Origin of the sequence: Streptomyces tritici (genome assembly GCF_048500665.1) — a bacterium.
Taxonomy (GTDB): domain Bacteria; phylum Actinomycetota; class Actinomycetes; order Streptomycetales; family Streptomycetaceae; genus Streptomyces; species Streptomyces tritici.
The window spans coordinates 1855103-1909503 of the sequence record NZ_CP183183.1 but is presented as its reverse complement, the minus strand read 5'-3'; the positions used below and the strand labels follow the sequence as shown (position 1 = coordinate 1909503).

Annotated in this window: 57 protein-coding genes, 2 pseudogenes and 1 riboswitch (2 of these 60 running past the window's edge); of the genes and pseudogenes, 32 read left to right on the top strand and 27 right to left on the bottom strand. The window is 72.5% G+C overall.

Annotated features, from left to right (window positions below; all coding sequences use genetic code 11):
- The 4 genes from ACNJ93_RS08875 to ACNJ93_RS08860 all read left to right on the top strand — a co-directional run.
- On the top strand, window positions 1-614 hold the final stretch of the coding sequence (locus ACNJ93_RS08875) for a phage/plasmid primase, P4 family (RefSeq protein ID WP_418956812.1). 1822 nt of this gene lie to the left of the window's left edge; the window shows 614 of its 2436 coding nt (coding positions 1823-2436); its start codon lies off the left edge, out of view; the stop codon is at window positions 612-614.
- A 68-nt stretch (window positions 615-682) separates the two neighbouring features.
- On the top strand, window positions 683-2536 hold the full coding sequence (locus ACNJ93_RS08870) for a DNA polymerase (RefSeq protein ID WP_418956811.1): 1854 nt from the start codon (window positions 683-685) through the stop codon (window positions 2534-2536).
- 395 nt (window positions 2537-2931) lie between these two features.
- Window positions 2932-3741: a sigma-70 family RNA polymerase sigma factor gene (locus ACNJ93_RS08865; RefSeq protein ID WP_418956810.1), complete on the top strand. Its 810-nt coding sequence runs from the start codon at window positions 2932-2934 to the stop codon at window positions 3739-3741.
- A gap of 830 nt (window positions 3742-4571) precedes the next feature.
- Window positions 4572-4826, top strand: a complete 255-nt coding sequence (locus ACNJ93_RS08860; RefSeq protein ID WP_418956809.1) for a hypothetical protein — start codon at window positions 4572-4574, stop codon at window positions 4824-4826.
- Between the two features lie 51 nt (window positions 4827-4877).
- Here ACNJ93_RS08860 and ACNJ93_RS08855 read toward each other — a convergent pair whose 3' ends face one another.
- Window positions 4878-5084, bottom strand: a complete 207-nt coding sequence (locus ACNJ93_RS08855) for a DUF397 domain-containing protein (protein WP_418956808.1) — start codon at window positions 5082-5084, stop codon at window positions 4878-4880.
- The gene (locus ACNJ93_RS08850; RefSeq protein WP_418956807.1) at window positions 5081-5920 is read right to left on the bottom strand and encodes a helix-turn-helix domain-containing protein; all 840 of its coding nucleotides are present in this window, start codon (window positions 5918-5920) and stop codon (window positions 5081-5083) included. The genes ACNJ93_RS08855 and ACNJ93_RS08850 overlap by 4 nt, the downstream gene beginning before the upstream one ends.
- A gap of 1707 nt (window positions 5921-7627) precedes the next feature.
- Between ACNJ93_RS08850 and ACNJ93_RS08845 the strand changes: the two genes are divergently transcribed.
- The 3 genes from ACNJ93_RS08845 to ACNJ93_RS08835 all read left to right on the top strand — a co-directional run bounded on the left by ACNJ93_RS08845 (window position 7628) and on the right by ACNJ93_RS08835 (window position 9431).
- Window positions 7628-8071: a glycine-rich domain-containing protein gene (locus ACNJ93_RS08845; protein ID WP_418956806.1), complete on the top strand. Its 444-nt coding sequence runs from the start codon at window positions 7628-7630 to the stop codon at window positions 8069-8071.
- Between the two features lie 216 nt (window positions 8072-8287).
- Window positions 8288-8986 (top strand): protein kinase domain-containing protein, encoded by a 699-nt coding sequence (locus ACNJ93_RS08840; protein WP_418956805.1) that lies wholly within the window; start codon window positions 8288-8290, stop codon window positions 8984-8986.
- Between the two features lie 94 nt (window positions 8987-9080).
- A complete protein-coding gene (locus ACNJ93_RS08835) occupies window positions 9081-9431 on the top strand; it encodes a hypothetical protein (protein ID WP_418956804.1) in 351 nt (116 codons plus the stop codon).
- An 11-nt stretch (window positions 9432-9442) separates the two neighbouring features.
- Here the strand turns inward: ACNJ93_RS08835 and ACNJ93_RS08830 are convergent, their stop codons facing one another.
- Window positions 9443-9709, bottom strand: a complete 267-nt coding sequence (locus tag ACNJ93_RS08830; protein ID WP_418956803.1) for a GntR family transcriptional regulator — start codon at window positions 9707-9709, stop codon at window positions 9443-9445.
- A gap of 178 nt (window positions 9710-9887) precedes the next feature.
- Here ACNJ93_RS08830 and ACNJ93_RS08825 point away from each other — a divergent pair, with 178 nt between their 5' ends.
- The gene (locus ACNJ93_RS08825; RefSeq protein WP_418956802.1) at window positions 9888-10277 is read left to right on the top strand and encodes a hypothetical protein; all 390 of its coding nucleotides are present in this window, start codon (window positions 9888-9890) and stop codon (window positions 10275-10277) included.
- Between the two features lie 304 nt (window positions 10278-10581).
- Here the strand turns inward: ACNJ93_RS08825 and ACNJ93_RS08820 are convergent.
- A pseudogene (locus ACNJ93_RS08820) lies at window positions 10582-10761 on the bottom strand (antibiotic biosynthesis monooxygenase family protein); the annotation flags it as partial.
- A 12-nt stretch (window positions 10762-10773) separates the two neighbouring features.
- Between ACNJ93_RS08820 and ACNJ93_RS08815 the strand changes: the two are divergent.
- Window positions 10774-11889, top strand: coding sequence for a serpin family protein (locus ACNJ93_RS08815; RefSeq protein ID WP_418956801.1), 1116 nt, complete (start codon window positions 10774-10776; stop codon window positions 11887-11889).
- 52 nt (window positions 11890-11941) lie between these two features.
- Here the strand turns inward: ACNJ93_RS08815 and ACNJ93_RS08810 are convergent, their stop codons facing one another.
- From ACNJ93_RS08810 to ACNJ93_RS08800, 3 genes are all read right to left on the bottom strand, one after another.
- Entirely contained in the window at window positions 11942-12610 is a 669-nt protein-coding gene (locus tag ACNJ93_RS08810; protein WP_418956800.1) for an O-methyltransferase, read from the bottom strand.
- Window positions 12607-13698, bottom strand: coding sequence for a DUF2330 domain-containing protein (locus tag ACNJ93_RS08805; RefSeq protein WP_418961351.1), 1092 nt, complete (start codon window positions 13696-13698; stop codon window positions 12607-12609). Before ACNJ93_RS08805 ends, ACNJ93_RS08810 begins: the two co-directional genes overlap by 4 nt.
- A 136-nt stretch (window positions 13699-13834) precedes the next feature.
- Complete coding sequence (locus ACNJ93_RS08800) at window positions 13835-15085, bottom strand: cytochrome P450 (protein WP_418956799.1); 1251 nt, start codon at window positions 15083-15085, stop codon at window positions 13835-13837.
- Between the two features lie 331 nt (window positions 15086-15416).
- Between ACNJ93_RS08800 and ACNJ93_RS08795 the strand changes: the two genes are divergently transcribed.
- Window positions 15417-16595: a steroid 3-ketoacyl-CoA thiolase gene (locus ACNJ93_RS08795; protein ID WP_418956798.1), complete on the top strand. Its 1179-nt coding sequence runs from the start codon at window positions 15417-15419 to the stop codon at window positions 16593-16595.
- Window positions 16596-16687: 92 nt separating this feature from the next.
- Here ACNJ93_RS08795 and ACNJ93_RS08790 read toward each other — a convergent pair whose 3' ends face one another.
- The 7 genes from ACNJ93_RS08790 to ACNJ93_RS08760 all read right to left on the bottom strand — a co-directional run bounded on the left by ACNJ93_RS08790 (window position 16688) and on the right by ACNJ93_RS08760 (window position 24447).
- Window positions 16688-17095: a transglycosylase SLT domain-containing protein gene (locus tag ACNJ93_RS08790; RefSeq protein WP_418956797.1), complete on the bottom strand. Its 408-nt coding sequence runs from the start codon at window positions 17093-17095 to the stop codon at window positions 16688-16690.
- A 295-nt stretch (window positions 17096-17390) separates the two neighbouring features.
- The gene (locus ACNJ93_RS08785; RefSeq protein ID WP_418956796.1) at window positions 17391-18275 is read right to left on the bottom strand and encodes an ECF transporter S component; all 885 of its coding nucleotides are present in this window, start codon (window positions 18273-18275) and stop codon (window positions 17391-17393) included.
- Window positions 18272-20059: an ABC transporter ATP-binding protein gene (locus ACNJ93_RS08780; RefSeq protein WP_418956795.1), complete on the bottom strand. Its 1788-nt coding sequence runs from the start codon at window positions 20057-20059 to the stop codon at window positions 18272-18274. Before ACNJ93_RS08780 ends, ACNJ93_RS08785 begins: the two co-directional genes overlap by 4 nt.
- Window positions 20056-21174 (bottom strand): energy-coupling factor transporter transmembrane protein EcfT, encoded by a 1119-nt coding sequence (locus ACNJ93_RS08775; protein WP_418956794.1) that lies wholly within the window; start codon window positions 21172-21174, stop codon window positions 20056-20058. The genes ACNJ93_RS08780 and ACNJ93_RS08775 overlap by 4 nt, the downstream gene beginning before the upstream one ends.
- Window positions 21175-21187: 13 nt before the next feature.
- Window positions 21188-21865, bottom strand: coding sequence for an SCO2322 family protein (locus ACNJ93_RS08770; RefSeq protein WP_418956793.1), 678 nt, complete (start codon window positions 21863-21865; stop codon window positions 21188-21190).
- Entirely contained in the window at window positions 21862-23121 is a 1260-nt protein-coding gene (locus ACNJ93_RS08765; protein WP_418961350.1) for a hypothetical protein, read from the bottom strand. Before ACNJ93_RS08765 ends, ACNJ93_RS08770 begins: the two co-directional genes overlap by 4 nt.
- 104 nt (window positions 23122-23225) lie before the next feature.
- A riboswitch (cobalamin riboswitch) is annotated at window positions 23226-23325 on the bottom strand.
- A 72-nt stretch (window positions 23326-23397) separates the two neighbouring features.
- Window positions 23398-24447, bottom strand: coding sequence for an MBL fold metallo-hydrolase (locus ACNJ93_RS08760; protein WP_418956792.1), 1050 nt, complete (start codon window positions 24445-24447; stop codon window positions 23398-23400).
- Between the two features lie 148 nt (window positions 24448-24595).
- Here ACNJ93_RS08760 and ACNJ93_RS08755 point away from each other — a divergent pair, with 148 nt between their 5' ends.
- The 3 genes from ACNJ93_RS08755 (at window position 24596) to ACNJ93_RS08745 (ending at window position 27350) form a co-directional block, all read left to right on the top strand.
- Entirely contained in the window at window positions 24596-25510 is a 915-nt protein-coding gene (locus ACNJ93_RS08755; RefSeq protein WP_418956791.1) for an aminoglycoside phosphotransferase family protein, read from the top strand.
- 119 nt (window positions 25511-25629) lie between these two features.
- Window positions 25630-27111, top strand: coding sequence for an aldehyde dehydrogenase (locus ACNJ93_RS08750; RefSeq protein ID WP_418956790.1), 1482 nt, complete (start codon window positions 25630-25632; stop codon window positions 27109-27111).
- Window positions 27111-27350, top strand: a complete 240-nt coding sequence (locus ACNJ93_RS08745; protein ID WP_418956789.1) for a ferredoxin — start codon at window positions 27111-27113, stop codon at window positions 27348-27350. The genes ACNJ93_RS08750 and ACNJ93_RS08745 overlap by 1 nt, the downstream gene beginning before the upstream one ends.
- Window positions 27351-27407: 57 nt before the next feature.
- Here ACNJ93_RS08745 and ACNJ93_RS08740 read toward each other — a convergent pair whose 3' ends face one another.
- Window positions 27408-28028 carry a TetR family transcriptional regulator gene (locus ACNJ93_RS08740; RefSeq protein ID WP_418956788.1) on the bottom strand — a complete coding sequence of 207 codons (621 nt, stop codon included), beginning with the start codon at window positions 28026-28028 and terminating at the stop codon, window positions 27408-27410.
- 206 nt (window positions 28029-28234) lie between these two features.
- On the opposite strand from ACNJ93_RS08740, the gene ACNJ93_RS08735 reads away from it, so the two are divergent.
- From ACNJ93_RS08735 to ACNJ93_RS08720, 4 genes are all read left to right on the top strand, one after another.
- On the top strand, window positions 28235-29566 hold the full coding sequence (locus tag ACNJ93_RS08735; protein ID WP_418956787.1) for a glycosyltransferase family 4 protein: 1332 nt from the start codon (window positions 28235-28237) through the stop codon (window positions 29564-29566).
- Window positions 29567-29651: 85 nt separating this feature from the next.
- Window positions 29652-30383 carry a class I SAM-dependent methyltransferase gene (locus ACNJ93_RS08730; protein ID WP_418956786.1) on the top strand — a complete coding sequence of 244 codons (732 nt, stop codon included), beginning with the start codon at window positions 29652-29654 and terminating at the stop codon, window positions 30381-30383.
- Window positions 30380-31474, top strand: coding sequence for a prenyltransferase (locus tag ACNJ93_RS08725; RefSeq protein WP_418956785.1), 1095 nt, complete (start codon window positions 30380-30382; stop codon window positions 31472-31474). The genes ACNJ93_RS08730 and ACNJ93_RS08725 overlap by 4 nt, the downstream gene beginning before the upstream one ends.
- 310 nt (window positions 31475-31784) lie before the next feature.
- Entirely contained in the window at window positions 31785-32816 is a 1032-nt protein-coding gene (locus tag ACNJ93_RS08720; RefSeq protein ID WP_418961349.1) for a GHMP kinase, read from the top strand.
- On the opposite strand, the gene ACNJ93_RS08715 is transcribed toward ACNJ93_RS08720, so the two are convergent.
- The 5 genes from ACNJ93_RS08715 to ACNJ93_RS08695 all read right to left on the bottom strand — a co-directional run bounded on the left by ACNJ93_RS08715 (window position 32758) and on the right by ACNJ93_RS08695 (window position 36849).
- Window positions 32758-33771, bottom strand: coding sequence for an LLM class F420-dependent oxidoreductase (locus ACNJ93_RS08715; protein WP_418956784.1), 1014 nt, complete (start codon window positions 33769-33771; stop codon window positions 32758-32760). The genes ACNJ93_RS08720 and ACNJ93_RS08715 overlap by 59 nt on opposite strands.
- A 109-nt stretch (window positions 33772-33880) precedes the next feature.
- Window positions 33881-34756: a hypothetical protein gene (locus ACNJ93_RS08710; protein WP_418956783.1), complete on the bottom strand. Its 876-nt coding sequence runs from the start codon at window positions 34754-34756 to the stop codon at window positions 33881-33883.
- A gap of 98 nt (window positions 34757-34854) precedes the next feature.
- Window positions 34855-35718 carry an N-acetylmuramoyl-L-alanine amidase gene (locus ACNJ93_RS08705; protein WP_418956782.1) on the bottom strand — a complete coding sequence of 288 codons (864 nt, stop codon included), beginning with the start codon at window positions 35716-35718 and terminating at the stop codon, window positions 34855-34857.
- 35 nt (window positions 35719-35753) lie between these two features.
- Window positions 35754-36395, bottom strand: a complete 642-nt coding sequence (locus tag ACNJ93_RS08700) for a class I SAM-dependent methyltransferase (RefSeq protein WP_418956781.1) — start codon at window positions 36393-36395, stop codon at window positions 35754-35756.
- Window positions 36396-36441: 46 nt separating this feature from the next.
- Window positions 36442-36849: an ATP-binding protein gene (locus tag ACNJ93_RS08695; RefSeq protein ID WP_418956780.1), complete on the bottom strand. Its 408-nt coding sequence runs from the start codon at window positions 36847-36849 to the stop codon at window positions 36442-36444.
- Between the two features lie 85 nt (window positions 36850-36934).
- On the opposite strand from ACNJ93_RS08695, the gene ACNJ93_RS08690 reads away from it, so the two are divergent.
- From ACNJ93_RS08690 to ACNJ93_RS08675, 4 genes are read left to right on the top strand one after another with little or no spacing between them, the layout of a single operon-like run.
- The gene (locus tag ACNJ93_RS08690) at window positions 36935-37780 is read left to right on the top strand and encodes a helix-turn-helix domain-containing protein (protein WP_418956779.1); all 846 of its coding nucleotides are present in this window, start codon (window positions 36935-36937) and stop codon (window positions 37778-37780) included.
- Complete coding sequence (locus ACNJ93_RS08685) at window positions 37743-37943, top strand: DUF397 domain-containing protein (RefSeq protein ID WP_418956778.1); 201 nt, start codon at window positions 37743-37745, stop codon at window positions 37941-37943. The genes ACNJ93_RS08690 and ACNJ93_RS08685 overlap by 38 nt, the downstream gene beginning before the upstream one ends.
- A gap of 17 nt (window positions 37944-37960) precedes the next feature.
- Window positions 37961-38341 carry a VOC family protein gene (locus ACNJ93_RS08680; RefSeq protein ID WP_418956777.1) on the top strand — a complete coding sequence of 127 codons (381 nt, stop codon included), beginning with the start codon at window positions 37961-37963 and terminating at the stop codon, window positions 38339-38341.
- On the top strand, window positions 38338-38715 hold the full coding sequence (locus ACNJ93_RS08675; protein ID WP_418956776.1) for a hypothetical protein: 378 nt from the start codon (window positions 38338-38340) through the stop codon (window positions 38713-38715). The genes ACNJ93_RS08680 and ACNJ93_RS08675 overlap by 4 nt, the downstream gene beginning before the upstream one ends.
- A 6-nt stretch (window positions 38716-38721) precedes the next feature.
- Here the strand turns inward: ACNJ93_RS08675 and ACNJ93_RS08670 are convergent, their stop codons facing one another.
- From ACNJ93_RS08670 to ACNJ93_RS08660, 3 genes are read right to left on the bottom strand one after another with little or no spacing between them, the layout of a single operon-like run.
- Window positions 38722-39138, bottom strand: coding sequence for a VOC family protein (locus tag ACNJ93_RS08670; protein WP_418956775.1), 417 nt, complete (start codon window positions 39136-39138; stop codon window positions 38722-38724).
- A gap of 10 nt (window positions 39139-39148) precedes the next feature.
- Window positions 39149-39523 carry a helix-turn-helix transcriptional regulator gene (locus ACNJ93_RS08665; RefSeq protein WP_418961348.1) on the bottom strand — a complete coding sequence of 125 codons (375 nt, stop codon included), beginning with the start codon at window positions 39521-39523 and terminating at the stop codon, window positions 39149-39151.
- A 41-nt stretch (window positions 39524-39564) separates the two neighbouring features.
- Window positions 39565-39999, bottom strand: a complete 435-nt coding sequence (locus tag ACNJ93_RS08660) for a DUF4259 domain-containing protein (RefSeq protein ID WP_418956774.1) — start codon at window positions 39997-39999, stop codon at window positions 39565-39567.
- A gap of 121 nt (window positions 40000-40120) precedes the next feature.
- Here ACNJ93_RS08660 and ACNJ93_RS08655 point away from each other — a divergent pair, with 121 nt between their 5' ends.
- Both ACNJ93_RS08655 and ACNJ93_RS08650 read left to right on the top strand, forming a co-directional pair.
- Window positions 40121-42304, top strand: a complete 2184-nt coding sequence (locus ACNJ93_RS08655; protein ID WP_418956773.1) for an acyl-CoA dehydrogenase — start codon at window positions 40121-40123, stop codon at window positions 42302-42304.
- An 8-nt stretch (window positions 42305-42312) separates the two neighbouring features.
- Window positions 42313-43509, top strand: a complete 1197-nt coding sequence (locus tag ACNJ93_RS08650) for a lipid-transfer protein (RefSeq protein WP_418956772.1) — start codon at window positions 42313-42315, stop codon at window positions 43507-43509.
- Between the two features lie 287 nt (window positions 43510-43796).
- Here ACNJ93_RS08650 and ACNJ93_RS08645 read toward each other — a convergent pair whose 3' ends face one another.
- Window positions 43797-44789 carry an AraC family transcriptional regulator gene (locus ACNJ93_RS08645; RefSeq protein WP_418956771.1) on the bottom strand — a complete coding sequence of 331 codons (993 nt, stop codon included), beginning with the start codon at window positions 44787-44789 and terminating at the stop codon, window positions 43797-43799.
- A 218-nt stretch (window positions 44790-45007) separates the two neighbouring features.
- On the opposite strand from ACNJ93_RS08645, the gene ACNJ93_RS08640 reads away from it, so the two are divergent.
- Complete coding sequence (locus tag ACNJ93_RS08640; protein WP_418956770.1) at window positions 45008-45304, top strand: ATP-binding protein; 297 nt, start codon at window positions 45008-45010, stop codon at window positions 45302-45304.
- Between the two features lie 130 nt (window positions 45305-45434).
- Here ACNJ93_RS08640 and ACNJ93_RS08635 read toward each other — a convergent pair.
- Window positions 45435-45866 (bottom strand): annotated as a pseudogene (locus ACNJ93_RS08635) (response regulator); the annotation flags it as partial.
- A 318-nt stretch (window positions 45867-46184) separates the two neighbouring features.
- Here ACNJ93_RS08635 and ACNJ93_RS08630 point away from each other — a divergent pair.
- From ACNJ93_RS08630 to ACNJ93_RS08615, 4 genes are all read left to right on the top strand, one after another.
- Window positions 46185-47039, top strand: a complete 855-nt coding sequence (locus ACNJ93_RS08630) for a MaoC/PaaZ C-terminal domain-containing protein (RefSeq protein WP_418956769.1) — start codon at window positions 46185-46187, stop codon at window positions 47037-47039.
- A gap of 74 nt (window positions 47040-47113) precedes the next feature.
- Window positions 47114-48190 carry a Zn-dependent alcohol dehydrogenase gene (locus ACNJ93_RS08625; protein ID WP_418956768.1) on the top strand — a complete coding sequence of 359 codons (1077 nt, stop codon included), beginning with the start codon at window positions 47114-47116 and terminating at the stop codon, window positions 48188-48190.
- A gap of 10 nt (window positions 48191-48200) precedes the next feature.
- Entirely contained in the window at window positions 48201-49142 is a 942-nt protein-coding gene (locus tag ACNJ93_RS08620) for a 3-oxoacyl-ACP reductase (protein WP_418956767.1), read from the top strand.
- A gap of 99 nt (window positions 49143-49241) precedes the next feature.
- Window positions 49242-49874 carry a GNAT family N-acetyltransferase gene (locus ACNJ93_RS08615; RefSeq protein ID WP_418956766.1) on the top strand — a complete coding sequence of 211 codons (633 nt, stop codon included), beginning with the start codon at window positions 49242-49244 and terminating at the stop codon, window positions 49872-49874.
- A 72-nt stretch (window positions 49875-49946) separates the two neighbouring features.
- On the opposite strand, the gene ACNJ93_RS08610 is transcribed toward ACNJ93_RS08615, so the two are convergent.
- Window positions 49947-50072: a hypothetical protein gene (locus ACNJ93_RS08610; RefSeq protein WP_418956765.1), complete on the bottom strand. Its 126-nt coding sequence runs from the start codon at window positions 50070-50072 to the stop codon at window positions 49947-49949.
- Window positions 50073-50120: 48 nt separating this feature from the next.
- The gene (locus ACNJ93_RS08605) at window positions 50121-51236 is read right to left on the bottom strand and encodes a hypothetical protein (protein ID WP_418956764.1); all 1116 of its coding nucleotides are present in this window, start codon (window positions 51234-51236) and stop codon (window positions 50121-50123) included.
- Window positions 51237-51491: 255 nt separating this feature from the next.
- Here ACNJ93_RS08605 and ACNJ93_RS08600 point away from each other — a divergent pair, with 255 nt between their 5' ends.
- The 4 genes from ACNJ93_RS08600 to ACNJ93_RS08585 form a co-directional block, all read left to right on the top strand.
- The gene (locus tag ACNJ93_RS08600) at window positions 51492-52520 is read left to right on the top strand and encodes an ABC transporter substrate-binding protein (RefSeq protein ID WP_418956763.1); all 1029 of its coding nucleotides are present in this window, start codon (window positions 51492-51494) and stop codon (window positions 52518-52520) included.
- A 153-nt stretch (window positions 52521-52673) separates the two neighbouring features.
- Window positions 52674-53489 (top strand): Nif3-like dinuclear metal center hexameric protein, encoded by an 816-nt coding sequence (locus ACNJ93_RS08595; RefSeq protein WP_418956762.1) that lies wholly within the window; start codon window positions 52674-52676, stop codon window positions 53487-53489.
- Window positions 53486-54229, top strand: a complete 744-nt coding sequence (locus ACNJ93_RS08590; RefSeq protein ID WP_418961347.1) for a zinc ribbon domain-containing protein — start codon at window positions 53486-53488, stop codon at window positions 54227-54229. The genes ACNJ93_RS08595 and ACNJ93_RS08590 overlap by 4 nt, the downstream gene beginning before the upstream one ends.
- Window positions 54229-54401, top strand: the 5' end (the start) of a protein-coding gene (locus ACNJ93_RS08585) for a bifunctional RNase H/acid phosphatase (protein ID WP_418956761.1). The gene runs 1129 nt beyond the window's last position; the window shows 173 of its 1302 coding nt (coding positions 1-173); it begins with the start codon at window positions 54229-54231; the stop codon falls past the right edge of the window. The genes ACNJ93_RS08590 and ACNJ93_RS08585 overlap by 1 nt, the downstream gene beginning before the upstream one ends.

The following is a 54401-nucleotide window of genomic DNA, read 5'->3' as shown; positions in this document are numbered from 1 at the left end:
CCGAGGCGATCCTAAAGAGGGTGACCGGTAAGGACATGATCTCGGCCCGCTATCTGCGACGGGAGTTCTTCGAATTCAAGCCGTCATTTCTGCTGATGCTCGCGACCAATCACAAGCCCAAGTTTAAGAGTCAGGACGAGGGGCTTTGGCGTCGCGTCAAGTTGCTGCCGTTCCTGCGGTACTTCGCTCCCCACGAGCGGGATACCGAGCTGGACGCGAAGCTACTGGAGGAAGCCGAGGGCATTGCCGCTTGGGCGGTCCGCGGGGCGGTCGACTGGTACCGGGGTGGGCTCCGAGACCCGCAGGTCATCACGGGTGCCTCACAGGAGTACCGAGAGACGAGCGACCAGCTAGCCGGCTTCTTCCCCGGTGTTCTGGAGCCCGCCGACGACGACCACGTGATGAACGGCAACGAAGCGTTTAACGCGTATCTCGAATGGTGCGAAGCCGAGAACCTGCCCGCAAAGGAACGGTGGACCCGACGTGCCTTCTATGACGCCATGGAAGAACGCGGAATCTACCGCCGGAAGACCATGCGCGGTATCGCTCTCGTAGGACTTCGAGAGTCCGACGAGAGCCCTGACGCAGCGGGGCCGGGAATCTTCGCCAACTGACGCACACTTCATACGCGGGTCGTCCACCAATTCACGGTGGGCGGCCCGCTTTTCGTTTAGGGGGACCCATGCTGACTTTCCGGCACACCCTGGCCGGTGAGTCGGTCACCGTGAACGTGCCCGAGGACACCGCCGATCTCAAGCTCTTTTGGGATTGGCTCTACCGGGCCCGGGAGCGGGGACCGATCGCGCTGGACACTGAGACAACCGGACTCAACATCTACTCGGCCGGATACCGGCTCCGCACCGTGCAATTCGGCGACGCACACGAAGCATGGGTGCTGCTGTACGAGCGGGGCGGTTGGCACGCACAGTACGCCCGTGAGGCAATCTCGCGTTGCCGCGAAGTGCTCATCCACAATGCCGCGTTTGACTGGCTCGTCCTGGATGAGCACGCGGGAATTCGGCTGGAAGATCTCGCGCCGTACACCACGGATACGCGCATCCTCGCCGCCCTCATCGACCCACGGCAGCCCTCCGAGGGCGGGGCAGGAACCGCCCTAAAGCCCCTTTCGGCAAATTGGATTGACCCCGCAGCCCCGGACACACAGGGCGGGCTTACGCGCGTCTTCAACTCCCTCGGGTTCACGAAAGAAACCGGGTGGGCCGGTATCCCGCTCACGAACCCAACTTTCCTGCTCTACGGCGGGCTTGACGTCATCCTCACGGCTCGGCTCGCTCCGCTACTCCGCCGAGAGCTGGACCGGCTCGGCGTCAGGCACCAGCTCGTCACGTACGAACACGAGATAGCGCGAATCTGCGCAGTGATGCAGCGCGCGGGGCTGCTCGTGGACCGGGACTACACGTCGACCCTCGCGGGCCGGCTCGCCGAGGACGCCGAGCGCTACGCGACCGTGGCAGCCCGGTACGGCGTGACGAAGGTGGGCAGCTCGGCGCAGGTGGCCGAAGCCCTCTTGGGCATGGGTGAACGGCTGACCGAGCGGACCAAGGGAGGGGCGCTCTCGACAGACAAGACCGTCCTACTCCCGCTTGCCGACCTTGACCGGGACTGGCAGCGCATCGGGGCCCGAGAGCCCAACCCGCTCGCGGACGCCGTGCTGAGAGCCAAGCGGGCCGGCAAGTGGGGCAAGACCTACGCCGAGGGGTTCCTAGCGAACCTCTCCGCTGCGGGGCGTATCCACCCCACCGTGTCGCCCCTCGCGGCACGCACGGGCCGCATGTCCGTCACGGCCGGACTGCACCAACTTCCGTCCTCGGACCACGTGATCCGCCGCGCGATCCTCGCCGAGCCCGGACACGTCATGGTGTCGACCGACTTTCAGGCCGTAGAAATGCGGGTCCTCGCAGCACTCGCCAACGTCCGCCGCATGAAAGAAGGGTTCATCAACGGTGGCGACGAGTTCGACATTCACACTTACACGGCAAAGCTGATCAAGGGTGAGAACGCCACCCCGCGGCATCGGAAGATTTTTAAGGGCGCCGGATTCGGAAAGGTGTACGGGGGCGGAGTCGCGACGATCGCGAAGCAGACCGGAGCCGAGGAAGTCGAGATTGCGCAAGCGGTAGCCGCGTACGACCGGGCCTTTCCGGAGATCAAGCGCGCGTCCTCGCGTTGGCAGCGGCAGGCTTTCCAAAACCGCATGGTCTTCATTTCCGCAACCGGTCGCCGGCTCCCGCTGGACCGGGACCGCACTTACAGTGTCGTGAATTATGCCTGTCAAAGTGCGGCTCGGGATCTGCTCGGGCAAGCCCTACTAAACATCGAGGGTGCCGGGCTGCTCGAATTCTGCCGCCTGCCTATCCATGACGAAGTCTTGGCGTCAGTGCCGCAGCGTGACGCCGAGGACGTCGCGCGGGAGTTCCAGCGGTGCATGTCCATGGACCTGTACGGCGTGCCGATCACTGCTGACCCGGAGATCGGCGGGCGCTCGTGGGGCTCGCTGTATGGCGCCGACTACTGAAATGGCGCCTGACCTGCTGTTTTCCGCGGTCTTGCGTGCACGTGGACACCCGAGCCCCGGGGAGGGTTGCCCTCCGTTCGGTTACGAATCGAGCAATGACGCTCCGTCAGATAACGGTCACGTGCCCAATCCAGAACCTTTGTCCGAGTAAGCGAAGATAACGCACGAATCTATGACGTTGTCCGCTCCGTGATGCCGACCTAATTTCGGTGCCACGCAGCGACCACGGCAATGCGCAAGCCCCGTCCTGCTAATCCGGGACGGGGCATTTCCATGCCCTTTTGCAAGGCGCATTGCATTCGAGCTGTAGGGCTTCCATGCCCTTTCGCGCTCCGTTCCGGGAATCCCTTGGTCCCCACAGGGACCAAAGCCCCCGAGACACGGAGCCACGGTCCATGACGCACATCACCCATGCCCAAATCGCTGCCGCTAAGGTCAACGATCTGGACGCGATTACGGCAATCATTCAGGAAACTGAAACGCTCATATCGTCCCGCGCGCGCCACTATGCGGGCTCTGCCGCGGAAAACGGGAACACGCTCGCCGAAGATCTCACGCAGACCGGCCGCGTAGCGGTCTGGCAGTGCATAGGAAAGTTCGACGGAGATACGCCCGCAGCTTTCATGTCCTACATTGACCGGCACATCAACGCGGCCATGTTGGAAACGCTGCGCGCGGAGACCCGTCCCGGAGTCACCGCCCGTGCGGCTAAGGACTTTGAGTCCGCGCTCGTCCTCGCCGGCGGGGACCCGTTCGAAGCCGAGCGCATCGCAGCGAGCGACGACATGGGCGACCGCAGGATGAGCCCCGAGCACGCTTACGCGGCACGGCTCTCTTGGCTCGGCCTGGACTACCTTGACCGACCCGTCCCGTGCGAGGACGGAGAAACGTTCACCCTCGCCGAGAAAATCGAGCGCGAGACCGGGACCCCCGCCGAGCTGATCACCTCCGCGGACATCGCGTCGCACCGTCGAACCGTCATCCGCGACCAGGTACACCGCACGCTGGGACTGCTCTCCGAGCGGCAGCGTCACGTGATCAAGGCGGGATTCGGCATCGCCCCCGTGGCGCAGTACCAGCCCGGGGCCGACGACGACGAGCTAGCCGCGGACATGGGGTGCACCCGCTATCAGGTCCAGCAAGCGCGGACCAAGGGGAGCAAGCGGTTCGCCGAGCTGTACCGAGCTGGTGCACGCGCATGGTGACGATCCCGAGCCGAGACGGCGGCACGGTCACCGTGACGCGGTGCGGCGCCCTGGTGGACATCCACGTTCGAGACGCCGGGGGGCGGACCGTCGCAACGGTGACTCGCCGAGCCGGTGAGGCTGCACGGCTGCTCTCGGAGCTACCCCGACGTGCCCGAACCTGACAAACACCTGATTGCGTCGCGTAGCCCCCGTGGGGGAACAAGCACCCCGCGAGCGCGGTTAAACACTCAACATCGGCCACTTGCAGGGGGGTTGAGAATCAGCCACTCCGGTTGAGGTGCAGAAGGGAACCGCAGCGCTCTGACCTGCGTAACTCTTCACGAAACCCCCTTGCTCGTGTCGTGATCGTGACCTAATCTCGATGGCGCAGCCGAAAGGTTGTTCGAACGGATGGGGTGGGTTATGCAGTCTGAAAGGGTCACGATCACGACGAACCGCGCCGGCGAGGGTGGCGGGGACGTCACTGCCGAGCTGCGCGTAGAGATCTTCCAGAGCGGGCCCGGGGGGGCTTTCTGGGAGTGGGTACCGGCGCTCAAGGTGCCGCCGCAGCGGGTAGCGGTCTACACGGAAAGTGCCCTAGCGGCAGCGTTGGCACAGTTCGGGCCGCGAGTCGCAGCACTCATGGAAGCGTCGCCCGAGGTGACGTGGCGAATCACGGCTCACTGCCTCACCACAGGCAACGTGGTGGGTGAATGGACGTGGGCGAGATCCGAAGAGACGGGCCGGTGGATGCCCGTTGGTGAGCTTTGGTGCGTGTGGGACGACCGGCTTCGGCTGGAAGCTCTGGACCGTGCCAACAAGTCCGCCGCGCAGAACAGGGGGACCGCGTGATCACGGCTGCTGCCCCCACCCGCACGTTTGTCGACGGCTACGAGTCCAAGACCGACGCTTACGACCAGGCCATGCGTATGGCGCAGGTGCTCGTTCGTGCTGGACTGGCCAAGCGCTACGGGGTGTCGGTCCACCGCGTATCCCGACACGACGAACGTTGGGGAGTCTGGCTCACCGATCGGACGCCCGACCAGGACCCGCCCACAGGTCTGCCTTTCCTGCCCCCGACGCGGCGACTTGCCGCAGCATGACAAAGCCCCGCCCTACTCCCAACTCGGGGGCGGGGCGGGGCCTTTGGCGTTTCAGGCGCTGAGCTGCCCGCCCTTGACGCCCTCGATGAACGACGAGAACGCGGAAGCGGACAGAGCGAGGGCGGGGCCGGCGGGGGTCTTCGAGTCTCGGACGGGGACGGCACCGATCGTGGCGGCAAGGTTGGTGGCGACTTCCACGCAGTTGCCGTCGTTGTTGCTGTAAGAGGACTTGAACCACTGCGGGGTCTGGGACGTCACGGGAGAGCCTTTCGTGCCTCGTGGATCATGGCCACCGTTGCCGCTTGCGACAGGGCTTCGGCTTGCACCTGATGGTAGGTCTTGAGCAGAGCCAACACCGAGTCCGTGTTGCGCTCCATGTGCCCTCGGATCTGAGACTCGGCGTACGCGAGCACGGTCATATCGGGCAAGGTCAACAGGTTGAGTGGTAGGTCGAGCGCCCGGCGCTCGCCCATTTCGTAAGGTGCGATCTGTACCACGGTGTTGGGTTGGTCTGCGACCTCCAACAGCCGGTCGAGCTGTTCGGCCATGATCTCAGGGCCGCCGACCCTGCGCCGAATACAGCTCTCATCTAGGACTATGAGCATCATCGGCGGACGATCGCGCACTAGGGCCGCTTGGCGCTCCGCCAGGAACCGAACTCGCCTGTCCGCTCGCCCTGGAGTGATCGCGCCGCGCCGAACGTTGCTGTCCGCCAAGCATCGGGCATATGCGGGTGTCTGCAACAGACCGGGCACGATGCCGATTTCGTATAGGCGGATCTCCACCGCCTTGCCCTCGTTGGCGACGTACTCCGGGAACCCCTCAAGGAGCGGCCCGGGGCGTGTCTTGTGCCACTCGCGCTCTAGGGAGTCGACGCTTCCCTTCGTTCCAAAGATCTCGTCCATCTGCACCGAGAACGGAAGGGAGGGTGGCTTGCGGGTAGTTTCAACAGCGGAAATATGCTGGCTGGAATATGCCGAGCGTGAGGCTACGTCCTCCTGCGTCCAGCCTCGTTGGTCGCGCAACCTGCGTAAAAGCACTCCGTAAGCGGCCAGAGGACTGGACGTGGCGTCCAGCTCTTTGCGGTTAGCCACAACTCTTCCTTCCGATCAGGCCAGTTGAAGAGAGGTCGACTGTAAGCCACGCTTACGGCTCCTGGTAGTGGAAGCGCTACGGAGAGGAGCGGTCGTGCCCGAACACAACGCTCGCCCGAGCCCAAAGCCGGCGACGACGGTTCCCGAGCTTGGAACGTTCATGGCGGCAGACACCGCCGAGGGAACGTCCCGGCTCGGGAGGGTCACGGCGTGGGACGGTGACGTGGTCCACCTGGCGCCCCCGGGTGGGGGCACGCAGTGGACGGCAGTCCCGGACGAGTTGCGGCGACCGACCGAGGAAGAGTGCGCGCGTATCCGTGTGCTCACCTCGCCGGTACCGACGTCGGGCCCGTGACGCGGGTGTTCGGGTACGCGCTGCACCACATCGAGCGCGACCCCGAGACCGAGCCGGCGGTGTCGGCGAACTGCCTGCACGAAGGGTGCGAGTGGAAGTCCGCGCCGAGCACTGCTGTGCAGCCCGTGGACGAAGCGTGCATGAGGCATACCGGGCTTCACCCGGCCCACACCCGCTTCGCTCGACAGTTCGCGGACGTGGCGGTGGTGGCCCGTGTGGGTTCCCCGTGAGGGTGCACGACCGATGACCGTTATCCGGCTCGTATGGATGGGCTTTCAGCTCTACGCGGGCTTGGTAGTCGGCTTCCTGCTGACAACCCCTTGAACCCCGCTCTCCCCCTTCGTGGTCCCGACCGAATGGGGGAGAGCGGTCCCAATCGAAAGCGAGTGACCATGCCGATACGGCGGCAGCCGGACCGCGCGTACTGGCCGGACGCGAACCCCTACGGCGTGCCCGTTCCCGAGGGCGAGGACCGGCGCTTGAGCGCGATCCAACTCCGCCGCGGGGATCAGGTGTTGTTGGGGCGGTGGTGGCGCACGGCGGCTTTGGTGGAGACGCACGCCGGAAGGGTTCACACGTGGGTGCACGTGCATTGGGTGACCCCGGCGGGCAGCCGCACCGTTTACCACAGTGCCGCCCTGGTCCCTGTCTACCGCGCACCCGTGTTGTCCCTCGCCGGCCCGGAGCCCGACGACTCCGAGCACGTGTACGCGGACGATTCGCAGGTATGGCAGTCGTGACTATCGCCCCCGCGCACCCGGTTCCCGTGATCAGCATTGCGGGTCCGCCGCTCGCCTCTGCGGCGTGCCTGTTTGGTGACTGCGGGTGGGGCGTGGGGCCGCTGAAAGTGGCGCAGGTGACCGCTCACTGTGCCGAGCACCAGCGCAACCGTGGGCACGGGATCTTTGCCCGTTCGATTGAAGACGTGGTGTTGATCCGATGACCGTAGAACAGTGCCGAGCCACGGCCCAAACGCGTCTGTGGTGGGCCGGTGGCGGTGTGGTTGTCTGCGTGCTGCCCTCGATGCACGCGGGGACTCACGGCGGGCTGCTCGGCGGCAGCATCACGTACCACTGGCCCCGTGTGTGGCACATCGCGGCCCGCGAAGCCGTCCGTACGGACTGCTGCGGCGTGGATCTCGCCGAGATCAACAACCGGGGCGGGCACTGCGTGCGCGGTGCGACGGCCGAGCAACGGCGCCGTGTCACGTGCCCGCAGTACCGCCCACCCATGAACTCCGCTCCCTCGGCTCGGCCCCTTACTGCGGGGAGGTCCCGGGGCTGAGGGAGCGGGCAAGACCCTGTCCGTTGCGCGGGCAGGTTCCATGCGCAATCGAACCAAGGAGTGAGAGCATGACCGCTGTATCGTCCGATCTCCGCACCGGTCGCAGCCTGGTCGAGCCGGAGCTGTTCGACAGCATCGCCGAGTTCACCGTCACGCACTTCGGCTACTCCCAGGAGAAGGCGGAGCGCGCGACCGACCAGGCGTTGGCGTTCGTCGCCACGGTCGGCACGGCCACGGTGAAGATGGTCCCGTCCGACGACGTGGACGGAGCGCTTCACGCGTTCATCCTGCACACCCCGGACTACCGCGAGTTCTGCCACAAGCACGCGGGCCGGTTCCTGGAGCACAACCCGCGCCCCGGCGGTGGCGGTCGGGTCCTGGAGGAGGTGCAGGCGACCGCGCACGCCATGAAGGCGAAGGGATTCATGGTCATGGATGACCTGTGGACCGTGGACGGAGCGAACGCCGCGCAGTGTGACTCGGACTGCGGGCGCGACTACCGAGCCGTGTAGTCAGTACGGTCCGGCCGTGAGAGTGCGCGGAGCCGGCTGCCGTCTTCGGTGGTCGGCTCCGTGCCGTTTGGAGAGTCGAGAATGAGGACAAGCACACCGCCCAAGGAACTCCCGCGTGGGGTATTGGACGTGATCACGCCGACGAGCGTTCGGCCTGTAGTCAACCGGCGAGGGTCGACGGTTTGGCACGTCGTGGCCGAGGGCGGACCGTACGCGGTGAAGATCGGATACCCGAGTCACACGCACGCCCATACCGCCCTTGCTCCGAGCCGCGAAGCACACATCCTGCGCGCCCTCGGGGCCGGACCCATCCATGACGGCGAATGGGCCGAGGGTACGTGGAGCGTGCAGCCGTGGCACTCGGGCCCGAGCCTGTACGACAAGTGGGCACCGCACCGCGCACCCGGCAACAGATCCGTTCCGAGTCGACTCGATGCGCTCGCCAGTGCTACGGCCCTCGCCAAGCTGCACCGGTCTGGATGGGTACACGGTGACGTGCAGCCGGCGCACCTGATCATGGGCAGCGCCGAAGCGACCCTGATTGATCTCGGTCTCGCCCGAGGCGGGCACGTCCCGGCCCGGTGGGACTTCCCCTACAAGGGTTGTCTCGTCCACTACGAAGCGCCCGAGATTGCTCGGAGCGTCCTCGCGCATGGCACCGCCGAGCCCACCCCCGAATCCGACGTGTACGCGTTGGGCGCTTCTCTGCTGATCAGTGCCACCGGGTGGCGTCACGTTGCCTACGCCGACGATGCGTCGCGGGAGGAACAGCGGCAGGCGATCGTAGACAAGCCGCATCGTCCGGTCGTGATCGCTGGGGAACTCGGCAGGCTCACCGACGCCATGTTGAGCTACCGACCGTCAGACCGGCCGACGGCCGATGAGATCTGCACGGCGCTGATGCTCGCCACGTAGAGCCACGCGACGTACGCCCACATGCCGCCCCGTCCGTGCGCTCCCCCCGTGGTGCACGGGCGGGGCTCCCTAGTCTCGGAACCAAGGAACGACCATGTACCTCTGCAACGACACGCGACGGCTTCCCTACGTGGAGCTGTTGACTGCCATGCGGGACACCGGGGCAAAAGAGAGTGACTACCCCCGGCTCTATGACTCGGTCGGCTGCTGTGAACTTGGCAGGGGTCACGGCGACCAGCACGCCGCCCACAAGTTCGCCCCCGGCGCCGATCCGGAACTGTGGGTCGAGTGGGACGACGACAGCGACGAAATCAGGTACGTCCGCGTCACGGTCTGCGTAGCGGAGGACGAGACGCTTCCCCGACTGGAACGAACCGCGTGCACCCTGCCGACAGACCACGGATGCGGGCATTCGTGGGAAGCACGAGACCTCCCGCACCGCTGAACCCGCGCGGGCTACTCGTCCGCCTGGTCGTCGTCCTCGCTGCCCGAGCCGGCGGCAGGGGCGACGAAGCTGCCCTTCCCCCAACGGGTCTCGATGAGCCCTCGCTCACGGGCAATGCCGATCGCTCGGCGGGCAGTCATCCGGGCCACGCCGTGACGGGCACAGAGTTCCGCCTCTGACGAAACCGCTTCGCCCGGGGACTTGCTTTTGATCTCGTCCACAAGCGCGTCCAGCACATCCATGTACGGGGCGCGGGGGCCGCTCGGGGTCTCGGGCATGGGGGCAGCGTAGACAAACAGCCAAACATGGGCGAGTTAGACGGGTATACGAGCTAGACAGGTAGACGAGTTAGACGAGTTGGCTTAGCGTGACTTCCCGAACACGAAAATGCCCCGGAAGACCGCTGGTATCGGTCCGCCGGGGCTCCGCCGATCAGCTATTGGGAGCTGACCAGACATGCGCGATCTTATCGCCCTCGCATCCATCGGACTCGGGCTGCTGCTCGTCCTCTGGTGCGCACTCGAACTCATGCCGAGCCGCCGGCCCGGACGCCACTCCGCCGCGTACCGCGCGCCTGAAACCCTGCCCACCCTCACGGGTCCCGGGATGAAGCCGTGGCCGACGCCCACCCCCGAGCACGTCCGCGCACGACGGATGCCGCTCCGCGGAGAGGACACCGAACTCATCCGCCCGTACGCACTCGCCGAGGACACGTTGAATTTTGGGGTGATCCGCGAGCGGCGCACGGCTGCCGTCCTCGCCACCCTCGGCGTGGACTACCCGTACGGCTACGAGGGGGACCAGTTCGAAACCCTCGCCGCGCTCGCCGTGGGGGTGACCGCATGACCCGCGAAGCTCTCACACGTGTGACCGCACCGGGTCGGGGCGGGGCGGTGTGCTGCCGCTGCAAGCGCTGGACATGGGCCCCCATGGAAGTGGGATACGTGGAACGCCAGAGCGGCCCCGGAGTCACCCTGTACGCCTGCCCGACTCACGGGGTGGCCATGGTCCCCGGCCCGATGCCCGGAGAGCTTGAACGCGACGCGTAGTCCCTCGCAGATAGCAAAACGCCCCGTTCGGCCAAGTGCCGGGCGGGGCTTCTGTGTTGTATGTGGCGGTCTGCGTTGTATCGTCAGTACTGCTAGTGAGGATCGTCGGGACAGCGGGTGTACACCAGATACTGGTCGGTGCCCTCCAGGGGGCGCAGCAGCTCGAACCACTCGAAGCCGTCGGAACCTTCCACGGCGCCGGCCCGCGAGGCGAACCGCTGCTCCAGGACCTCGCGCTGCTCGGCCGGCACGGTCAGGACGTTGATCTTCACGATGCTCATGAAGGGCAGGATATGACCGCCGCACCGATCACTCCCGGCCGGACCGCGCTTCCCGGCGCGGCCGTCCGGGCGCTCGCCGGGCGCTGGCTGCCGCGGCTCGGCGACGACGACTTCGTGTGCTCGCCCGCCGGGCTGTGGCTGGCGCTCGGGGCGGTGGCCGCGGGGGCGCGGGGCGGGACGGCGGAGGAGCTGGGCGCGCTGCTGGGGATTCCGGCCGAGCGGGCCGCCGGGGCGGTGACGGAGGCGGGCCGGGCGGTGGCCTCGGGCGGGGCGGTGGCCGTGGCGACGGGCGTGTGGAGCCGGGTGCCGGTGCGCGGCGCGTACCGGGAGGCGCTGCCGGACGTCGGGTTCGGGGTGCTGGCCGGCCAGGCGCCCGTCGACGCGTGGGTGCGGGAGGCGACCGGCGGCCTGATCGAGCGGCTGCCGCTGTCGCTCGACCCGGGGGCCGCGCTGGTCCTCGTGAACGCCCTCGCCCTGAAGGCCGCCTGGGAGGCGCCGTTCGCGCCCGCGCGCACGCGCGACGCGGCGTTCACCGACGGGTACGGGGACACCACCGCCGTCCCCACCATGCACCGGCTGCTGCCCGCCGCGCAGGCATGGCGGGTCGGCGGGGCGACCGTCGTGGAGCTGCCCTGCGCGGGACCGGAGGGCGCCGCGCCCCGGATGCGGTTCGTCCTCGGGGAGGAACGGGACGGGCCGGCGGAGGCGCTGCCCGCCGCCTGGGCCGGGCCGGAGGCGCGTACGCCGGTGGCGGCCGAGGCCGTGGAGCTCGCGCTGCCCCGGTTCTCCGTCCGGACCACGATCGACGTGCACGCGCAGCTGGCCGCGCTCGGCGTCGGCGCGGCGACCGACCCGGAGCGGGCCGACTTCTCCGGCCTGTCCCCGGGGCCGCTGTACGTCTCCGACGCGGCGCAGGAGGCGTACGTGCGGGTCGCCGAGGAGGGCGTGGAGGCGGCGGCCGCGACCGCGGTCGTCATGACCCGCGGCGCGGCCGTGCCCCCGCGGCTGCGGACCGAACGCATCGCGGTCGACCGGCCCTTCGGCTTCGCCGTCCTCGACGCGACTGGGAGCCTGCCGCTCTTCGCGGGCTGGCGTTCCAGCGCGCCGACGGACGGGGAGACCGTCTGAGGCGACGCGTCAGCCCCGGCAGGAAGTGCTTCAGTCCCGGCAGGGAAGGGCGTCAGGCGGTGACGCGGGCGATGAGGAGGCCGTCGTAGCCCTTGGAGCCGACGGTCTGGATCGCCGTGGCGTCGAGGCGCGGCTCGCGGGCGACCAGGTCGAACATCGCGCGGGTACCGGTGATCGCCGGGTCGCTCTCGTCGGCCCGGGCGACCTTGCCCTCGCGGACCACGTTGTCCACGACGATCAGGCTGCCCGGGCGGGACAGCTTCAGCGCCCAGCTCACGTAGTGCGGGTTGTTCGCCTTGTCCGCGTCGATGAACGTCAGGTCGAACGGGCCAGCGCCCTCCGCCTCCAGCTGGGGCAGGGTGTCCAGGGCCGCGCCGGTGCGCACCTCGACGACCTTGTCCAGGCCGGCCCGCGCGAGGTTGGCGCGGGCCACGTCGGCGTGGTCCGGGTTGTACTCGAGTGTGATCAGCCGGCCGTCCGCGGGCAGCGCCCGGGCCAGCCAGATGGTGCTGTACCCGCCGAGGGTGCCGATCTCCAGGATGTTCCGGGCGCCCTGCACGGTCGCCAGGAGGTTCAGCAGCTTGCCCTGGTTGGGGGCCACGGCGATGGCGGGCAGCCCGGCCGCCGCGCTGTCGTCCAGCGCGGCGGTCAGGGCCTCGTCGGCCGGGGCCAGGAGGTCGGTCAAGTAGCCGTCGACAGCCGTCCATTGATCATGAGTCATGCCGTCGAACGTACCGCAGCGCGCCGCTGCCGCACCCGAATCGCCACGGTCACGCCGGCCGCGGCGGCCAGGACGCCGCCCACAGTGAGCATCCAGACCGGGATGCCGTCGCCGACGGTCAGCAGCCGGTCGGTGTAGTAGACCTCGCGGTACGGGGTGTCGGCGTCGGCCACGCGCAGCACGTGGTCACTGTTGATCTTCTCGGGCTGCGGGAACCGCTGGTCGATCTCGGTCAGATAGACCGGCTGGCCGTCCGTGAGCGCGGCGACCGGGCCCTCCGGGGTGTCGATCCGGCCGGCGAAGGCCACCTCCGGCTTTCCGCCGCCCAGGTCCGACTGGGGCTCCATGCGGTGGTCGGCGAGGACGAACAGCCGCAGCGACTGCGGGGTCTTGGCCAGCTTCGACAGGCGCATGGGGTAGACGAGTTCGTGGCTGGCGAAGCGGATCTTCAGGGGGTCGAGCTCGCCCTGGAGCTTCTGGCCCTGCTCCTCGGGGGCCAGCTTGACGGCGACGTACTCCCACTTCAGGTCGACGTACGGACGCAGCGCGTCCTTCAGTCCCTCGGAGAACTCGAAACCGTTCTTCTTCAGCCAACCGCTGAGCGCGGCCGGGTCGGTGGCGGTCAGCCGGGCCACGTCGAACGGGCCGAGGCGCTCCTGCCCCACGACGCCGACGCCCCCGCCGTCCGCGCCCGGCGCCGGAGCCGCGGCGCCGGCGCCGTCGCCGTCCGCGAACGGCCAGTCCCCGTTGCGCGGCCAGAAGTAGTACCGGTGCTTCTCCTCGGGGCGCGTCAGCCACTCGAGGTCGTGGAAGAGCCGGGGGTCGCCGAGTTCGACGTCCGCCCGGGACGGCACCGGCATGATCCACGCGGCCCGTTCGGCGTCGCCGCGCACGGTGAAGCGCATGACGATCTGTTCCGTACGGCCGTTGAAACGCACCGCCGACGTCTCCTGGTCGACCCCGATCCGCTGGTTGCGGTCGGGCACCATGGCGCCGCAGCCGCAGGCGTACGCCGGAGAGATCAGCGAGCCGAGCTGGAGCGCCAGGAGCGCGAACACCAGGGTGAGGATTCTTTGTCTGCCCCGCATCATGGGGTGTGAGACTACCGATCGGAGCAATCGGTTCCGGCCACGGGCCGGTCAGGATCGGTCAGGGACCGATCACGGGCCGACCAGTGCCGACCAGGGGCCGATCACGGGCCGGTGGGCCCCCGGTCAGGGTCCGTCAGGCGGTCGGGATGCGGACCTGGAGTTCCTTGATTCCGTTCAGCCAGGCCGCGCGCAGCCGTCGCGGCTCGCCCGCGAGGGCCAGTTCCGGCAGTTCGTCGGCGAGCGCGTTGAAGATCAGCTCGATCTCGTGGATGGCGAGCGACTTGCCGAGACAGAAGTGCGGACCGCCACCGCCGAAGCCGAGGTGCGGGTTGGGATCGCGGGTGATGTCGAAGACCTCCGGGCTCTCGAAGACTTCGGGGTCGTTGTTGGCCGAGGAGTAGAACAGGCCGATCCGGTCGCCCTTCTTGATCTTCTGGCCGCCGAGTTCGGTGTCCTGCGTCGCGGTGCGCTGGAAGGAGACCACCGGCGTCGCCCAGCGGACGATCTCCTCGGCGGCGGTGGCCGGCCGCTCGCGCTTGAACAGCTCCCACTGCTCGGGGTGGGTGAGGAAGGCGTGCATGCCGTGACTGATGGCGTTGCGCGTGGTCTCGTTCCCGGCCACGGCGAGCAGCAGCACGAAGAAGCCAAACTCGTCGGACGACAGGTTGCCCTGGCCCTCCGCCGCGACGAGCTGGGTCACGATGTCCTGGGCCGGGCACTCCTTGCGCGCGGCGGCCATGTTCATGGAGTAGCCGATCAGCTCCATGGCGGCCTCGGCGCCGATCTCCTCGGTGATCGCGTACTCGGGGTCGTCGTAGGCGATCATCTTGTTCGACCAGTCGAAGATCCGGGACCGGTCCTCCTGGGGCACGCCGATGAGCTCGGCGATGGCCTGGAGCGGGAGTTCGACGGCGACGCGGGTGACGAAGTCGAAGGAGCCGTCGGCGGCCGCGTTCCGCTTCGCCTCGCCGACGATCGCGCGGGCGCGCTCGCGCAGCGCCGCCTCCAGGGTGCGGATGGCCCGGGGGGTGAAGCCGCGCTGGACGATCTGGCGGACGCGGGTGTGCTCCGGCGGGTCCATGTTGAGCATGATCAGCCGCTGGACCTCGATCTGTTCCCGGGTGATGTGCTCGTTGAAGCGGATGACGGCGGTGTTCTCGGTGGAGGAGAACAACTCGGGGTGCGTCGAGACGTACTTGACGTCGGCGTGCCGGGTGACGGCCCAGTAGCCCTCGTCGTCGAAGCCCGTGATCCCGCGCGGCTGGGGGCACCACCAGACGGGCGCGGTCTGCCGCAGGGTCGCGAACTCCGGGAAGGGGATACGGCTCCGGAGCAGATCGGGGTCGGTCGCGTCGAACCCTTCGGGGAGGTGGGGGCAGGGCATCGCGGGCACCCTCCATGTCTGATGGCCCGTCAGAAGTTGCCGGAAAGGTAGTAACGAGTTCTACAAGTGGCAAGGGTTGTGGCGGGAACTGTTGCGGGCGGCGGGGGCGCGGGGGCGCGCGGCGGCCCGGGTCTATGCGCGTCGCCGCACGTGAGGCGTGGCGGGGGCGGCCGCCCGCGCGTGCACGACCCTTGCGTACCGGGGGTAGCAGTCATAAGACTGCACGGGAGAACTAGAACACGTACTAGTTCCTCGGTGTGGCGCCGGGACGCCCGCCGGAGCGCAAGGACGTGCACGCAGGTGCGCGGAAGTACGAGGAGAGGACGAGCCCATGGCCGCGGAACCCGTCATCGTCGAAGCCGTACGCACCCCCATCGGCAAGCGCGGAGGCGCGCTCGCCAATCTGCACCCCGCCTACCTCCTGGGCGAGACCTACCGCGAACTGCTCGGTCGCACCGCCATCCAGCCCGACTGCGTCGAGCAGATCGTCGGCGGCACGGTCACCCACGCCGGCGAACAGTCCATGAACCCCGCGCGCAACGCCTGGCTCGCGATGGGCCTGCCGTACGAGACCGCCGCGACGACCGTCGACTGCCAGTGCGGCTCCTCGCAGCAGGCGAGCCACATGGTCGCGAACATGATCGCGGCCGGGGTGGTGGACGTGGGCATCTCGTGCGGCGTGGAGGCGATGTCGCGCGTGCCGCTGGGTTCCGGTTCCAAGCACGGGCCCGGCAAGCCGTTCCCCGACGAGTGGAACGTCGACCTGCCCAACCAGTTCGAGGCCGCGGAGCGCATCGCCCGCCGCCGCGGCCTGTCGCGCGAGCGCGTCGACTCGCTCGGGCTGCTCTCCCAGGAGCGGGCGGCGGTCGCCTGGTCCGAGGAGCGCTTCAAGCGGGAGACCTTCGCGGTGCAGGTGCCGACCACGGAGGAGGAGCAGGCCGCCGGGCAGGGCATGTGGCGGCTGGTGGACCGGGACGAGGGCCTGCGGGACACCTCCATGGAGGCGCTGGCCGGCCTGAAGCCCGTCATGCCGACCGCCGTGCACACGGCCGGCAACTCCTCGCAGATCTCCGACGGCGCGGCCGCGATCCTGTGGGCCTCGAAGCGGATGGCCCGCGCGCTGAAGCTGAAACCGCGCGCCCGGATCGTCGCCCAGGCGCTGGTCGGCGCGGATCCGCACTACCACCTGGACGGCCCGGTCGACGCGACGCGGGCGGTGCTGGGCAAGGCGGGGATGAGCCTGCGGGACATCGGCCTCGTCGAGATCAACGAGGCGTTCGCGTCGGTGGTGCTGAGCTGGGCGCAGGTCTTCGAATCGGACCTCGACGGGCTGGAGAAGGTCAACGTGAACGGCGGGGCGATCGCCCTCGGCCACCCGGTGGGCGCGACCGGGGCGCGGCTGATCACGACGGCGCTGCACGAGCTGGAGCGGCGGGACAAGGAGTTCGCGCTGATCACGATGTGCGCGGGCGGGGCGCTGGCGACGGGGACGATCATCCAGCGGCTCTGACCGTCCTGCCCGGCAGCGGGTACGCCGCAGGCCCCGCCTCCGGAGGGAGGCGGGGCCTTGCGGTCGCGCGGTGGGGCCGGGAGCCGGGGCTCTTAGTACCAGCCGTTGGCCTGCCAGAACGCCCAGGCGGCGTTCGGGGAGCCGTAGCGCTCGTTCATGTAGTTCAGGCCCCACTTGATCTGGGTGGCCGGGTTGGTCTTCCAGTCGGAACCGGCGGAGGCCATCTTGTTGGCCGGCAGGGCCTGGACCAGGCCGTACGCGCCGCTGGAGGAGTTGGTGGCGGTGGGGTTCCAACCCGACTCGTGCTCCACGATCTTGCTGAACGACGCGAACTGGGCGGGCGGGACGATCTTCTTGGCGATCGTCTTCGCGTCGGCGGGAGCGGCGGAAGCCGAGGCCGTCGTGCCGAGGACCGCGCCCGAGGCGCTCAGCAGCACGGCTGCGGAGACGGCGAGGGTCTTCTTGCGGGAGACGGCACGGGAGGCGATGGAGCGGAACAAAACGCGACCTAACGTCGGGGACAAGGGCTGTCGCCAGGCGTTTCGGGCAAGCCGGAACCAGGGCCCGGGAACCCGGGAACTGGGGGGATCGGCCCGACCGAGGCGCTGCGCTGGAGTGCGCTGCTGCCCGGCGACGACTCCAGAGAAGCAGGCTCGGGAAGGGCTGGCAACGACCCCCCTGTACGAGGGAGCTTCGGAGGTGGGCGCGAGGGAAGTCGGGTGAAATGTCCGAGTAAGGGGGTGCTCGGGGGTGAGATGGCGGTTCGCGGCGGTTCGGGCGCGGGGGGCGCGTCTACTATTCCGGGTCGAATGTGACGTGGGTCCTGTGGGGCGCCTCACCGGGCGGGGCCTTTTCGGGGGCCTCGAATGTGACCTGGGCCTCGAAGTTCGCGCGCCGGGTGGCCCGGCGGAGGGCCTTCAGGAGGGGGCCGCCGACGGTGAGCGTGAGGACCACGGTGAGGGCGGCGCGGCCGAGGTCCCAGCCGAGCGAGGTCGTGACGTAGTAGAGGGAGAAGCGGAGCAGGTTCTCGTGGACCGGCGCGCCGGGCTCGAAGGAGACGCCCGCGCCGAGGCCGGTCACGATGGGCCAGCCCTGGAGGTTCATGATCGCGCCGTACGCGAACGAGGCGAGGAAGCCGTAGCCGGCGAGGAGCAGCAGCTCGGCGCGGCCGCGGGCGCCGGACCGGTGCGGGGTGGCCGGGAGCAGGCCCGCGCCCATGGCGAACCAGGCCATGGACAGCATCTGGAACGGCATCCACGGGCCGACCCCGCCCGTGAGCAGCGCGGAGGCGAACATCGTGACCGCGCCGAGGACGAAGCCGAAGCCCGGTCCGAGGACCCGGCCGCTCAGCACCATCAGGAAGAACATCGGCTCCAGGCCCGCCGTGCCCGCGCCCAGCGGGCGCAGCGCGGCCCCCACCGCGGCGAGCACGCCGAGCATGGCGACGGCCTTGGCGTCCATGCCGGACTCCGAGACGGTCGCCACGACGACGGCGACGAGGAGCGGGAGCAGCGCGGCGAACAGCCACGGGGCGTCGGCGGCGTGATCCGTGACGGCGGAGCCGGCGTCGGCGAGGAGCGGCCAGCCGAAGGCCATCAGGCCGAGCGCCGAGACGAGAGCGACGGCGGCGGAGGAGCGGGGGCCGAGGCGGAGGGGCCGGGAGGACGGGCGCGGGGTCATCGGCCGAGGGCCTCCCTCACCTGCGCCACGGTGAGCCACGGCTCCGGGGCGAGGATCTTGGCGACCTGCGGGGCGAAGGCGGGGGAGGAGACCACGACCTCGGCGGTCGGGCCGTCGGCGACCACCTCGCCGCCGGCGAGGATCACCACGCGGTGGGCCAGCTCGGCGGCGAGCTCCACGTCGTGGGTGGCCAGCACGATGGCGTGGCCGTCGGCCGCGAGGCCGCGCAGGACGTCGACGAGGCGGGCCTTCGCGGCGTAGTCGAGGCCGCGGGTCGGCTCGTCGAGCAGAAGCAGCGGGGGTCGGGCGGTCAGCACGACCGCGAGGGCGAGGGCGAGGCGCTGGCCCTCGGAGAGGTCGCGGGGGTGGGTGTCGTCGGCGACGCCGGGGAGCAGGGCGGTGACGAGGGCGCGGCAGGTGCCGGGGGGTGCGGCCGCGTCGGCGTCGGCGGCGCTGCACTCCGCGGCGACCGTGTCCGCGTAGAGGAGGTCGCGGGGGTCCTGCGGGACCAGGCCCACCTGGCGGATCAGCTCGCGGGGGTCGGTGCGGTGCGGGGTGCGCCCGGCCACGGTGACCTCGCCGGAGGCCGGCACGACCATGCCGACGAGGCTGCCGAGCAGGGTGGACTTGCCGGCGCCGTTGCGGCCCATGAGCGCGACGGTCTCGCCGGGGCGGACGACCAGATCGACGCCCCGCAGGGCCTCCACGCGGGCGCGGCGGACGTGCAGCCGACGGACGTCGACGAGCGCGTCGCGGTACGGGGCGGGGGCGTCGCCGCTCGGGGCGGCGGCGTCGCCGTACGGGGTCGGGGCGCCGGGCGGGTGCGGGCGGCCTCGCGCGAGGCGGAGCAGTCCCCCACCCCACCCCTTCCCGAAACCCTGCCGGGGACCGGACCCGGCCCGCGGAGCGGGGGCGGGGGCGGCCGGGGCCTGGCCCTCCGCCGCCGCGTCAGCGGCCGCCGCCCCGGCCGCCGCCAGCCTGGCGCGGAGGGAAGCCGCCTGGCGGCGGGCGTTGCGGATGGTGAGGGGCAGGGGGTGCCAGGAGGCGAGGTGGCCGAGGGCGACGACCGGGGGGTGGAGGGGGGAGACGGCCATGATCTGCTCCGGGGGGCCCATGCGCGGCGGGGCGCCGGCGCCGGGCAGGAGGATCACCTGGTCCGCGTACTGGACCACGCGCTCCAGGCGGTGCTCCGCCATCAGCACCGTCGTGCCCAGGTCGTGCACCAGGCGCTGCAGGACCGCGAGGACCTCCTCCGCCGCGCCCGGGTCCAGGGCGGACGTGGGCTCGTCGAGGACCAGGACCTTCGGGTGCGTCGTGAGGACCGAGCCGATCGCGACCCGCTGCTGCTGGCCGCCCGACAGCGTGGCGATCGGGCGGTCGCGGAGCTCCGCGAGGCCCAGCAGGTCGAGGGTCTCCTCGACGCGCCGGCGCATCACCGGCGGGGCCAGGCCCAGGCTCTCCATGCCGTACGCGAGCTCGTCCTCGACCGTGTCGGTGACGAAGTGCGCCCGCGGGTCCTGCCCCACCGTGCCCACCACGTCCGCGAGTTCCCGCGGCTTGTGCGTGCGCGTGTCCCGGCCCGCGACCGTCACCCGGCCGCGCAGCGTCCCGCCGGTGAAGTGCGGGACCAGGCCCGACACCGCGCCGAGCAGCGTGGACTTGCCCGCGCCCGAACCGCCCACCAGGAGGACCAGTTCGCCCTCGGGGATCGTCAGGTCGACCCCGGTCAGCGCGGGGGCCGGCTCGTTCTCGTAGGTGACCGAGACGTCTTCGAAGCGGATCATGCCGGTTCCTTCGCCGCACCGTCGGGGATCGGGGCCAGCCAGGCCGGGGCCAGGCCCATCAGCACCGCCGCCGCGGGCCACAGCGGCAGTTCCGGCGCCACCAGCGGGACCACCCCGGGGTGCAGCGCCTCGTACGCGGCCGCCCCGGCGCCGTTCGCCGCGATCAGCGCCGCCGCGACCGCCACGCCCGAGCCCGCGACCAGCCAGGCCCGTGCGCCCCACCGGTCCGGCCGGTACCGGCTGCGCGCCGCGCGCCGGCCGCCCAGCCGCAGCCCCACCAGCGCGGCGAGCAGCCCGGCGGCCAGCAGCGGCAGCCCGTAGCCCGCGCCGCGCGCGGCCAGCAGCCCGTACGTCCCGGCGCAGACCCCGAGCAGCCCGCCCAGCGTCAGCACGTTCGTCGTCCGCCGCACGCCGTCCGGCACCCGCGCCGTACGGCCGTACCCGCGCGCGTCCATCGACGCGGCCACGGCGATGGAGCGCTCCAGCGCGCCCTCCAGGACCGGCAGCCCGATCTGCAGCACCGCGCGCACCCCGCCCGCCGGCCGGCCCCGCAGCCGGCGCGCCGTCCGCAGCCGGGCCACGTCCGCGACCAGGTTCGGCGCGAACGTCATCGCCACCACCACCGCGACTCCCGCCTCGTACAGCGCGCCCGGCAGCGACTTCAGCAGCCGCGCCGGGTTCGCCAGCGCGTTCGCCGCGCCCACGCAGATCAGCAGCGTCGCCAGCTTCGCGCCCTCGTAGAGGGAGAAGACCAGTTCCTCGGCCGTGACCGGGCCCCCGATCCGCACGCCCTGCGCCCAGTCCGGCAGGGGCAGTTCGGGGAGCGTCAGCAGCGTCGTCGTACCGGGGACCGCGCTGCCCAGGACCAGTGTGAACAGCGTCCGCACCGCCACCACGAAGAGCGCCAGCTTCACGAACGCCCCGTACGCCCGCGCCCACGGCGCGTCCGTGCGCCGCGCCGCCACCACGTACCCCGCCACCCCGACGATCAGGCCCAGCAGCAGCGGGTTCGTCGTCCGCGACGCGGCTGTCGCCAGGCCCAGCGCCCACAGCCACCAGGCCCCGGCGTGCAGGGCGTTCGAGCGGGTCGCCTCGGGGGCGCGCAGCGGTCTCACCGGCGGGACGGGGTCAGTGGTTCCGGCGCCGGCGCGCCTGCCACCAGCCGGCCGCGCCCAGCACCAGCACCGCCGCCACGCCCGCGACGAGCCCCAGCGAGGGGCCGCCGCCGGGGGCCGCGGCGCCGGTCTTCGGCACCGCCGCCTTGCGCGTCGCGACCGTCGGGTCGCCGGAGCCCGGCCCGCCGACGGTCACCTGCTCGCCGCAGCCCGTCCTCGGGTAGCCCGAGATCCCGCACAGCAGCGCCTCGCTGTTGTAGCGCAGCGGCTTCGCCACCGCCGCCAGCGCCTCCGCGCTCGTGCCGGTCTCGCCGATCCGCGCGCAGGCCGTGCGCGGCGCCGGCGGGGTCTCGCCCGCCGGGGCGTGCTCGGGCGTGCCGAAGTCGACGACCACGGCGACGCGCTTCGTCCCCGCCTTCGACGGGGTGCCGGCGCAGATCGTCGCGAAGTCCGGGGCGGTGCGCGGCCGCGCCGCGTCCGAGGAGTCGGCGCTGACCGCGAAGCGGAAGCCGTTGACGCTGCCGTCCGCGGGGCGTGCGGTCGCCGGGCCCTGCGTGGCGTACGTCCACGAGCCGGAGGCGCTCTCCCAGAACGACCAGTAGCGGTAGCCGGCCGCCTGCGCCGGCGCGGCGGCGCAGAACAGGAGCAGCAGTGCGGCGAGCGCGCCGCCCGCGTGCCGGGCGCGCCTCACTTCTTGCGACCGCTCAGCAGGAAGCCGATCCCGACGCCGACGACCGTGCCGATGCCGATGATCCACCACACGTCGAACGTGCTCTCGTCCTCGGCGTGGTTGCCGGTGGTCTCCGGGCCCTGCGGCGCCGGGCCGGTCGCGTTCAGCGCCTCGACCAGGTCGGTGCCGCCGAACTTGTGCGGGTCCGCGCCCATCGCCTTCGCCGCGAAGATCAGCTGCGCGTACGCGGCCGGGCCGTTCTCCTTGGCCCAGGCCGGGGCGTTCTGCTCCAGCCAGGCGAGCGCGCCGGTCGCCTGCTCGGTGTGCCCGGACGCGCCGAGCGCGACGACCGCGTCGGCGGTGTTGCCGAAGTCCGGCTTCGGGGCGGTGTCCGTGGCGCCGGGCATCGGCGGGGCGTCGAGGTGACCGGTCTTGGCGAGCGCGGCGGCCAGGTACGAGGCGCCGTTCAGCGCGGCGCGGTCGACGGTCTGCGGCGTCTTGTCCTCGCAGCTCGGGTTCTGCTGCGGCTGGACGTTCCCGGCGAGGATGCCCTTGCCGAGGCCGGCCAGCGCGGCGGCGGCGGTCGCGTCGGCGTTCGGGTACAGCTTGCCGGTCTTGTCCGGCTGGTACGCGAACGCGCCCGGCCCGGACGCGTCGGCGCAGGGGATCGCGAAGCCGAGCAGCGCGTCGTACGGCGTCCTGCCCGTCTGCGACTTCATGTCGCCGGGCTTGATGCCGACCGAGGCGAGCGCGCCGATGACGATCGCGGTGGAGTTGGCGTCGCTCGGGCTGCCGGGGTTGTAGCCCCAGCCGCCGTCGGGGTTCTGCACGCCCTCCAGCCAGGCCGCGGCCGACTTGTACGCGGCGGTCGCCGGGTCGCTCGGCTTGCCCTTGACGGTCGGCTCGCGCTCGGTGCCGGCCAGGGCCTGGAGGGCGACGGCGGTGGCGTTGGTGTCCAGGAGCGTCTTCGGGTCGCAGGTCTTGGACGGGTCGGGGCGGTACGAGGCGAAGGCGCCGCTGTCGCACTGCTGGGCCAGCAGCCAGTCGACGGCCGAGGGGGCCGGCTCGATGCCCACCGAGTGCTGGGCGATGAAGGCCAGCGACTGCCGCCAGACGCCGTCGTACGTGGGGTCGCCGGTGCCGTACAGGCCCTTCGGCAGCACCGGGGCGGGGGCGGGGGAGGGCGCGGCGGTCGCGGCGGGGGCGGCGAGCCCGGCACCGGCGGTGCAGAGCACGGCGGCGGCGGCGAGCGCCGCGGCGGCGCGGCGGACGGTGATCATGCGGGCGGGGCCTCTCCCTGCGGGGGCCGGGCGCCGGCACGCTACTTGCACCAGGCTCGGCTCCGTATTCCTCGACGGTGCCGGCGGTCACGTCCCGGACGGGGCATTCCGACTCGCCACCCGGTGCGGCGCACTTGGCGGTGCGCGCATCCTCGTGGCTCACGGCTGCGCGGTCAGTGCCGGACTTGCACCGGCTTCCCCCCGTTCGGGCATGAGGACGACTCGCACACTCTACCGGCAGGTACTCCGCCCGCCGCCGGGATGCGAGCGGCCTCACACCGCCCGGTACGCGACCGGCTCCGTGCCCGGCACGGCCTCGGCGCGGCCCAGCTTCACCAGGCGCCGCAGGTGCGCCTCGGCCTCGCTGACCGCGATGTTCCGCGAGCCGTACGGGATCTGCTCCCAGGGGCGGTTCCACTCCATCCGCTCGGCGAGCTGCCAGGGCGTGAGGGGCTCCGCGAGCAGGGCGAGGAGGCCGGTGAGGCGTTCCTCGTGGTGGTCGAGGAGCGCGCGGACGCGGCCGTCCGCGTCGGTGAAGGCGTGCTGGTGGGCGGGCAGCACCTCGGCGACGCCGAGCCGGCCGATCCGCTCCAGCGAGTCGAGGTAGTCGCCGAGGGGGTCCGTGACTGTGGAGTCGTCGGGGTCCTCGTACAGGCCGATGTGCGGGGTGATGCCCGGCAGCAGGTGATCGCCCGAGAAGAGCCGGCCGTGCCCGGCGAGCCCGGCCGGGTGCTCCTCCTCCAGGTGCAGGCAGACGTGGCCGGGCGTGTGGCCGGGGGTCCAGATGCCGCGCAGGCGACGGCCGGGCAGGTCGAGCAGTTCACCGGGGACGATCTCGCGGTCGGGGAGCGCGGAGCGGAGCCCCGGCAGGGTCCGCAGCTGTCCGGAGGCGCGGGCGGCGCGCAGCGGGGCGGTGTGCTCGTCGGGCGCGCCGACGGCGGCCAGCTTGTGCGCGAGGTAGTCGATCCAGGCGCCGGGCTCGGCGGAGCGGGTGCGCCGCACGACGGCGGCGTCGGCCGCGTGCATGGCGATCCACGCGCCGGACTCCTCGCGGACGCGCTCGGACAGGCCGTGGTGGTCGGGGTGGTGGTGGGTGACGACCACGCCGTGGACGTCGGCGACGGAGGTCCCGAGCGCCGCCAGCCCGCCGCTCAGCTCGTCCCAGGACGCGGGGTCGTCCCAGCCGGTGTCGATCAGCACCGGGCCGCGGTCGGTGTCGAGGACGTGCACGAGCGTGTGCCCGAGCGGGTTGTCGGGGATCGGCACCCGGATGCCCCAGACCCCGCCCCCGTGGTTCGTCACCTGCGGCCCGACCGTCGCCATGAGCGCCCTCGTCTCTCCCGCCGGACCGGTCCGCCCGGTCGTCGGGCCACTATAACGAGCCATCTGACATACCGTCAGAGTGTGCTGTGTCACGCCTCGTTCGAAAACCCGGTGGCAGCTCCCGCCGCCCCGGCGCGAGACTCCCCGGATGACGCTCCACGAGAACGAGATCCCCGTCGGCGAGACGCTGGTCCGCTCGCTGCTGAAGCGGCAGCGGCCGGAATGGGCCGGGCTGCCGCTGGCCGCCGCCGGGGCGGGCACCGACAACACCATGTACCGGCTCGGCGACGACCTCCTCGTCCGGCTGCCCCGCACCCCCGACAACGGCCGCTCGCTGCGCAAGGAGCGGGAGTGGCTGCCGCGCCTGGCGCCCTTCCTGAAGGTGTCCGTCCCCGAGCCCGTGCACGCCGGGACGCCCACCGAGGACTACCCGGCCCCCTGGTCGGTCTACCGCTGGATAGACGGCGCGGAGGCCGGTCCGGACACCGTCCGCGACTGGGCGGCCTTCGGCGCCGATCTGGCGGAGTTCGTCCGGGCGCTGCACGCCGCCGGCCTCATGGGCGCGAGCCGCTCGGCGGACAGCGGCCTCGACTGGTACCGCGGCGGCGCGCTCGCGCCCTGCGACGACTGGATCGCGCCGAGTCTCGACGACTGCCGGGCCCTGCTGGGCGAGGAGTTCGACGTCGACGCGCTCGTGGGCATGTGGCGCGCGGGGCTCGCGCTGCCCGAGCCGTCCGGGCCCCACGGCTGGCTGCACGGCGACCTCAGGCCGGCCAACCTCCTGGTGCGGGACGGCCGCCTCTGCGCGGTCATCGACTTCGGCGGTCTCTCGGTCGGCCACCCCGACGCCGAGCACGCCGCCGTCTGGGACCTGCCGGCCGAGGCACGCCAGGCGTACTGGGACGCCCTCGGCCTCGACGAGGCGACCTGGATCCGCGCGCGTGCCTGGGCGGTCGGGGTCGCGGCGAGCGGGGTCGCGTACTACCGGGACGGCTTCCCGGCCTTCGTCGCCGAATGCCGGACGCGGCTGCGGCACATCCTCGCCGACGCGCGGGCGCGGTGAGCGGCTGGGTCGCGTCCGGGCATTGCCCCCCATAACTAGAACTGGTATCAGTTCCGGAGTAGCTGAAAAAGCGTCAGATCGGCGTCGCATCCGGGGCGGTTCACGGGAGGCAATCGGCCATGACCGAGCTTGTGGAGCACGGAAAGCTGTTCATCGGCGGGGAGTTGACCGACCCCCTCGGCACCGCCGTCATCGACGTGGTCTCCCCGCACACCGAGGAGGTCATCGGGCGGGTGCCGCACGCGTCGGAGGCGGACGTGGACCGGGCGGTCGCCGCCGCCCGGCGGGCGTTCGACGAGGGCCCCTGGCCCCGGATGACGCTGGAGGAGCGCATCGAGGTCGTCGGCCGGATCAAGGACGCGGTCGCGGTGCGGCACGAGGAGCTGGCGCGGTCCATCTCCGCGCAGAACGGCTCCCCCTACTCCTGGAGCGTCCTCGCCCAGGCCCTCGGGGCGATGATGGTCTGGGACGCGGCGATCGCCGTGGCCCGGGAGTTCCCGTTCGAGTCGCGCCGCTCGGGCGTGCTCGGGCCGCTCCTCGTACGGCGCGAGCCGGTCGGCGTGGTCGCCGCGGTGGTGCCGTGGAACGTGCCGCAGTTCACCGCCGCGGCCAAGCTCGGGCCCGCGCTGCTGGCCGGCTGCACGGTGGTGCTCAAGCCGTCGCCGGAGACGCCCCTCGACGCGTACATCCTCGGCGAGATCGCGGCCGAGGCCGGGCTGCCCGAGGGCGTGCTGTCGATCCTGCCCGCGGACCGCGAGGTCAGCGAGTACCTGGTCGGGCACCCGGACGTCGACAAGGTCTCCTTCACCGGCTCGGTCGCCGCCGGCAAGCGCGTCATGGAGGTCGCCTCGCGGCACCTCACCCGGGTCACCCTCGAACTCGGCGGCAAGTCCGCCGCCGTGGTCCTGCCCGACGCCGACGCCGCGGCCGCCGTGGCCGGCATCGTGCCCGCGGCCTGGATGAACAACGGCCAGGCGTGCGTCGCGCAGACCCGCATCCTCGTGCCGCAGGCCCGGTACGACGAGTTCGCCGACGCGTTCGCGGCGGCGGCCGGCGCCCTCGTCGTCGGCGACCCGCTCGACCCGGCCACCCAGGTCGGGCCGCTGGTCGCACGGCGCCAGCAGCAGCGGTCGCTGGACTACATCCGCATCGGCCAGGAGGAGGGCGCCAAGGTGCTCGCCGGCGGCGGGCGGCCCGCCGGGCTCGACCGGGGCTGGTACGTCGAACCGACCCTGCTCGGCGGGGTCGACAACGCCATGCGGGTCGCCCGCGAGGAGATCTTCGGGCCGGTGATCTGCCTGCTGCCCTACCGGGACGAGGCCGAGGCGCTGCGGATCGCGAACGACTCCGCGTACGGGCTCAGCGGCAGCGTCTGGACCGCCGACGTCGAGCACGGCGTCGACTTCGCACGCCGGGTCCGCACGGGCACGTTCAACGTGAACACCTTCAGCCTCGACATGCTCGGCCCCTTCGGCGGCTACAAGGACTCCGGCCTGGGCCGCGAGTTCGGGCCCGAGGGCCTCGGCGAGTACCTGGAGCACAAGATGATCCACCTGCCCGCCGGGTACGAGGCCCCGGAGGCCCGGGAAGGCGGCGCGTGATGGGGGACCGCTGGCACGTCGAGGTCGACCGCCGGGTCTGCATCGGCTCCGGGATGTGCGTGAACCACGCCCCGGACGGCTTCCGGCTCGACGGGGCCCGCCAGTCGCACCCGCGGGCCGCGGAGGCCGACGCCGACGAGAGGGTGCTCGCGGCGGCGGAGGGCTGTCCGGTCGAGGCCATCGCCATCACCCTGCTGGGCGACGGGGAGCCGGTGCCGGTCTTCCCGCCGGAGGAGTAGCGGCACGGGCGGCCTCCGGGCCGCCCCCACGCGAAGCGCAGGCCGGAACCGGCGGCCTCAGGCCCGGTCCCGCTCCCGGGCCGCCGCCGTCAGGTCGATCAGGCGGCAGACCGTCTCGATGTCGATCTTCACCTGGGCGATGGACGCCCGGCCCGAGAGCCAGGTGATCAGGGCCGAGTGCCAGGTGTGCTCGATCACCCGGACCGCCGACAGCTGCTCCGGCGTCGGGTGCTCCAGGCCCATCGCGTCCAGGATGATCGCGGTCGTCTGCCGCGAGACCGTGTCCACCTCGGGGCTCACGCTGCGGTCGGCGAAGGTCAGCGCCCTGACCATCGCGTCCGCCAGGTGCGGTTCGCGCTGCAGCGCGCGGAAGGCCCGCATCAGCGTCTCGGCCACCCGCTGGGCCGCGTCCTCGCCGGCCGGGGGCCGCTTGCGCAGGGTGGTGTGCAGCCCCTCCAGCTGGTCCTGCATGGTCGCCACCAGCAGATGGATCTTGGAGGGGAAGTAGCGGTACAGCGTCCCGAGCGCGACCCCGGCCGCCTCCGCGACCTCGCGCATCTGTACGGCGTCGAATCCGCCCCGGCTCGCCAGCTGGGCGCTCGCGTGGAGGATGCGGCGGCGGCGGGCCTCCTGGCGTTCCGTCAGGGGAGGCGACGCAGGTCTGTCTTCCGCGGTCATGGGTCCCGTTCCGTGGCGTGGGTTCGCGCCAGTATGGCGGCGCTCGCGCCGTGGCGCGAATCACCTGCTCCGGCTCTCACAGGGGCGCTACCTGCCGGTAGATTCGATGCTCCTTGAACGATCAAGAACGATCAAGTCTGTAACTTGTTCTAGATTAGCGCGAGCGGTTACGCTCCCGCGAAACGCAGTGAGACAGGGGGCCGCGAGTGACCGCTGAGGCCGTAGAGGCAGGCCCCCTCGCCGGGGCCGTGGACGGTGACGGTCCGTTGCGGATCGCTCTCCTCACGTACAAGGGCAATCCGTTCTGCGGCGGCCAGGGCGTGTACGTCCGGCACCTCTCCCGCGAGCTCGCCCGGCTCGGCCACAGCGTCGAGGTCATCGGCTCCCAGCCGTACCCCGTGCTCGACGAGGGCGAGGACCTCGCCGGCCTCCGCCTGACCGAGCTGCCCAGCCTCGACCTGTACCGCCAGCCGGACCCGTTCCGCACGCCGAAGCGCGAGGAGTTCCGGGACTGGGTCGACGCGCTCGAGGTCGCGACCATGTGGACCGGCGGCTTCCCCGAGCCGCTCACCTTCTCCCTGCGGGCCCGGCGCCACCTCGCCGCCCGCCGCGGCGCCTTCGACGTCGTCCACGACAACCAGACCCTCGGCTACGGGCTGCTCGGCGGCCCCGCCGCGATCGGCGCGCCGCTGGTCACCACGATCCACCACCCCATCACCGTCGACCGGCAGCTCGAACTCGACGCCGCCGCCGACTGGAAGCGGCGCGCCTCCGTCCGCCGCTGGTACGCCTTCACGCGGATGCAGAAGCGGGTCGCCCGGCGGCTGCCGTCCGTGCTGACCGTGTCCGGCTCCTCCGAGCAGGAGATCGTCGAGCACCTCGGGGTGCGCCCGGAGCGGATCCGCGTCGTGCACATCGGCGCGGACACCGACCTGTGGTCGCCGGACCCGGCGGTCGCCGAGGTCCCCGGCCGGATCGTCACCACGTCCAGCGCGGACGTCCCCCTCAAGGGCCTGGTCTTCCTCGTCGAGGCGCTCGCGAAGCTCCGCACCGAGCGTCCCGACGCGCACCTCGTCGTGGTCGGCAAGCGCGCGGAGGACGGGCCGGTGGCCCAGGCCATCGAGCGGTACGGGCTGCAGGACGCGGTCCGGTTCGTGAAGGGCATCTCCGACGCGGAGCTCGTCGACCTCGTGCGCTCCGCGCAGGTCGGCTGCGTGCCGTCGCTGTACGAGGGCTTCTCCCTGCCGGCCGCGGAGGCGATGGCGACCGGTACGCCGCTGGTCGCCACCACGGGCGGCGCGATTCCGGAGGTCGCCGGGCCCGACGGCGAGACCTGCCTCGCCGTGCCGCCGGGGGACGCGGGCGCGCTGGCGGCGGCCCTCGGGCGGGTGCTGGGGGACGCCGAACTGCGGGCGCGGCTCGGCGCGGCCGGGCGGGCCCGGGTGCTGGAGCGCTTCACCTGGGCGCGCGCCGCGCAGGGCACGGCCGAGCTGTACCGCGAGGCGATCGCCCGGCAGGCCGCCGGAGTCCGCCGGTGACGCCTGGCCGCCGTCGCCCCGCACGGGGCCTTCGACCGCAAGCCTCGCCCCCCACCCCCGTCAATCCCGAAAGCAGGACGTCCCCGTGCTGACCGTCGACTTCACCCGCTTCCCGCTCGCCCCCGGCGACCGTGTGCTCGATCTGGGCTGCGGCGCGGGGCGGCACGCCTTCGAGTGCTACCGGCGCGGCGCCCAGGTCGTGGCCCTCGACCAGAACGGCGAGGAGATCCGCGAGGTCGCCAAGTGGTTCGCGGCCATGAAGGAGGCCGGCGAGGCCCCGGCCGGCGCGACCGCCACCGCGATGGAGGGCGACGCGCTCAACCTGCCGTTCCCGGACGAGTCCTTCGACGTCGTGATCATCTCCGAGGTCATGGAGCACATCCCGGACGACAAGGGCGTGCTCGCCGAGATGGTCCGCGTCCTCCGGCCCGGCGGCCGGATCGCGGTCACCGTTCCGCGCTACGGCCCGGAGAAGGTCTGCTGGGCGCTCTCGGACGAGTACCACGAGGTCGAGGGCGGCCACATCCGCATCTACAAGGCCGACGAACTGCTCGGCAAGATCCGCCAGGCGGGCCTGCGCCCGTACGGCACCCACCACGCGCACGCGCTGCACTCGCCGTACTGGTGGCTGAAGTGCGCGTTCGGCGTGGACAACGACAAGGCCCTGCCGGTCCGCGCGTACCACAAGCTGCTGGTCTGGGACATCATGAAGAAGCCCGCCCTGACCCGGGTCGCCGAGCAGCTGCTCAACCCGGTCGTCGGCAAGAGCTTCGTCGTCTACGCGACCAAGCCCCACCTGCCGAAGGCCGACGCGTGACCTCTCCCGAGCGGATCGCCGAGCACCTCGTGCTGCCCGGCGTCCTGACCGCCGAGCAGGCCGCCGAGACCGTCGCCGGGATACTCGCCGTCCAGCGCGAGGACGGCGCGATCCCGTGGTTCCGCGGCCACCACCTGGACCCGTGGGACCACACCGAGGCCGCCATGGCGCTGGACACCGCGGGCGAGCACGAGGCCGCGGCGCGCGCGTACGCGTGGCTGGCCCGGCACCAGAACACCGACGGCTCCTGGTACGCGGCCTACCACGACGGCGACGCGGAGCGGGTGACCGACCGGGGCCGCGAGTCCAACTTCGTCGCGTACGTCGCCGTCGGCGTCTGGCACCACTATCTCGCCACCGGCGACGACGCGTTCCTCGACCGCATGTGGCCGACCGTGTACGCGGCCGTCGAGTTCGTCCTCGGGCTGCAGCAGCCCGGCGGGCAGATCGGCTGGAAGCGCGAGGCCGACGGCACGCCCGTCGCGGACGCGCTGCTCACCGGCAGCTCCTCCGTCCACCAGGCGCTGCGCTGCGCCCTGGCCATCGCCGAGGCGCGCGAGGAGCCGCAGCCGGACTGGGAGCTCGCGGCCGGGGCGCTCGGCCACGCGATCCGCCGCCACCCCGAGCGGTTCCTCGACAAGTCCCGCTACTCCATGGACTGGTACTACCCGGTCCTCGGCGGCGCGGTGACCGGCGCGGAGGCCAAGGCCCGGATCGACGCGCAGTGGGACGACTTCGTGGTCCCGGGCCTCGGCGTGCGCTGCGTCCTGCCCAACCCGTGGGTGACCGGCGGCGAGTCCTGCGAACTGGCGCTCACGCTCTGGGCGATGGGCGAGTCCGACCGGGCCCTGGAGATCCTCCAGTCGATCCAGCACCTGCGCGCCAAGGGCGGCATGTACTGGACGGGGTACGTCTTCGAGGGAAGCCGGGCGGTCTGGCCGGAGGAGCTCACCACCTGGACCGCCGGCTCCCTGCTGCTCGCCGTCGCGGCGCTGGGCGGCGAGGAGGCGACGGTGGCCGTCTTCGGCGGAGAGCGCCTGCCCCACGGCCTGGAGCCGGACTGCTGCACGACGGACCGCCTGCCGGACTGACCACGTGCCGGACTGACCACGTGCCGGACTGACCACGTGCCGGACTGACCACGTGCCGGACTGACCACGTGCCGGACTGACCACGTGCCGGACCGACCGCCTGCCGGACCGACCGGCCCGGCCAGAGCCAGGCGGGCGCGCGCCGCGGACGGGCCGACGCCCGCGTCGGCTCGTCAGGCGTACCCGTGGAGGGGCCGGCGTGCACGTGGAGGCGCCGGCGATCCCGAGGACCGACCGGGGACGTCCGGTGCCTGTTCCCCGTCGCCCAGGAGACGTCCCTGTACCGCCATCGGACGGTGAGCCGCCCGTGATGAACCCCGCCGCCCCGCCGGAGGCCGCGATCGGCGTCGGCCATGCCCCCGGCCATCACGGGGAGCTCCTCCAAGGGGTGTTCCTCGACGAGGAGGGGCGCCGGGTCGCCGGGCTCGTCACGCTGCCGCTGGCCGGGCCCGGCAGCCGGGCCGTGTACGTGCGCCGCCCCGGGACCCCGCCGGAGGCGCTCGTCGTCGTGCCCGCCGGCCGTACCAAGGCCGCGCGGGCCGCCGCGCTCGCCGTGGCGGAGTGCGCTCGCGCGCGCGGACTGCCGCCCTGCGGCGGCGAGTTGCGGCTCAGCGGCGAACTGCCGGTGGGGCTCGGCATGGGCAGCTCCACCAGCGACGTCATCGCCGCCGTCCGCGCCGTCGCCGACTCCTACGGGCTCCGGCTCGCCCCCGAGCGGGTCGCCCGGCTCGCGGTCCGCGCGGAGCGCGCCTCCGACCCGCTGATGCTCGACGGCCGCCCGGTCCTGTTCGCCCAGCGGCAGGGCCGCGTCCTCGAAGTCCTCGGCCCGGCCCTGCCGCCGCTGACGGTCGTCGGCTGCGCCCTCGGCGGCGGCGCGCCCGTGGACACCCTCGCCCTGCCGGCCCGCGCCGCCGAGGAGGCGACGGCGGCCGAGGTGCGCGCCTGGGAGCGACTGCGCGCGCTCCTGCGCAGGGCCGTCGCCACCGGCGACGCCCGCCTCCTCGGCGAGGTCGCCACCGCCAGCGCCCGGCGCGGCCAGGAGGTGCTGGGCCACCCCGAGTTCGACGCCCTGACCCGGGTCGCCCGGCGGGTCGGCGCGGTGGGCGTGCAGATCGCGCACAGCGGCGCGGTCGCGGGCGTGCTCCTCGACCCGGCCGCGCCGGGGCTGCGCGCCCGCGTGCGGGACTGCGTACGCGCCCTGGACGCCCACGGCATCCCCGTCACCCGGACCTTCACGACCACGGAGGGCGCCCACCCCCGGCCCCCGGACCGGCGCGACGGCCTCAGCCCGGCTCGTTCAGCTCCGCCAGCACCCGCAAGGTCGCCACGTCGGGGGCCGTGACCAGCAGGTCGGTCACCGGCCCGGACCGCCAGGCCGCGAGGCGCTCGGCGATGCGCCCGCGCGGGCCGACGAGGGCGATCTCGTCGGCGAAGGCGTCCGGCACCGCCAGGACGGCCTCCTCGCGGCGGCCCGCCGCGAACAGCTCCTGGACGCGCCGGGCCTCCGCCTCGTACCCCATGCGCCCCATCAGGTCGGCGTGGAAGTTCCGGGCCGCGTGGCCCATGCCGCCGATGTAGAAGCCGAGCATCGCCTTCACCGGCAGCAGCCCCTCGGCGACGTCGTCGCAGACCTGCGCCCTGACCATGGGCGCGACGAGGAAGCCCTCGGGGAAGACGTCGACGCCGTACACCTCGGCGTACCGCTCGGGCGACCAGTACAGCGGGAGCCAGCCGTCGGCGATCTTCAGCGTCTGGGCGACGTTCTTCGGCCCCTCCGCGCCCAGCAGGACCGGCAGGCCGGCCCGGAGCGGGTGGGTGATCGGCTTGAGCGGCTTGCCGAGGCCGGTGCCGTCCGGGCCGGCGTACGGGTGGGAGTGGAAGCGCCCGTCCAGCGTGACCGGCCCCTCGCGGCGCAGCACCTGCCGGATCACGTCCACGTACTCGCGCGTCGCGGTCAGCGGGGAGCGCGGGAAGGGCCGGCCGTACCAGCCCTCCACCACCTGCGGACCGGACAGGCCGAGCCCCAGCAGCAGCCGCCCGCCGGAGAGGTGGTCCAGCGTGAGCGCGTGCATCGCGGTGGCCGTGGGCGTCCGGGCGGCCATCTGCGCGACCGCGGTGCCCAGCCGGATCCGGGAGGTGTGCGCGGCGATCCAGGTGAGCGCGGTGAAGGCGTCCGAGCCCCACGCCTCGGCGGTCCACACCGAGTCGTAGCCCAGCCGCTCCGCCTCGCGGGCGAGTTCGAGGTGGGCGGGGGAGGGGCCGCGTCCCCAGTAGCCGAGGGCGAGTCCGAGTCGCATGGCGCGCAGCCTTCCTGACGCTCCGTCAGTTCTGGGCGGGACTGTACGCCGACGGCCCCCCGCCCGGAAGGGCGAGGGGCCGTCGGCAACGAGAGCGGCGCGGGCTGCCTCAGCCGCGCTGGATGCCCGTGGTGTCCTGCAGGACGCCGCGGCGCCCGTCCTGGGTCTGCGCCACCAGCGCGTCGCCGCGCTGGTCCACCGCGAGGTACCACGTGCCGGGGGCCAGCTCCGCGATCGGCGCCTGCGAACCGTCCTCCGCGTACAGCGGACGGGCCGCCGGGACCGCGAACCAGAACGGCGCGAAGTCGCCGGCCGGCGGCTGCGGTTGGCCGCCCTGCGAGTGGTCCTGGTGCACCGGCTGGGGCTGGCCGCCGTGCGAGTGGTCCTGGTGCGGGCCGCCGAACGGCTGGCCCTGCTGGGGGTGCTGCGCGTGCGGGTCGCCGTACGGCTGGTGCTGTTGCGCGCCGGGGTAGCCGTAGCCGCCGGGCACGGCCTGGTGGGGCTGACCGGGCTGGCCCGGCTGCATCCCGTACGGCTGCGGGGCCGGCGGCTTCGGCGCGCTCACGAGCGGGGCCTTCAGCGCGGGCACCAGCGGACCGGCGACGGAGGCCCCGGCCAGCGCCAGGGCGGCGATCACGCCGAGGATCAGACCCGGGCCCGCGTTCGGCGCCTCGAAGACCCACATGAGCAGCGACCAGGCCGAGGCGATCGCGAACGCGACGCCCAGCTGACCGAGGTCCAGGCCCGCGACCTTGCGGCCCTGCAGCTGCGGGAGCCCGTGCGACAGGACCACGAGGGCCGCGCCGGCGAGGCCGAGCAGGAAGGCGCCCCAGCCGAGCTGCGAGAGCTCCCAGGAGAACGTCGAGGGCACCTTGTCGCAGAAGGCGCCGTCGCAGCCGCTGATGTCCAGGAACGAGGCGATGAACAGCAACACCGCTGCTCCGATCACCACGCCGTCGCCTCGGGTGAGCGAGCGGATATTCACGTTGAAAAGTCCTTCGTCGGGTCGTCTCGTCGGGATGGCGCGCAAGGCACGGGGGCGGCACCGTTCGTCGTCCGGACGAAATCTATCGTCCGTGGGGGCTACCCCTTCAGGTAGGTCCCGATGCCTTCCGCGATTCCGCGCGCCGCTTTCTGGCGCCATGCCGCATTCGCGAGCAACGCGGCGTCCTTCGGGTCACGCATGTTGCCGCATTCGAGGAAGACCTTCGGGACGGTCGAGAGGTTGAGCCCGCCGAGATCGTCGCGGACGTCCAACCCGGTTCCCGAACCGATGTAATTGGCGGGCGAGGTTCCGGTGGCGCGCGCGAAGTGCGTCGCGATGCGCTCGCCGAGCGTACGCGACGGGGCCACGATCGGCCCCGTGTCCGCCGCCCCGGACCGCACGGGTGCGGGCAGGATCACATGGAAACCGCGGTGTCCGGCCGCCGAACCGTCCGCGTGCACGGAGACCACGGCGTCCGCCTTCGCGCGGTTGCCGATGCGGGCCCGCTCGTCGATGCAGGGGCCGTAGGGCCGGTCGGCGTCGTGGGTCAGCACGACGGTCGCGCCCCGCGCCTTGAGAAGATCGCGCAGACGGTGTGAAACATCCAGGGTGAATGCGGCCTCCGTGTAACCGTCGGCCGTCGCGGTTCCCGTGGTGTCGCACTCCTTGCGATTCGTCCCGATGTCCACCTTCTCGTTGATCTGCGAGGTGTGACGGAAGTTGCCCGGATTGTGCCCCGGGTCGATCACGATCGTGCGGCCGGCGAGCGAGGCCGGAACCGGCCGCACGGCCGGGGACGCGCCGGGCGACGCCGACGCGTGCGCGGGGGACTCCCCGGCCTTCCCGGGCGGGCTCGCCGCGGGCTTCGCGTCGGGCGCGGCCCCCGCGCCGCAGCCGGCCAGAAGGGCGCAGGCGGCGGCGGAGGCCGTGAGAACCAGGGGCTTGCGGATGTGGTGGGGCACCCCGCGACTCTATTGCGCCCGGCGACCGCGCCGGGTCAGATCCCCTCGCCGACGCGCCGCAGCACGCGGAGGGAGTCCGTCACCGAGACCTCCTCGAAGGCCCCGGACCCGACGGCCCGGCAGTAGATCCGGTACGGGGCCTGGCCACCGTCCTCCGGGTTCGGGAACACGTCGTGGATCACCAGCAGCCCGCCCCGCGCGACCTTCGGCGCCCAGCCCTCGTAGTCGTTCGTCGCGTGCTCGTCCGTGTGCCCGCCGTCGATGAACACGAAGCCCAGCTCGCCGCCCCACACCTTCGCCACCTGCGGCGAACGGCCGACCACGGCGATCACGTGCTCCTCCAGACCCGCCTTCCGCAGCGTCCGGCGGAACGTCGGCAGCGTGTCCATCAGCCCGACCTCCGCGTCCACCACCGTCGGGTCGTGGTACTCCCACCCCGGCTGCTGCTCCTCGCTGCCCCGGTGGTGGTCGACCGTCACCGCCGCGACCCCCGCCCGCCGCGCCACGTCGGCCAGCAGGATCGTCGAGCGTCCGCAGTACGTCCCGACCTCCAGCAGCGGCAGACCGAGCCCCGCGGCCTCGGCCGCCGCCTCGTACAGCGCCAGGCCCTCCTTCACGGGCATGAAGCCCTTCGCCGACTCGAAGGCGGACAGGATCTCGGGCTCGGGGGCGGACATGCGGGCTCCTACTGGTCGGTACGGCGTACGGAGCAGCCATCGTGCCCTACGCGTCGCACTCGAACCACACCGTCTTCCCGGCGGCGCTCTCCGTGACCCCCCACCGGTCCGTCAGGCCCTCCACCAGCAGCAGCCCGCGCCCGCCCTCGTCCAGCGGGTCCCCGCCCTTCGCCGCGACGCTGCCGGGGAGCCCGTCCGCGACCTCGACCCGGAGCCCGTACGGCTCGCGCAGGACGATCACCGCGCACCGCCGGTCCGGCACGTGCCGCACGACGTTCGCGACGAGCTCGGTGAGCGCGAGCTCGGCGTCGTCGCTGAGGTGGTGCAGCCGCCAATGGGCGAGGAAGCTGCGCAGGATGCGGCGCATGTGCCGTGCGGAGTGCTCACCGACGGTGAAACCCATCCGGTAGGTCCCGTCAATTCCGGCCGGTGAGGGCTCGATTACGTCATTCATGACACCAGCGTGCGGCCGGTTGGTTACGCTCGGCTACGGACCGGACCCAACGCCTGAGGGCGTTCGTTTGGGGGTGACCCGCGCCTTGAGCAACATCCGCGACCTCGATCCCAGCGCGTCTCCGCTGGACTACTACGGCTCGGAACTGAGGCGGCTGAGAGAGGAGGCCGGCCTCAATCAGCCGCAGTTGGGCAAGATCCTGTTCTGCACGGGCTCGCTCATCGGCCAGATCGAGACGGCGAAGAAGGTCCCGACCCGGGAGTTCTCGGAACGCGTCGACGCGGCGCTCATGACGGGCGGGTCGTTCAGCCGGCTGGTGGGGCTGGTGCTGAGGAGCCAGCTGCCGAGCTGGTTCCAGCCGTACGCGGAGATGGAAGCGAAGGCGGCGTACATCTCCACCTACCAGGCTCAGTTGGTCTACGGCCTGCTGCAGATTCCCGCATACGCCCGCGCCGTCCTGGGAGTGATGGCCGACGGTGACGTCGATGCCTCGGTCGCCGCGCGGATGGATCACCAACGGGTGCTGGAACGCACTGCGCCGCCGTTGGTCTGGGTAGTGATGGGCGAGGCAGTGCTCCGTCAGCAGATCGGCGGGGCGGAGGTCATGCGCGCCCAACTCGCGCACCTGTTGCGCATGCAGGAGCGGCCGTGGATCAAGATCCAGATCCTGCCGTTCACGGCCGGTGCGCACACCGGCCTACCGGGTTCGTTCAACCTTCTGCGCTTCGACGACGACCCGGACATCGTCTACACGGAGGACTTCGTCCAGGGTCACATGACCGCCAATCCGGCCGCCATCAGGGAAGGTTCGCTCCGTTACGATCACTTGCAGGCCGCAGCCCTCTCCGTGGAGGAATCGGTCGCACTGATCGGCCGCGCAATGGAGGAATGCTATGGGGATCGACCTGTACCAGGGCGCGCCTTGGCGTAAGTCGTCGCACAGTGCCGAGGGCGACTGCGTCGAGGTCGCCGACCTTGCCCCCCACGTCGCCGTGCGGGACTCCAAGAATCCGGACGGCCCCGTGCTCACCCTCGCGCCCGCCGCGTTCGCGGCGTTCGTGGAGGCGGCGGCGCGCGGGCGCATCGGCGACTGAGAAGAGAGGCGCGGCGGATGGTCTCCGTACTGCAGAACGTGGCGATCGACTGTGCCGACGCCTACGCGCTGGCCCGGTTCTGGGCCGAGGTGTTCCGGTGTCCGGCGAATCCGGAGGACCGGCCCGGTGACCCGGAGACCGAACTGCGGCTGCCGGACGGACCGGTGCTGTACTTCAACCGGGTGCCGGAGCCGAAGACCGTCAAGAACCGGGTCCATCTGTGCGTACGGCCGCTGACGTCCCGCGAGGAGGAGGTCACGCGGCTGCTCGGGCTCGGCGCGACGATGGTCGCCGACCGCCGGGAGCCCGACGGCGCGGGGTGGGCCGTGCTCGCGGACCCCGAGGGCAACGAGTTCTGTGTGCTGCGCAGCGAGGCCGAGCGCGTGGTGACGTGGTGAGCGGCGGGGACTGGTACGTCCTGGTCGAGGGCATGAAGTACAGCGATGCCTGGGAGCTCCTGCGGGCGGTCCACGTGGAGGGCGACCGGGAACGGGCGATCGCCCGGGCCGTCGAACTGACGAGGGCCGTCCGCCCGGGCGGCGAGGAATGGCCGGCGGACACGATTCCTTCCGTGGGGCGTCGGGTGTTCCGCACCTCCGAGACGAGCTGGCTCGTGGAAGTGCTGTACTCGCACTGGCACGACGAGAAGCGTGAGGCGTACACCAGCTCGAAGTGCCTCAAGGTGTCGGTGGCCCCGCTGGAGCACGCCGAGGAGGTCGTGCCCGCCGCGCCGCCGCGCGGCCGGCTGCGCCGCGCCTTCGGGCGGGGATAGGTCGCGTCAGCGCTCGCGCGGCTGGGAGAAGCGGATCATGTTGCCGGCCGGGTCGCGGAAGGCGCAGTCGCGCACGCCGTAGGGCTGGTCCGTGGGTTCCTGGAGGACGTCGCCGCCCGCCGCGCGGATGCGCTCGAACGTGGCGTCGACGTCGTCGGTCCGGAAGATCACGCCGCGGAGCAGGCCCTTGGCCATGAGCGCGGTGACGGCGTCGCGGTCGGCGGGGGACGCGCCCGGGTCGGCGACGGGCGTCTCCAGGACGATGTCGATGTCGGGCTGGTCGGGGGAGCCGACGGTGACCCAGCGCATGCCCTCGAAGCCGACGTCGTTGCGGACCTCCAGGCCCAGGACGTCGCGGTAGAACGGCAGCGCGCGGTCGTGGTCGTCGACGGTGATGAAGCAGGTGGAGAGGTTGATGTCCATGCGCTCCACGCTAGGAGCGCGGCGCGGACTTCGCTTCTCCGTTCCTGACCGGTCGGGTGTACACCTTCGCGACGCAGGCCGGGACCGCCGCGCCGTCGTCGTGGTTGCGGGCGCGGTAGGCGCTGGGGGACTCTCCGACCAGTTCGGTGAAGCGGGAGCTGAACGAGCCCAGGGACGTACAGCCGACCTCGAAGCAGACCTCGGTCACGGAGAGGTCGCCGCGGCGCAGGAGCGCCTTGGCGCGCTCGATGCGGCGGGTCATGAGGTAGCTGTACGGGGTCTCGCCGTAGGCCGCGCGGAAGCTGCGGGAGAAGTGGCCGGGCGACATCAGCGCCGTACGGGCGAGGGCCGTGACGTCGAGCGGCGAGGCGTACTCGCGGTCCATCTGGTCACGGGCCTTGCGCAGACGGCGGAGGTCGTCGATGTTCACCGTTCCACGATCGCACACCCCTGGTCCGCCGCCGCGAGGATTTCCCGCAGGCGCCGTACGCCCTCGCGCCAGGGGCCGGCGTCCTCCGACTCCTCCCACAGCTCCGCCAGCTCCGAGTCAGGACCGAGGATCCGGTCCAGAGCCCTTATCGCGAGGGGCCTCAGGTCCAGGGGGAGCGTGGGCAGCGGCTCGTCGGGGCCGTAGGGCGTGGCGACCGGGTCGCCGCCGGGGCACTGCGCGGCGACGAGGGCCGCCGCGGCGACCGCCGTGACGGCGAGGTCCGAGTCGAGGTACTCCTCGCCCTCGTCCAGCACCGCAAGGAACTGCTCGCGGATCAGCCCGGGGCGTTCGCCGGGCGGCAGTTCGTCGACGTCGCCGGAGAAGTCCGCCGCCGTGTCGTTGTCGAAGTGTCCGGTGTCCCACGTGCCCATGACGCGCTCCCGTGCGTGATCCGTTCAGGTCCCCCCAGGGTGGCAGGCGCCACTGACAACGCCGATCCGAGCGCGTATCTGACCTTCCGTCAGAATGGAACGTGTTCTAGTCTGCCCTGTCATGGGCATCGCCATCACGCACGAACAGCGGGAGCTCGCCCGCGCCGTCCGCGGGCTGCTCGCCCGGGTCGCGCCGCCCGAGGAGGTGCGCAAACACCTCGACGTCCCCGGCACCGCCACCGTCCGGCCCGCCCACTGGGAGGCGCTCGCCGGGCACGGGCTGCTCGGGGTCCACCTGCCCGAGGAGCACGGCGGCGGGGGCGGGACCCTCGTCGACCTGGCCGTCGTCCTGGAGGAGGCGGCGCGGGCCGTGCTGCCCGGCCCGTACCTGCCGCACGTCCTCGCCGCCGAGGTCCTGCACCGGGCCGGGCTCACCGCGCTCGTCGCCGAGCTGGCCTCCGGGCGGCGGACCGGGGCCGTCGCCCTCGGGCCGGGCACGCTCCTCGCCGCGCCCGCCGCGCCCGCCGCGCCCGACGGGTCCGGCGGCCTGCGGCTCACCGGCACCGCCCCGCCCGTCCTCGGCGGGGCGCAGGCGGACCTGCTGGTCCTGGCCGCCGAGGGGCCCGAGGGGACCGTCTGGGCCGCCGTGGACGCCGACGCCCTCGCCGTACGGGTCCACGACAGCGCCGACCCGACCCGGCCGACCGCCGAGGTCACGGCCGACGACGTGACCGTGCCCGCGGACCGCGTCCTGCGCGTCGCCGGCGGACTCGTCCGGGACCTCGCCGCCGTGCTGTACGCGGCCGACGCCTGCGGCACCGCCGGGCGGGCCCTGGAGACGGCCGCGGAGCACGCGCGGACGCGGGAGCAGTTCGGGCGGCCGATCGGGCAGTTCCAGGGGGTCAAGCACCTGTGCGCCGAGATGCTCGTGAAACTCGAACAGGCCCGCGCGCTGACCTGGGACGCCGCCCTCGCCGCCGGGGAGCCCGAGGACGTCCGGGCCCTGACCGCCGCGCTCGCCGCGGCGACCGCGCTCGACGCCGCGTACCGCTGCGCCGAGGACTGCGTCCAGATCCTCGGCGGCATCGGCTTCACCTGGGAGCACGACGCCCACCTGTACCTGCGCCGCGCCCTCGTCGCCCGCCAGCTCCTGGGCACCGGCGACGCCCACCGCGCCCGCGCCGCCCGGCTCGCCGCCGCCGGGACGCGGCGCGAACTGCGCCTCGACCTGCCGGAGGAGGCCGAGGCGTACCGGGCCGAGGCGCGCGAGGCCGTCGCGGCGGCCCGCGGGCTCGACCCGAAGGCCGCCCGCCGCGCCCTCGCCCCGACCGGGCTCGTGGCCCCGCACCTGCCGCCGCCGTACGGGCTCGGGGCCGGGCCCGTCCAGCAGCTCGCCGTGCAGCAGGAACTCGCCGCCGCCGGGGTGCGGCCCAGCGGGCTCGGCATCGCCACCTGGGTCGTCCCCTCGCTGCTCGCGTACGGGACGCCCGAGCAGCAGGAGCGGTACCTCGGCCCGACGCTGCGCGGCGACCTGCAGTGGTGCCAGCTGTTCAGCGAGCCGGGCGCCGGCTCCGACCTGGCCGCCCTGCGCACCCGCGCCGAACGCACCGACGAAGGCTGGCGGATCACCGGGCAGAAGGTGTGGACGAGCGCCGCCCAGGGGGCCGACTTCGGCATCCTGCTCGCCCGGACCGACCCGGACGCCCCCAAGCACCGGGGGCTCACCTACTTCGTCGTCGACATGAAGAACACCCCCGGCATCGACGTCCGGCCGCTGAAGGAGATCACCGGGGACTCCCTCTTCAACGAGGTCTGGTTCGACGGCGCGCCGCTGCCGCCCGGCGCGGTCGTCGGCGCGGTGGACGACGGCTGGCGGGTCGCCCGCAACACCCTCGGCAACGAGCGCGTCCACATGGCCGACCAGGTCGCCTTCGACACCGGCCTGGAGGCGCTGATCGAGAACTCCGGCCGCGCCGAGGAGCCCGTCCGCGTACGGATCGGGGCGCTCGTCGCCGAGGCGCACGCGCTCGGCTGCATCGGCCTGCGCACCACGCTGCTGCAGGTGTCGGGCCTCGAACCGGGCGCGGGCGCGAGCGTGCGCAAGCTCGTGCAGACCCGGCACCAGCAGAAGGTCGCCGAGCTGACCCTCGAACTCCTCGGGCCTGCGGGCGCGGTGCGGGAGCGCGCGGGCGAACGGGCCGTGCACGGGCTGCTGATGTCCCGCTGCCTGACCATCGCCGGGGGCACCACGCAGGTCCAGCTCAACGTCGTCGCCGAGCGCATTCTCGGCCTGCCCAGGGACTGAAGGAGACCATGGTGAGCAAGGCGTACCTCGTCGGCGTCGGGATGACGGACTTCGCCAAGCCGGAGACGCGCGACTGGCAGTACGGGGACATGGCGAAGGAGGCCGGCACGGCCGCGCTCGCCGACGCTGGCCTGGCGTACGAGCAGGTGCGGCAGGTGGTGGCCGGGTACTGCTTCCAGGCGTCGACGGCCGGGCAGCGCGCCGCGTACGAACTGGGGCTGACCGGCGTACCGGTCTACAACGTCAACAACAACTGCGCGACGGGCTCGACCGCGTTGATGATCGCCCGGCAGTTCGTGGAGGGCGGGCTCGCGGACTGCGTGCTCGCGCTCGGCTTCGAGAAGATGAAGCGCGGCGCGCTGGGCGGCGGGGCGGACGGCGGAGACTTCAAGACGTCACCCGTGGCGCGGCACTACGGGGTCATGGCGGCCCGGCACGGCTTCGAGACGAGCCCTCCCACCGCGCAGATCTTCGGCAACGCGGCCCGCGAGCACATGGAGCGGTACGGCACCACCGAGGCGCAGCTCGCCGCGGTCGGCGCGAAGAACCACCGGCACTCGGCGGCCAATCCGCGCGCCCAGTTCCAGGACGTGTACACGGTCGAGGAGATCCTCGCCGCGAAGACGGTCCACCGGCCGCTGACGAAGCTCCAGTGCTCGCCGACCTCGGACGGCGCGGCGGCGGCCGTGGTCGTCTCGGATCGGTTCGCCGACGAACACGGGCTGCGCGAGCGGGCGGTGGAGATCACGGCGCAGGCGATGACCACGGACACCGAGGAGTCCTTCGCCTCCGGCTCCTGCATCGACGTCGTCGGCCGGCCGATGTCCCGCGCGGCGGCCCGGCAGGTCTACGAGGCGTCGGGGCTCGGCATCGAGGACGTCGACGTGATCGAGCTCCACGACTGCTTCTCGGTCAACGAACTGCTGACGTACGAGGCGCTCGGCATGTGCGAGGAGGGAGCGTCCGGCAAACTCGTGGAGTCCGGCGCGACGACGTACGGCGGCCGGTGGGTCGTGAACCCCTCCGGCGGGCTGATCTCCAAGGGCCACCCGCTGGGCGCGACGGGCCTGGCCCAGGCCGCCGAACTGGTCTGGCAGCTGCGTGGCGAGGCGGGCGGACGGCAGGTGCCGGGCGCCCGGGTCGGGCTCGCGCACAACATCGGCCTCGGCGGCGCGGCGGTGGTGACGCTGCTCCGGAGGGCGTAGCGCGTAGGGCGTTCGAGGCGCGCGGCGTCGGGTTCGCGCGGCGGAGGGTGCCTGTGCGGCGGCGCCTCCTCCTGGGGGAAGCCCGAGGGGCGCCGCCGCGCCGGCCCCGCAGTCGGCCGCCGAGGGAGGCGGCCGGGTGCGCTGGGTCGGGCCGGGGCTCACGCGCGCGGAGGCCGCCGCGGCCACGGGCCGCGTTCCCCCACCTGCGCTCCGCGCGCCCCACCGATCTTGCCGAGCCGTCCCGTCGCCGTGTTGGCACTGCGTCGCCGTTTGCTTGGCACTGCGTCTCAGGATCGGGGCGCGTCGCCCAGCGACCGCTGCCGGTGCTCGCGCGGCGACAGCCCGTACGCGGCGCGGAACGCGCGGGTGAAGTCGGAGGCGCGCGGGTAGCCCCACCGGGCGGCGACCGCGTGGACCGGCGTGGCGCGCAGCGCCGGGTCCGCCAGGTCGCGGTGGGCGCGCTCCAGGCGGCGGGCGCGGATCCAGGCGGCGAGCGTCTCGCCCCCGGAGTACCGGGTGAAGACGCGGTGCAGATGACTCAGCGACACGTGGTGCGCGGCGGCGATCACGGACGGGGTCAGCTCGGGATCGTGCAGGTTCTGCCGGACGAACACCCGGACGCCCTCGACGAGGGTCTGGTGCCGGGTCTCCGGCGACAGGGCGTCCTCGGCGTCCAGGGCGGCGGCCAGCCAGCCGGACACGAGGTCGAGCACGGTGGCGCCGAGGCGGGGCGCGTCGGCCGGGCCGAGGTGGTCGGCCTGCCGCCCGAGACCGACGAGGAAGTCGGCGAGCAGCGCGCCCATGCCCTCCCGCGCCGACAGTCCGCGGCCCCATATCTGACGCACGCGCTGCGGCGGCAGGGGCAGCAGCGCCCGGGGGAAGTCGACGCCGACGCCTGCGACGGGGAGGCGGTCGCGGTCGTCCGGCCGGACCTCGAACACCTGCCGGCTGTCGAGGATGTGGAGGTCGTGCGGGACCAGCGCGGCCGTGCCGCGGTCCTCGGTGGTCAGGGCCAGCGCTCCGCCGGTCAGCAGCGTCACGTGGTACGTCTCGGTGTCGCCGCGGCGCGCCATGCGGTCGGTGCGCCAGATGCGCGCGGGCGTGAACGAGTTGTGCATCACCGTCACCGGGCCGAGCTCCATGTGCCGCAACTCCGCCCGGAAATCGGCGGTCAAGGGGCTGGCGACGTCGGCCGACCGGATCCGGACGAGCTTCTCCCGCCAGCACTCGAACCTGCCCTCGGCGGGCAGGTCGTCCGTGCGGAAAACGGTTCCGATCACGACGGTCTCTCCGATCCCCTGGTCGATGCCTCACCTGTTCGACGTTTCCGGGGCACGGTATGTGACATGGCCTCACCGCCGCTTCGGACGGGGGCCGGGGACGGGGTCCGGCCTGCCGGAGGCGGCCGCTGATCGTTTCCTCATCGGATCCCGCTCGTTGGCCAGGGCACGACGTGGGCCGACTCCGACTGCGGCCCGCCCCTCCGGAAGGAAACGCTGTGAACCGTAAGACCTTGGCCGTCACGTTCGGAGCCCTGGCCGCCGCGACCCTCGCGACCCCGGCCGCCCAGGCGGCGGACGGCCTGGCGCTGGCGGGCGCCCTGCCGGTGGGTGACGTGGTCGGCCAGGCCGCTCCGGTGGCCGAGTCGGTGACGGGGGCGGCCCCGGTGGCCGACCAGGCGCAGAAGGCGGGCGACCCGGTCGCCGGGCTGCTCGGCGGCCTGCCCCTGAACGGCCTGCCGCTGTCCGGTCTCCCCGTGTCCGGGCTGCCCGTCTCCGGTCTTCCCCTGGGCTGAGTCCTCCGCGGCTCCCCGGCTGAGTCTCCGCGGCCCCCGCGGCCGCCTACGCCCGGTCCCGCGGGTGCCCGGCCTCCGGGCCGGGGCGCTCGCGGGCGGCCGGGGCGGCCGAGGCGTCGGGGGCGGCGCTTCGGGCGGTCGCCGCGTCGGAGGACGTTCTCCCGGCGGCAGCGGCGAGCGCCGGGTCGACGACCGTCTCGCCCCGGATCACCGCGCGGATCGCCTCCGCCAGCTCCTCCACCGGGCCGTCCTTCACCAGGAACCCCGCCGCCCCCGCCTCCGTCGCCCGGCGCAGGTCGCCGGGCCGGCCGAAGGTCGCGAGCAGCAGCACCCGGCAGTCCGGGACCTCCGCGGCCAGCTCCGCCGCCGCTTCCAAGCCGCCGCGGCCGGGCAGTCCGACGTCGAGCAGCACCACCTCGGGGCGGCTCACCAGTGCCGCGTCCACGACCTCGTCGCCCCGGCCCACCCGGTCCACGACCTCGATGTCCGGCTCCATCCCGAGCAGCACCGCCAGTCCGCCCCGTACCCCGCCGGCGTCCTCGGCGAGCAGCACTCTGATCATCGGCCGGCTCCAGCCTCTCGACGCGGTTCCCGGTCCCAGAGTGCCGCCCGCGGCCGCCGCCCGCGCGCCGGGACGCGCCGGGAACGGTTACTGACGCTGCGTCAGAAAGATGGGGCGGGGAGGGTTCACAAGTGGGGACCGCTCGGCTATACATGACCTCCACCGGCCTAGAACGCGTTCTAGAACGGACCAGAACGGATGTGAACGGGGCCGGTTCCCGCGCGGCCTCGGTGCGGCCGACGGTGCGGACGGTCGCACCGAGGTCTTTCCAGAGGCACCCCGCGGCCTCTCCACAGGACCTCAAGGAGCAGCATCCACATGCCCATCGATGCCGCCAGGGCGGTCGCCGCCGAGCCCCGCAGCGCCGAGATCGCCTGGGACCACAAGGACGTCCAGCTCTACCACCTCGGCCTCGGCGCGGGCGTCCCCGCCACCGACCCCGACGAGCTCCGCTACACCCTGGAGTCCCGGCTCCACGTCCTGCCCAGCTTCGCCACCGTCGCCGGCGCCGGCATGGGGGTCGTCGGCGGCCTCTCCGCGCCCGGCATCGACATCGACCTCGCCGCCGTCCTGCACGGCGGGCAGTCCGTCACCCTGCACCGGCCGATCCCGGTCCGCGGCCGCGCCGTGTCCACCTCCCGGGTCGCCGCCGTGTACGACAAGGGCAAGGCCGCCGTGCTCGTGCTCCGCTCCGAGGCCGCCGACGAGGACGGTCCACTGTGGACCAGCGACGCGCAGATCTTCGTCCGGGGCGAGGGCGGCTGGGGCGGCGACCGCGGCCCCTCCGCCCGCGCCGACCTTCCCGACCGTGACCCGGACCGGACCGAGGACCGCGCCGTCCGCGAGGACCAGGCCCTGCTGTACCGGCTCTCCGGCGACTGGAACCCGCTGCACGCCGACCCCGAGTTCGCCAAGCTGGCCGGTTTCGACCGGCCGATCCTGCACGGGCTGTGCACGTACGGGATGACGCTCAAGGCGGTCGTCGACACGCTGCTCGCCGGCGACGTGGCGCGCGTCCGCTCGTACCGCACCCGCTTCGCCGGGGTGGTCTTCCCCGGCGAGACCCTGCGCATCCGGATGTGGGCCGGGGAGGGCCGCGTCCAGGTGTCCGTGACGGCCGTGGAACGCGACGACGCTCCGGTCCTCGCCGACACCGTCGTCGAACATTCCTGAGGCATCAGGCAGTCCTGAGGCATCACGCAGTCCGCAGTCCCGAGGCATCACGCAGTCCCGAGGGGAGCCGCACCATGCGCGCAGCCGTCCTGCACGAGATCGGCCAGGAGAAACTGGAGGTCCTCGACGACGTCGAGGCCGTGGGCTTCGGCCCGGGCAAGGTGCGCATCCGGGTCAGGGCCACCGGACTGTGCCACTCCGACGTCTCGGCCATGAGCGGCGTCCTGCCGCAGCCCGCGCCGTTCGTGCCCGGCCACGAGGGCGCGGGCGAGATCCTCGACGTCGGCGACGGCGTCACCGGCCTCGCCCCCGGCGACCGGGTGCTGCTCTGCTGGCTCCCGGCCTGCCGGACCTGCGCCGCGTGCAAGCGCGGCCAAACGCACCTGTGCCTCGCGGGCTTCATGAACGCGGGCGTGCCCAACTTCCGGCGCCCCGGCGGCGACGTCTTCGGCTTCGCCGGCACCGGCACCTTCACCGAGGAGGTCGTCGTCGACGCCGGCTGCGCCGTGCCCATCCCCGACGACGTGCCCTTCGACATCGCGGCGCTCATCGGCTGCGGCGTGACCACCGGCCTCGGCGCGGCGATCAACACCGCGAAGGTGACGGCCGGTTCGTCCGTCGCCGTCATCGGCTGCGGCGGCGTGGGGATCTCCGCGATCCAGGGCGCCCGCCTCCAGGGCGCGGCGCAGATCGTCGCCGTCGACCCGGTGGAGTCCCGGCGCGAGGCCGCGCTGCGGTTCGGCGCCACGGAGGCCGTCGCCCCGGACGCGCTCGCCGACGCCAGGCAGCGGGTGACCGGCGGGGAGGGCTTCGACTACGTCTTCGAGGTCGTCGGCCGGTCCGCCACCGCCCGCACCGCGTACGAGACCACCCGGCGCGGCGGCACGCTCTGCGTCGTCGGCGCGGGCGCGCTCGACGACTTCGTGCAGTTCAACATGTTCGAGCTGTTCTTCGACGAGAAGCGCATCGTGCCCTCCATGTACGGCGGCGGGGACGTGCTCACCTCGTACGAGCGGGCCATCGCCCTGTGGCGGTCCGGCCGGATCGACCTGGAGTCGCTGATCACCCACCGGGTGCCGCTCGCCGGCATCAACGAGGCCATCGACCAGATGCGCACGGGCGTCGCCCTGCGCACGTGCATCGAGATCTGAGGAGCCGGCTGTGACTCTGCCTCTGGAGGGCCTGAGCGCGATCGTGACGGGGGCCGGCCGCGGGCTCGGCCGCGCCGAGGCGCTGGAACTGGCCCGGCTCGGCGCGGCCGTCGTCGTCAACGACTACGGGCAGCCGGGCCGGGACGGCTCCGGCGAGGCGTCGGCGGCGCCCGCGGAGGAGGTCGCCGCGGAGATCCGCGCGGGGGGCGGCCGGGCCGTCGCCCACCTCGGGGACGTGGCGGACTTCGAGACCGCCCGCGGCCTGGTCGACCTGGCCGTGCGCGAGTTCGGGAAACTGGACGTCCTGGTCAACAACGCGGGCATCCTGCGGGACCGGATGGTCTTCTCGATGACCGAGGACGAGTGGGACGCGGTGATCCGGGTCCACCTCAAGGGCCACTTCAACACCACCCACTTCGCGGCGGTGCACTGGCGGGGCCGCGCCAAGGCGGGGGAGACGTCCGTCCACGGCCGGATCGTCAACACCTCCTCGGAGGCGTTCCTCGCCGGCTCGGCGGGGCAGCCGAACTACGCGGCGGCGAAGGGCGGCATCGTCGGCCTGACCACGTCCACCGCGCTGGCCCTGGCCAAGTACGGCGTCACCGTCAACGCCATCTGCCCGCGGGCGCGGACGCGGATGACCGAGGACGTCTTCGCCGGCTTCGCCGAGCCCGGGGCGGGCGAACTCGACCCGCTGTCCCCCGAGCACGTGGCCCCGCTGGTCGGCTACCTCGCGAGCCCGGCCGCCGCCGGGGTCAACGGCCAGCTCCTCGTCGTCCACGGCGGGATGGTCGCGGTGGTGGACCGGCCGAAGGTGGCCGCCAAGTTCGACACCGCCAAGGCGGCGTTCACGTACGAGGAACTGGACTCCCTGCTCACCCCGCACTACGCGGCCCGCCCGGCGGGGGAGACCTTCGCGGCCACGGAGATCCTCGGGCTGAAGCACGAGTAGCCGCGTCGCGCAGCCGTGCGGCGGCGGTCGCGCGAGCCCCCCGCGTCCTGCGTGTGTAATATCCACACCCTGGGGTTACTTATTACCTGAGGGGGTCGCATGAGGGAGCTCGCGCGCGCGTGGGTGGAGGGCTGGACCGTCTCGCGACGGGTGCCGAGGCCGGTGGACCGACCCTGGGGGCTGAGCATCGAGGTCGGCCTGCCGACCCAGACGGTCCGGCACGTCCTGCTCGACGCCGATGCCGGGACGGCCCGCGGACTCGTCGCCGGGATCACCGAACCGGCTGTCTGGATCAAGGCGTTCCTCGAACCGGACGTCATGGAGCCGTGGTTCGGGGCCGCGTGGGAGCCCGACGATCCTGGCTTCCTGATGGCCGTCGACCTGCACCCGACCCCCGTGCGCCTGCCCGACGGCTACACGGCCACGGCGGAGACCGCCGGTGGGGTCGTCCTCGTGAGGGTCCTGGCCGCCGACGGCCAGCTCGCCGCGCGCGGTCAGATCGGTCTGAACGGGGCGACGTGCGTGTTCGACCAGATCGTCACCGAGGAGGCGCACCAGCGGCGCGGGCTCGGGACGGCGGTCATGGGCTCGCTCACCCACGCGGCCGCCGAGCACGGCGCGGCCACCGGCATCCTGGGCGCCACCGTGCAGGGCCGAGCGCTCTACGAGTCGCTCGACTGGAAGGTCGTGGCCCCGCTGACCGGCTTCATCCACAGGCCCGGGCCGGCCTGACCCCGCCGCGGGCCGCAGGCGAATCCGGCCCGGCCGGAGCGGGGGTCGCCCGCCCCGGCCGGGCCGTCGTCGTCACTCCTCCGGGCTGCGCCGGTGGCGGCCGTGGGGCGCGCTCTCCGGCTCCTCCTGGGGGGACGGGTTGCCGCGATGGCGGCCGTGGGGGATGGACTCGGTCGAGTCCGGTGTGGATTCCTGCATGGTGGGACTCACCCCGTGATGATCGCTTTCGTCTTGCGGGGCGTGAGTCTAACGAGCCTTGGTGACAGGCGACTTGCCGCCCGACAGCGGCGCCTGCTGCAGCGGCACCGGACGGCACGGCTCCACCACCGGCGCCGGCTCCGGGGCCTCCGGCGGCACGTCGAGCGCCGCCACCCCGCAGGGCGTCGCGGCCGTCGCGTACGGGAGCCGCAGCGTGCCCTCCGGCGTCCAGACCCCGGCCCCCTCCAGCCACCCGGCCGGCGCGGCCACCTGGGCGGGCCGCTTCGACGTCGGGGTCCACATGCCGATCCAGCTGCCCGCGCCCGCGTCCATCCGCAGCGCCACCGAGCAGCTCTCCGGCAGCAGGACCTGCCCCGGCTGCACGGCGAACGGGGTCACCCGCGTGTCCGCCGGGTGCAGGCACTCCGGGAAGCGCACCGGGCGGGTGCTGCCGAGCACGCCCCACCCCAGCCGCTCCCGCCCCGGCGACGGCGCGTCGGAGCCGATCAGCAGCAGGCCGCTGTCGGCGTCGGCGAGGAGCAGCCGGTCGTCGCTCTCCTCCGTGATCTGCAGCAGCGGCGTCACCTCGCCGCCCCGCTCCAGGTCGACCGCCACGGCCTTCACCGGCCCGTCGTCCAGCCGCCGGTCGAGCGCCAGCATCCGGCCCGTACGGTCCAGCCAGACGCCGCCGGTGCAGGCGCCCTTGACCTCCGCGACCCGCTCCGGCCCGAACGCCCCGCCGGCCACCAGCCACAGCTCCGTCGTGTCCGGGCCGACGGCCATCGCGTACGCGCACGTCCCGTCCGGCGACGGCGGCAGCAGCGTCAGCTCGGCGGCCGACTCGACGGCGCCCAGGGTCAGTTCGCCGGTCCGCGGACCGGTCGGGTACAGCAGGGAGAACGTCAGCCGCTCCGCGACCCGGCGGCAGATCAGCACCCGCCCGTCCGCCAGCGGCAGCACCTGGGCGTCCGGGTCCTCCGGCTGGTCGAGCGGGAGCGGCACCGCGTACGGCTCCGGCCCGTCCAGTGTCCAGCGCTCGGCGTACAGCGCGTCGCCGCTCCCCGTGAGCCGGGCCGCGTAGGCGCCGTTCGCCGTGATCGTGAACTTGCTCGGCCGTGCCGCGCCTTCCCCGTCCGCGGCCGCCTCGATGGCACACGCTGTCATCGACTCGTCACCTCCGGCCACCGAAGCTAGTTTTCGCACTTCCTGCCGAACAACACGGGACCGGTCACTTCACACATAAGGGTGGCCGTGAATCGATTCTGCTGAGGGGCGGGGGGCGATTGTGCTGGTCGGGCGGCCGTGCTTGTAAGGTAAGGCGACCCTAAGCGGGGTTGGTGGTTCCGCTTGTGGGTCCCACGAGGCAGCACCCGCACCACTCGCACCGACCGTCCCCACCCGTACCCAGGAGCCGTCCCCATGACGCCACGCCGCCGCGGCACCGCCGCCGTCGTCGCCCTCGCCGCCGCGCTGTCCCTCGCCGCCTGCGGCGGCGGGACCGGCGCGACCTCGGAGAAGAAGGCCGACTCCGGCAAGAAGGCCGTCGCCCAGGGCGGCAAGGACTTCGGCGACGCGGCGGCCAGGACGGCGGCCATGGGCACCGACGCCAAGCCCGGCCAGTTCCCCCGCACCCTCACCCACGCCATGGGGAAGACGGAGCTGAAGGCCGCCCCGAAGCGCGTCGTCGTGCTCGACGTCGGCGAGCTCGACAACGTCGTCTCGCTCGGCATCGAGCCCGTCGGCTTTGCGCCGTCCGAGGGGGACGATGGCATCCCCACGTACCTGAAGAAGGACGCCGGCGCCCCCAAGTCCGTCGGCACCATCAACAATCTCAACCTCGAGGCGATCGCCAACCTGCAGCCCGACCTGATCCTCGGCAGCCAGCTGCGCGCCGCCGACAAGTACGACGAGCTGTCGAAGATCGCGCCGACCGTCTTCTCCCTCCGCCCCGGCTTCACCTGGAAGGAGAACTACCTCCTCAACGCCGCGGCCCTGGACCGGACCGCCGAGGCGAAGACGAAGCTCGCCGCCTACGAGACCAAGGCGAAGCAGCTCGGCACCGACCTGGGCGCGGCCAAGCCGACCGTCTCCATGGTCCGCTACATGCCGGGCAAGATCCGCCTCTACGCCAAGGCGTCCTTCATCGGCACGATCCTCGAGGACGTCGGCCTGCCCCGGCCGAAGAACCAGCAGATCGACGACCTCGCCGCCGAGATCAGCCCCGAGAAGATCGACGAGGCGGACGGCGACTGGATCTTCAGCGGCGTCTACGGCGACCCGAAGGCCACCAAGAAGGACACCGCGATCGCCAACCCGCTCTGGAAGAACCTCAAGGCGGTCAAGGCCGGCCAGGCCAAGGACGTCCCGGACGAGACCTGGTACCTCGGCCTCGGCGTCACCGCCGCCGAGAGCGTCCTCGCGGACCTGCGCGGCCACCTGGTCAAGTAGGCGGCGGAGCCCCTGGCGTCGACCGACGACACCAGGGGCTTCTTCCCCGGGAATCACCGCGACCGAGCAGGGAGCAACCCCCACGGCGCCCGGCCGCCGCCGCGAGCGCCGCGCCGGTTCAGGCGCAAAGAGGAGCCAGGTAGCCTTTCCTCCGTGCCCCGTCTGTCTGAAGTCATCGCCGAGCTCGACGCCCTCTGGCCCCCCGAGCGGGCCGAGCAGTGGGACGCCGTCGGCACGGTCTGCGGCGACCCCGACGCCGAGGTCCGCCGCGTGCTGTTCGCCGTCGACCCCGTCCAGGAGATCGCCGACGAGGCGATCGCCCTCGGCGCGGACCTGGTCGTCACGCACCACCCCCTCTATCTGCGCGGGACGACGACGGTCGCGGCCTCCCACTTCAAGGGCCGGGTCGTGCACACGCTGATCAAGCACGACATCGCCCTGCACGTCGCGCACACCAACGCCGACACCGCCGACCCCGGCGTCTCCGACGCCCTCGCCGGCGCCCTCGACCTGCGGGTCACCGGCCCGCTCGTCCCCGAGAACAACCTCGGCCGGATCTGCGAGCTCGACGTCCCCGAGACGCTCGCCGCCTTCGCCGCGCGCGCCGCGAAGCGGCTGCCCGCCACCGCGCAGGGCATCCGCGTCGCCGGCGACCCCGACATGGTCCTGCGCCGGGTCGCCGTCAGCGGCGGCTCCGGCGACAGCCTCTTCGACGTCGTGCGGGCCTCCGGTGTGGATGCCTTCCTCACCGCCGACCTGCGCCACCACCCGGCGTCCGAGGCCGTCCAGCACTCCCCGCTGGGCCTCGTCGACGCCGCCCACTGGGCCACCGAGTGGCCCTGGTGCGAGCAGGCCGCCGCCCAGCTCGACGAGATCTCCGACCGCCACGGCTGGGACCTGCGCGTCCACGTCTCGAAGACGGTCACCGACCCCTGGTCCTCACACCACACCTCTGGAGCCCCCAACTGAACGCCGCGCCCGCCGACCAGATCCGCCTCCTCGACGTCCAGGCCCTGGACGTCCGCCTCCAGCAGCTCGCCCACAAGCGCAGGTCCCTGCCCGAGCACGACGAGATCGAGTCGCTGACCAAGGACCTCACGCAGCTGCGCGACCTGCTCGTCGCCGCGCAGACCGAGGAGAGCGACTGCGCCCGCGAGCAGACCAAGGCCGAGCAGGACGTGGACCAGGTGCGCCAGCGCGCGGCCCGCGACCAGCAGCGCCTGGACTCCGGCGCGGTCTCCTCGCCGAAGGACCTGGAGAACCTCCAGAAGGAGATCGCCTCGCTGGCCAAGCGTCAGGGCGACCTGGAGGAGGTCGTCCTGGAGGTCATGGAGCGCCGCGAGTCCGTGCAGGAGCGGGTCGCCGAGCTGACCGAGCGCGTCTCCGCCGTCCAGGCCAGGACCGAGGACGCCACCGCGCGCCGCGACGCCGCGCAGGCCGAGCTGGACGCGGAGGCCGCGTCGGTCGGCAAGGAGCGCGAGCTCGTCGCCTCCTCCGTCCCGGCGGACCTGCTCAAGCTGTACGAGAAGCTGCGCGAGCAGCAGGGCGGCGTGGGCGCGGCGCGGCTGTACCAGCGCCGCTGCGAGGGCTGCCACATCGAGCTGAACATCACCGAGCTGAACGAGGTCCGGTCCGCCGCGGCGGACGCGGTGCTGCGCTGCGAGAACTGCCGCCGGATCCTGGTCCGCACGTCGGAGTCCGGCCTGTAATGCGGCGGCTGATCGTCGAGGCGGACGGAGGCTCCCGGGGCAACCCGGGGCCCGCCGGGTACGGCGCGGTGGTCCTGGACGCGGCGACCGGCGAGACGCTGGCGGAGCGGGCCGAGTACATCGGCGTCGCGACGAACAACGTCGCCGAGTACAAGGGCCTGATCGCGGGCCT

What these genes read in the sequence shown, in the direction of transcription:
- ACNJ93_RS08870 (WP_418956811.1), top strand. Translation starts at nt 683, where the DNA reads ATGCTGACTTTCCGGCACACCCTGGCCGGTGAGTCGGTCACCGTGAAC.
- ACNJ93_RS08865 (WP_418956810.1), top strand. Translation starts at nt 2,932, where the DNA reads ATGACGCACATCACCCATGCCCAAATCGCTGCCGCTAAGGTCAACGAT.
- ACNJ93_RS08845 (WP_418956806.1), top strand. Translation starts at nt 7,628, where the DNA reads ATGACCGCTGTATCGTCCGATCTCCGCACCGGTCGCAGCCTGGTCGAG.
- ACNJ93_RS08835 (WP_418956804.1), top strand. Translation starts at nt 9,081, where the DNA reads ATGTACCTCTGCAACGACACGCGACGGCTTCCCTACGTGGAGCTGTTG.
- ACNJ93_RS08830 (WP_418956803.1), bottom strand. Translation starts at nt 9,709, where the DNA reads ATGCCCGAGACCCCGAGCGGCCCCCGCGCCCCGTACATGGATGTGCTG.
- ACNJ93_RS08825 (WP_418956802.1), top strand. Translation starts at nt 9,888, where the DNA reads ATGCGCGATCTTATCGCCCTCGCATCCATCGGACTCGGGCTGCTGCTC.
- ACNJ93_RS08815 (WP_418956801.1), top strand. Translation starts at nt 10,774, where the DNA reads ATGACCGCCGCACCGATCACTCCCGGCCGGACCGCGCTTCCCGGCGCG.
- ACNJ93_RS08810 (WP_418956800.1), bottom strand. Translation starts at nt 12,610, where the DNA reads ATGACTCATGATCAATGGACGGCTGTCGACGGCTACTTGACCGACCTC.
- ACNJ93_RS08805 (WP_418961351.1), bottom strand. Translation starts at nt 13,698, where the DNA reads ATGCGGGGCAGACAAAGAATCCTCACCCTGGTGTTCGCGCTCCTGGCG.
- ACNJ93_RS08800 (WP_418956799.1), bottom strand. Translation starts at nt 15,085, where the DNA reads ATGCCCTGCCCCCACCTCCCCGAAGGGTTCGACGCGACCGACCCCGAT.
- ACNJ93_RS08795 (WP_418956798.1), top strand. Translation starts at nt 15,417, where the DNA reads ATGGCCGCGGAACCCGTCATCGTCGAAGCCGTACGCACCCCCATCGGC.
- ACNJ93_RS08785 (WP_418956796.1), bottom strand. Translation starts at nt 18,275, where the DNA reads ATGACCCCGCGCCCGTCCTCCCGGCCCCTCCGCCTCGGCCCCCGCTCC.
- ACNJ93_RS08780 (WP_418956795.1), bottom strand. Translation starts at nt 20,059, where the DNA reads ATGATCCGCTTCGAAGACGTCTCGGTCACCTACGAGAACGAGCCGGCC.
- ACNJ93_RS08760 (WP_418956792.1), bottom strand. Translation starts at nt 24,447, where the DNA reads ATGGCGACGGTCGGGCCGCAGGTGACGAACCACGGGGGCGGGGTCTGG.
- ACNJ93_RS08755 (WP_418956791.1), top strand. Translation starts at nt 24,596, where the DNA reads ATGACGCTCCACGAGAACGAGATCCCCGTCGGCGAGACGCTGGTCCGC.
- ACNJ93_RS08750 (WP_418956790.1), top strand. Translation starts at nt 25,630, where the DNA reads ATGACCGAGCTTGTGGAGCACGGAAAGCTGTTCATCGGCGGGGAGTTG.
- ACNJ93_RS08745 (WP_418956789.1), top strand. Translation starts at nt 27,111, where the DNA reads ATGGGGGACCGCTGGCACGTCGAGGTCGACCGCCGGGTCTGCATCGGC.
- ACNJ93_RS08740 (WP_418956788.1), bottom strand. Translation starts at nt 28,028, where the DNA reads ATGACCGCGGAAGACAGACCTGCGTCGCCTCCCCTGACGGAACGCCAG.
- ACNJ93_RS08720 (WP_418961349.1), top strand. Translation starts at nt 31,785, where the DNA reads ATGAACCCCGCCGCCCCGCCGGAGGCCGCGATCGGCGTCGGCCATGCC.
- ACNJ93_RS08715 (WP_418956784.1), bottom strand. Translation starts at nt 33,771, where the DNA reads ATGCGACTCGGACTCGCCCTCGGCTACTGGGGACGCGGCCCCTCCCCC.
- ACNJ93_RS08700 (WP_418956781.1), bottom strand. Translation starts at nt 36,395, where the DNA reads ATGTCCGCCCCCGAGCCCGAGATCCTGTCCGCCTTCGAGTCGGCGAAG.
- ACNJ93_RS08695 (WP_418956780.1), bottom strand. Translation starts at nt 36,849, where the DNA reads ATGAATGACGTAATCGAGCCCTCACCGGCCGGAATTGACGGGACCTAC.
- ACNJ93_RS08685 (WP_418956778.1), top strand. Translation starts at nt 37,743, where the DNA reads ATGGGGATCGACCTGTACCAGGGCGCGCCTTGGCGTAAGTCGTCGCAC.
- ACNJ93_RS08680 (WP_418956777.1), top strand. Translation starts at nt 37,961, where the DNA reads ATGGTCTCCGTACTGCAGAACGTGGCGATCGACTGTGCCGACGCCTAC.
- ACNJ93_RS08670 (WP_418956775.1), bottom strand. Translation starts at nt 39,138, where the DNA reads ATGGACATCAACCTCTCCACCTGCTTCATCACCGTCGACGACCACGAC.
- ACNJ93_RS08665 (WP_418961348.1), bottom strand. Translation starts at nt 39,523, where the DNA reads ATGGACCGCGAGTACGCCTCGCCGCTCGACGTCACGGCCCTCGCCCGT.
- ACNJ93_RS08660 (WP_418956774.1), bottom strand. Translation starts at nt 39,999, where the DNA reads ATGGGCACGTGGGACACCGGACACTTCGACAACGACACGGCGGCGGAC.
- ACNJ93_RS08655 (WP_418956773.1), top strand. Translation starts at nt 40,121, where the DNA reads ATGGGCATCGCCATCACGCACGAACAGCGGGAGCTCGCCCGCGCCGTC.
- ACNJ93_RS08650 (WP_418956772.1), top strand. Translation starts at nt 42,313, where the DNA reads ATGGTGAGCAAGGCGTACCTCGTCGGCGTCGGGATGACGGACTTCGCC.
- ACNJ93_RS08630 (WP_418956769.1), top strand. Translation starts at nt 46,185, where the DNA reads ATGCCCATCGATGCCGCCAGGGCGGTCGCCGCCGAGCCCCGCAGCGCC.
- ACNJ93_RS08625 (WP_418956768.1), top strand. Translation starts at nt 47,114, where the DNA reads ATGCGCGCAGCCGTCCTGCACGAGATCGGCCAGGAGAAACTGGAGGTC.
- ACNJ93_RS08615 (WP_418956766.1), top strand. Translation starts at nt 49,242, where the DNA reads ATGAGGGAGCTCGCGCGCGCGTGGGTGGAGGGCTGGACCGTCTCGCGA.
- ACNJ93_RS08610 (WP_418956765.1), bottom strand. Translation starts at nt 50,072, where the DNA reads ATGCAGGAATCCACACCGGACTCGACCGAGTCCATCCCCCACGGCCGC.
- ACNJ93_RS08605 (WP_418956764.1), bottom strand. Translation starts at nt 51,236, where the DNA reads ATGACAGCGTGTGCCATCGAGGCGGCCGCGGACGGGGAAGGCGCGGCA.
- ACNJ93_RS08600 (WP_418956763.1), top strand. Translation starts at nt 51,492, where the DNA reads ATGACGCCACGCCGCCGCGGCACCGCCGCCGTCGTCGCCCTCGCCGCC.